Origin of the sequence: Parashewanella tropica, assembly GCF_004358445.1 — a bacterium.
Lineage (GTDB): Bacteria > Pseudomonadota > Gammaproteobacteria > Enterobacterales > Shewanellaceae > Parashewanella > Parashewanella tropica.
In genome coordinates this window covers 1450717-1508387 of record NZ_CP037951.1, presented here as the reverse complement: position 1 = coordinate 1508387, position 57671 = coordinate 1450717, and the positions used below count along the sequence as shown (strand labels likewise).

Below are 57671 nucleotides of genomic sequence, written 5' to 3'. Positions count from 1 at the left end.
TAATTGCTGACTCGCAATTTCAATCAGCTGATGTAATTGCTGTTGCATCGGAAGCATAAAATCTTGATAGCGCGTTTCTTTACGACTTATTGCTTCCAAGCTGGACTCCCACAACGCAGTCATATCAGGTTGGCTTACGTTATCAGGTAAGCTTTTTATCAGTCCTGTTCCAGCTTCAGTTGCAAGAATGGATTTCCCCTGTCTTTTCAGAAAACCACGCTTAAACAATAATTCAATAATGCCCGCACGTGTGGCCTCAGTTCCCAAACCATCGGTTTCTTTTAGTACTTTTTTAATTTCAGGGTCTTTTACAAAACGGTTAATACCCGTCATAGCCGATAATAACGTTGCATCGGTAAAGTGTTTAGGAGGCTGAGTTTGTCTTTCAAGCAGCTCACCATGCGAGCAAGTCAATCTCTGGCCTAAAGCAAGAGGAGGAAGTAACTGGGTTTCCGTTTTATCTAGTGAATTTTCTTTTGCTGAGGACTTGAATAAACTTTTCCAACCTAAGGATTTTTCAGTTTTACTTTTACAATTGAATTTACCACCAGCAATAGTCACTTCTACTTGGGTTTCTTGATATAAATATGCTGGATAAAATTGTGCCAAGTATTGCCTTGCTATTTGCTGATACACCTTGCTTTCATTCGCTGATAACTTAGTTAAATCAACTCGTTTTTCTGTTGGGATAATGGCATGGTGAGCATCGACTTTACTATCGTTCCACACCTTTGACTTTAAGCTTGTATTAGGCTGAGGAATATTTGCAACTAGCTCAGAAGCATTAGAAATTACAGCTGCCACAACTTTGGGCGCCAGTTGTAATTGCTCTTTGGGAAGATAACGACTGTCTGATCTTGGGTACGTAATTAACTTGTGCTTTTCATATAAACTCTGACAGATAGAAAGTACATCTTGAGCCGACATTGCAAACCGTTTAGCGCAATCAATTTGCAAACTCGATAAGTTATAAGTTAAAGGCGGATTTTGTTTTTTGTCTTTTGTTTCCAGTTTGGTAATTTCTGCTACTTGGTTACCGATGCGGTTCACAACATTTTCAGCCAACCCTTTAGCCAACACCCTGCCTTCTTCATCCATATAAGGCTGACAAGCTTCACTTGGTTGCCATTTAGCTACAAACCCTTCATTTTGTTCTGTCAATAAATGCGCTAACACTTCATAAAATGGCTTTGATTGAAATTGTTGAATTTGCTCATCACGCCTGACGACTAATCCAAGTAAGGGGGTTTGCACTCGACCTACAGACAACACCCCATCATAGCCCACTTTTTTTCCCTGAATGGTATACGCACGAGTCAAATTAATACCATATAACCAATCAGCTCGACTTCTGGCTAATGCTGATGTTGCTAATGGAATAAACTCACGGTTACTTCTTAAATTGTTTAACGCACGCTTTACTGCAGCAGGATTTAAATCACTGATCAATAAACGTTGAACATGGTTGAGTTTGGTTCCTGATACACCTAAATGAGAAATGACTTCATCAACCAGCAACTGCCCTTCACGATCTGGGTCACCCGCATTCACAATTTGAGTTGATTGTTTAACCAGCTTTCTTAGTGTCGTTAATTGCTTGCGAGTTTTAGGCTTAGGTTTAAGCTGCCACTTTTCAGGGATGATGGGTAAATGTTCTAATTTCCAACTTTTATATTTTTCATCGTAAGCATCTGGCTCAGCCGTTTCTAGCAAATGTCCAATGCACCAAGAGACACAATCACCATTGGCAAGTTCAATATAACCGTCATGTTTTTTATGTGGTTTAGGTAACACATCGGCAATAGCTCGACCCAAACTCGGTTTCTCGGCAATATAAAGTAGCATTCAAACAAGACACTGGATAAATTTACAGTAACTATAAATAGTTAAATCCTAATGTGCAACTGTAAGAAAACCAACTCAATTGTCTTCTTTAAAAATTTATACTCTTGGTTACTCCAACCGTCATAAAAAGTAACAGTAAAAGATTGAAAATTAGTCGCTTAAGATTAAAGTTTGCGTTATAACAATCATCGCCACGACTAAATTAGGTTAAGGAACAAATAATGAAATCACAATCAACACTTGCAGCAGTGATTCTGACAGGAATGCTAGGCCTAAGCGGAGTATCGGTTTCAGCTTATGCCCACGATGATCATAAGCAAGCGAAACAAATGCCAACGACACTACAATACGATGATCAATATCGCACTGCCAAAGAAAAAGCCAGAGACAAATACCGTCACCCTAAAGCTACCTTGGATTTCTTTGGAGTCAAACCTAGCGATACCGTTGTTGAAATCTGGCCTGGTGGCGGTTGGTACTCCAATATTCTTGCTCCTGCTCTAAAAGGTTCTGGCGAATTTATTGCGGCACACTTTCCTACCGATTCAGCTCGAAAATATTACCGAACCAGCCGTGCAAAGTATGACGTGAAGTTTAAGGATCACCCTGAACGTTATGGTTATATCAGTGTTACTGATTTCATGCCACCCGCTCATTCTGTAATGGCGCCAGATGAGAGTGCTGACGTCGTATTAACCTTCCGTAATGTTCACAACTGGATTGCTAATGATAATGAAGTCCAAGTGTTTACAGCCGCCTATAAAGCTTTAAAACCAGGTGGAATTTTGGGAGTTGTAGAACATAGAGCGAAACCAAACACAACTCGAGAGGAAATGATCGAGTCTGGCTATGTTACTGAAAAATTTGTTAAAGACTTAGCCGAAAAAACCGGCTTTAAACTCATCGCCAGTAGCGAAGTGAATGCCAACCCCAAAGACACCAAAGATTATCCTGCTGGTGTTTGGACACTACCACCTAGCCTAAAATTTAAAGAGCAAAATAAAGACAAGTATCTAGCGATTGGTGAAAGTGATCGGATGACATTGAAATTCATAAAACCAAAGAAATAATTTTCTTATAGGGGGAAAACAATCTCCCCCTTTTCTTTTACTTTTCGAGCAGTTACTTTCTAATTAATTCATAGTAAAAAGCCACTTTTTACAACCAAGCTACCCCACACTTTCAACCGCGCCACAACATCTTAATTAAAAAAATTTCACATTTTTTTTCATGGTCTATATTTAAGTTCGTGTGTTGAAAACTTCAGCACTAAATCTCCCGTTAATTTGAATGAGTGGTAAGCAGATGCGTAGTATGAGTTCTGTTATTCTAGAAAACGAGACAAAAGAGCTTAGTAAGTACAGTAAATTTTTAAGAAAAATTGCTTGGCTTGTAGAAATCATCGTTGTCTTCATTGGTCTCACGATTTCCATTTCTTTGGTTTTAAGTATTGATAGTTACACCAGTGGCTTCATACTTGCTGCACCTTTCGTAATGGTATCAATGATTGAATTAACAAAAATTCCATTTGTCGTTGGTTTTTGGAATTCAAGAAAATCCTTCCCACTCTATTTGGTTATGATTGCACTATTATGTGTTATCACCTTTGAAACCTTACTTAGTGGTTTTGAGCGCGCCTTTGCATCCATCAACCAAAAAATCAATTTGAATGAAATTGAGATTGCGAAGGTTGAAAACCAAATGCAAAGAAACGAGGAAAACATTCAAATTGCTCTTCAAGAATACGAAGAGAAAATGACAAACCTCAACACCAAAAAGACAGATGTAAATACTAAATATCAAGCACGTCACACCGCTGTTGTTCGCGAAAATCAGCGCCTTTCTAAAAATGTTCCGGCTTTAAGAACTCAGCTAGGTAAATTACGGGAAGAATTAATTGCTCTGAAAATTGAAAAATCAGCACTACTAAAAGAGTTGTCTGAGAAAAAAGAAGAGCGTTTTAAAAAGAGTATTGAACGAGCTGACAACTCAACTGGCTTAGTTGAAAAAGAGCGAGGTCGCTTGCTTGATCAATTAAACTCTCTCAAAGAAGAAAAGAAGCAAGCATTGGATGATGCCAGCTTTTTAACCTCTGGTTCTGTTGAAAAGCGCTATGATGAAAAAATTCGTTATGTTGAAAATCAGTTAAGCAATATTAATGATAAAACCATCACTGGTGAGGGGCCTAAGACTAATTTAGAGTCCGTTGAATTTCTTGATGGCTATTACGCTGATTTACTTAAGCTAAAAGACGATTTAATTAACCAAAAGCAAGCCGAAGTTAACTCTGTTGAAGCTGCCTATAAGCAAGCAGCCAATGCCAGCTATAGAAGCCTTGCAAATAAGCGAGCAAGATTAAACAAAGCACAAAATAATGAAATTTCAGCCTTAGATTCAAAAGCTGATGCAGTAGAGCAAGAGTTCGCCAATGAAAAGGAACTGATCAAAAAGATCAAACAAGACAATTCTGCCCTAATGTTTGAAATACGTCAGTTAGAGGTTGCGACTAATACTATGGCACTTTCAAATCAGGTATATCGAATGGCTTCTTATGTAGACAATGTTGATCACTACAAAGAAATTAAGAAAGAAACCTTAACACTCGTTGGTGTATTGTGGTTTGGTACCTTAGCTTTCATTGGTTCCATAACTGGTATCGCACTTACCCTTTCAGGTTTGCACCTTCATGGCATAGCTCTTAAGCGTAATGTTGCCCAATCTGAAGCACGAGAAAGGGAAGAAGCAATAGCCTCGGAAAAATCAGCGACTAAAGCCGAAGCTAACCAGCAAGAAACTGCCAGTGAAGAAGTAGCTAAAGCCAACGATAACGATATTGAAAAAAGCTGACCAAATTAGCTTGAATTAAAAAACCTTATCAATTTTCCCTAAAAGCCACTGTATTCACAGTGGTTTTTCATTTTCAGATTAAAAAACAAATTTTAATAACTAATCGCTATATAGAAGAAGAATTTATAATTTATGAATTACTTCAAATACTTCTAGTATTCATATTCCCCAAACAGGTAACGGAATAATCATGGCTAATATATACGAAGATAACTCGCAAACAATAGGTAACAGTCCGCTCGTTCGCTTAAACCGAATTGGTAATGGCAACATTTTGGCAAAGATAGAATCTAGAAATCCTAGTTTTAGTGTGAAATGTCGTATTGGCGCCAACATGATTTGGGCAGCAGAGAAAGATGGAACCTTAACAGCAGGTAAAGAGTTAATAGAGCCAACTTCTGGAAACACTGGTATTGCTCTTGCCTATGTAGCAGCAGCTCGAGGATATAAACTCACCTTGACCATGCCTGAAACCATGAGTTTAGAAAGAAGGAAACTCCTTAAAGCACTGGGGGCAAATCTAGTGCTAACTGAAGGCCCAAAGGGTATGAAAGGAGCAATAGACAAAGCAACTGAAATCTATAACTCTAATCCTGAGCATTACGTTTTATTACAGCAATTTGATAACCCAGCTAACCCTGAAATTCATGAAAAAACCACAGGTCCAGAAATCTGGCAAGATACTAATGGTGAAATAGATGTATTTGTAGCAGGTGTAGGCACAGGCGGTACCATCACAGGCGTAAGTCGCTATATCAAAAACACCCAAAATAAAGCCATTACTTCTGTTGCCGTAGAGCCTGTTGACTCTCCTGTTATTACACAAACACTTGCAGGTGATGATGTTCAACCGGGTCCACATAAAATACAAGGAATTGGTGCTGGATTTATCCCAGGTAACCTCGATTTATCAGTGGTAGATAAAGTGGAAACAGTCACAAACGAAGAGTCTATTGAAATGGCACATCGTTTAATGAAAGAAGAAGGGATTTTGGTAGGTATTTCTTCTGGAGCAGCGGTAAGCGTAGCTGTAAAATTGAGTGAGCAAGACGAATACAAAGATAAAACCATTGTAGTCGTGCTTCCTTCTTCTGCAGAGCGTTACTTATCTTCGCCTTTATTCCATGGTGAATTTGGAGACGCTGAAAACGTTCAATAACGACTATCTACATGATTAATTTCTGAATTAATACTGAACAGATATAAAGCCTAACATGAGTTAGGCTTTTTTTTGTGTCAGTATTTTTATTATACCAAATCAAGCTAAAGTGAATTTTTGATCACGTAATCGCATTTAGCTATTTAACCTGTTATTTTTGAACTTACATATAACAAAAAGAAATAAGGTTAACTAAAGGTAGGTAACATGACTAGCAGTTCAGAATTATCACTCATTTATCTTGATTCAAATGCAACTACACCAGTACACCCTGCTGCAGCACAGGCTGTCATGAATACCATGACCCAAACCTTTGGTAATCCAAGTAGTTCTCATATCACAGGTATTCGCGCCAAAGATATTATGGAAAAAACTCGTCAAGCGGGTAAAAAACTATTAAACATTGAAAAAGGCCAATTAATATTTACCAGTGGTGCGACTGAGGGGATCCAAACTGCGATTCTTTCAGCTTTGGTTGAAGCAAAGAAAAAAATCCAGCCAAATAAGCAATATTACATTCTTTATGGCGCAACTGAGCATAAAGCGGTTCCGAATTCCCTAAATCATTGGAATGAGCTACTTGGCATACACGCACAAGTGAAAGCCATACCTGTCGATAGCTTAGGCAAGCTAGATCTGAATTTCATCGCTGAGCATGCTGAAGATTCATTGATGATTTGTACCATGGCGGTTAATAATGAAACTGGGGTTTATCAAGATTTATCCGCTCTAGAAACCGCAATTAGAACTCACAATCCACAAGTTTTTTGGATGGTGGATTGTGTGCAAGCGCTTGGTAAGCGAGATTTAAATATCGAAAATACCAGCATTGATTACGCCCCTTTTAGTGGTCATAAGCTGTATGCACCGAAAGGCATCGGTTTTATGTATGTTCGTTCCAGTGCACCATTTACGCCATTCATTGCAGGAGGCGGCCAAGAAAGCGGTCAACGCTCTGGAACAGAAAACTTACCCGGTATTGCTTCGTTAAAAGCGATATTTGATATTTTAAACAACGATAGCGAATACCAGTTTTCTAGCCACCAGCAACTTGAAAAGTATCGACTGCAAATCATCAAAGCACTCAAAAAAGCCTTTGGCGATGTTGTCTTAAACCACTCATTAGAAAACACGGTGCCAACAACTATCAACTTTGCAGTTCCCGGCTTTAGCAGCAAAGAGATTATGGATTTGTTTGATGCTGCGAACATTCGCGTTAGCTCTGGCTCCGCGTGCTCTTCTAAAGTCACTCGTAGCTTTGTGTTAGACGCAATGGGCTTACCTGCTTGGCAAAGTGAATCAGCCATTCGAATGTCATTTGGCCCAATGTTTACACAACAAGAATGTGATCAAGCTTGCAACCGAATCCTCTCTACCGCAAAAGCACTAAAACAAAGCTGCCTAATTGATACTTCTGAGATCAATGAAACACCATTAGATGGCTTAATTGAACTCCGTTCTGGCAATAATTGTTGCTGGTTATTTACCGATAAAAAAACCAAAACCGCAGTAATTATTGACCCTGTCCACGAACTCATACATCGCATTGTCAATATTGTTCATTGCCAAGGACTTAAGCTTACTGCGGTTTTAGATACTCATGGTCATGCCGATCATGAATCTTCACGCACTGAAATTATTAAAGCGCTAAATATGTCCACTGATACTTGTCATTTAGGCTGGCCAAACTCAGCAAATGACATTAAGGTTTGTGGTCAAACTTATCCTTGTATCAACATTGGTAATCGTAAATTAATCAAAGTTGCTACAGCAGGTCACACAAGCGATAGTGTAAGTTACTTATTAACTGATGCATTTGATTCTGTATATCAGCCTAACTTGTGCCACTTTGCATTCTGCGGCGATACTATTCTGATGGGCAGCTTAGGTCGAACTAATTTTGAAACCAGTTCAGCAGCAGATATGTTTGAGAGTTTGCAACTGTTAAATAATCTGGTTGGCGAACAATCTTTAATTTGTGCTAGTCATGACTATTACAACGAATTTACCACCACAATTGCTCTAGAAAGAGGTCGCAATCAACTCCTTAATGCCGTGTTATCTAAAAATATTGATGTAGGCGCTTTCTGTATTCAAAAAGCTGAATTGGATGCTCACTTAAATGATGAACAAGGTGGCGAAATTCAATGTGGCGCTTATGTTGAAGTTGATACTGCTTTAAAAATTAAAGAATACGATAAAGAAAGTTTGGCGCAATTACTTAAAGTAAACCAAGATATTAGATTAGTGGATATTCGTGAGCCGCATGAATATGCTTTACAGCACAGTGACGATGTCGAATTAAACGTACCTATGACTCGACTGGTTCAATTTATTGATGAGTGTTCAAGTCAGAAAAAAGACAACTATGTTCTTGTATGTCGTAGTGGCTCCCGCTCTTTAGTTGTAGCGCAAGCTCTTGGACGACTTGGATTTGAAAATATTGGACACTTAAAAGGAGGTTACGCCTTAGGGTTATAACCTCTCTTATCTCCAGCCCATTATTTAAATGGTGCTGGAGATAGTAAAACCACTGATTTGCTTCGCCAACTCATTGGCATCTACTTCTAATTGTTCTCCGACCATAGAAGCTTTTTGAGCCGCAATTAACACTTCACTCGCGTTGTTCTTGATCACTTGAGTACTGGTATTAACTTGCTCTGTCGCTTCCCTCTGTTCGGTTACAATTTCCGCCACTTGCTGGATCAAGCCAACAACTCTAGACACCTGCTGAGTTAAGTTCGTAATAGTTTCACTCACCTCATGAGCTTGATTAACGCCGTTATTCGCCTTCAGAGTCCCTGATTCCATTGCAGAAACGGCTCTAGAGGTTGATTTTTGGATTTGTTCAATCATCCCTCTAATTTCATCGGTTGAGCTTGCAGTACGGCTTGCAAGTGTTCTTACTTCATCAGCCACGACTGCAAACCCTCGCCCCTGCTCACCTGCTCTAGCGGCCTCAATTGCGGCATTTAATGCCAGTAGGTTTGTTTGCTCTGCAATTTCATGGATAACCTCCACCACTTTGCCGATGTCATTGGCATAAACCGCTAATTGGTTAATGACTTCAGCACCTTGGCTGACTTCCTCGGCGATTTGATTGATTTCACTCACAGTCTGTTTGATCACTTGCTGACCGAGATCTACGTCTTTTTGAGTTTCAACCGTAATTTGGGTTGCAGCTTGGGTATTTTCATCAACAGCGTTGACCGAGGTTACAAGCTGATCAATAGCAGTGACCACTTGATAAGTTTTTTGTTGCTGAGAGTTTAAGCTGAACTCCACACTTGAGGTTTCTGATTTCACCTCATGACTTGCCGACACGACATTGTCACTTAACCGCTGAACATCGTGGATCAAGGTTCGAATACTGGCTAGCATTTTGTTGAATGATAATGCGATTTGATAAAACTCATCTTTAGCATCAATTTTTATGTCTTTACTCAAATCACCACACGCCATTTGTTCAGTCATTGATTTGATGACTGAAACATTCTGACTAATGGCACAATATGCCGAGAAGAAAAAGTAAAAACTGATTGCAATAACGCTTAATATCATTGCAACAACCCAATACATTTGTTGCTGTTGTGACTGTAATTTCGATGACAATTGGATCTCTAATAATTGCTTAGTTTCATCTGTCAAACGCGTTAAAACTTGCTGCTGATTTCTGCTTGATTTAGAAAATTGAGCCAAGCTAATCTCAAAACTATCTGGCTCTATTATTTTTTGATTGATTGTGTCGATGAGCTTCTCTGTATTGATTTCAACACTTCGTACACTTTGTTGCCAGCTTGCTTGATCTGAATAATATTCTTCGACTCTGTCCGCACTCTTTTTAAATAGAATTAACAACTCTTTCAGGCGATTATTGGTTGCCACTAGTTGAGTGTAGGTTTGCGGGGTAAATCTACCCGTTTCCAGAATTTTCAATGCTTGAGTACTGCTTCTTGAGCTAAATTCACTGACCACAAGTTGCTTAGTTAGATAAAACTCTGTGAGATAATAGATTGCGGGATCAGAGTCTAATGACAGCCCACTTTCTTCGGCAACACTCCCTTTCACTTCACTGGTTAAATCCGCTAATTGCTCCAACACTTTTGGCGTAAAACCTTTAGACAAAGATAAACTCTGTAATCCAGAAAATTGAGCTGAAGATCTTGGAAATGAAGCTGAATTATTTGACCAAAATTCCAGTTTAGCGGACAAATCAGCATAGCTAACTGCGCCCTGTCTCATATCTATTATCTCAAAAGCAAATGCATTGAACTGATCAATAATGTGTTTAGCTTCAAGCTTACGCTCGCTTATTTTTACATTTTCAGTTTGAAATTGAATGTAGCCATAGGCTCCAAAAATTAAAGGTAACAAGGTTACCGAGGCTAGCAACATAAACTTCTTTTTAAACGCTAACCGATTAAATAGCTTTATCCCTAAAGACAGTAATCCTGACATCTACCTATTACCTCTATTTTTATTTCGCTTATTCGAGCATTCCCTTCCATCGAATAGAGAAGGAAACCAGTTACAAGACCTTTAAAAACTGGAACTTATTTCACTTTATATCGGCAATGGTTAACAAAATATTAGTGCAATGATAAAAACTCTCGAAATCATATATAACCAAACGATATATAAATTAATTTCATTAGATCAATTCAATATGCTTTACTGATTTAAGTTCGCAACAGTAAATCACGCGGATCGATACACCAAATTAACGGAAAAATGAATAAATGATCATCGGAAGCCAAACCAGCCTAAAAGGAGTTATGCAACAGCTTGAGCTTGTCTCAGCTACTGACTCTACGGTATTAATATTGGGTGAAACAGGTACGGGTAAAGAAGTAATTGCACGCCATTTACACATGCACTCTTCTCGACAGCAACAAGCTTTTATCAGAGTAAACTGTGGTGCCGTAGCTTCGGAGCTGATCGATTCTGAATTATTTGGTCATGAAAAAGGCAGTTTTACTGGAGCAACAAACCAAAAACGTGGTTGGTTTGAACAAGCGGATGGCGGCACATTATTCTTAGACGAAGTTGCAGAGCTGAGTTTAGCTGCACAAGTTAGATTACTGAGAGTGATCCAAGAAGGCACTCTTAGACGTGTTGGCAGTGAACAAGAAATCAAAGTAGACGTGAGAGTTATTGCTGCAACCCATAAGAATTTAACCGACGAAGTTCAGCACAAACGATTTCGTGAAGACCTACTGTTCAGGTTGAATGTCTTTCCTATCAATCTACCACCACTAAAACATAGACTTGATGACATTCAAGCCCTATCAGAGCAGTTTGCAAGTCAAGCGGCAAACACTTTAGCACTACCTATTTGTTTTCCAACTCAACAGCAAATTCACTATCTACAGCAACACTCATGGCCGGGTAATGTACGTGAACTACAAGCGGTGATTGAACGAGCCGCCATCTTAGGGAGAGGAAAGCGATTAGCGATAGAAAGTGCACTATTTATCAAAAATAGTGATATCAAACTCGCTGAACCACTAAAAAGTCATGATTCCCAAAGCCTTCAACTTCGTACAGATGAACCTATTTTTGCCAAATTAGACGACGTGATTGTTCAGCACATTCGGCAGGCACTGAAAAAGAGCTATGGTCGTGTAGAAGGCCCTTTCGGAGCCGCAAAGCTCTTGGGCATAAACCCAAGCACTTTACGTTCAAAAATAAGAAAATATGGTATTACACCAAATCAAGCGCCTGCTGTAGATCATTTATAAGATCTTCAGGTGCTTCTACACCAATACTCAAACGGATCATCGAATCTGAAATTCCTGCTTCATGTCGTAATTCAGGAGATACTGCAGCATGAGTGGTTGTCGCAGGATGACACGCTAAGCTTTCTAAATCACCTAAGCTCACAGCTTGAGTAAATAGATTTAGATTGTCCAAAACTTTTTGGCAAGCCGCTTCGCCTCCCACCAGCTCAAAACTCACTAGCCCACCAAAATGCCCTACCGACTCCGATGCAACTTGGTGGTATGGGCTTGATTTCAAACCTGAGTAATGAACCCTTTCGACTTTAGGATGATTTTCCAAAAACTCAGCAACGTGCATCGCACCTTTTTGATGCGCTTCCATTCGTAAAGGTAAAGTTCTTAAGCCGCGAGAAAGTGAGTAAGCGTCTTGAGGACCAATTGATGCCCCAACATGCTTCAACCCTACCGTTCTCACCTGTTCCATTAATGAACTCGAGCCAGCTACAACACCAGCAATGATATCGCCGTGACCACTCAAATACTTAGTGGCACTGTGCATAACAAGGTCCATCCCATGCTCTAATGGACGGAATAAATACGGAGAATATAAGGTATTGTCACAAACAGTAATCGCGTCGACCTTTTCAGCCGCTTTTTTTACTTTACGGAAGTCATTTACGGCTACTGTTGGGTTTGAAATTGACTCGAATAAAATAATCTTGGTCTGCGGGTGAATGCGTTCCAGTAAATCTTCATCACTGTAATAACGATGAACGTTAACGCCAAAGCGAGTCAACGTTTGGCTTAACATTGCAGAACTCCCACCGTATACCGGCTCGACCACAGCGACATGATCACCTTGATGACACAAGGCAATAAAAATACTACTTAAAGCAGCCATGCCACTAGACACAACCAAAGCCTGTTCAGCCCCTTCGATTTTTGCAATGGTTTGCTCCAGAGCATTGACGGTAGGGTTCGCCATTCGGCTATAAATAAAGCCCTGCTCTTGCCCAGAAAATCGTGCTCTCCCCGATTCAAAATCCTGATAATCGTAAGTGCTACTTTGGTAAATAGGAATGTTCAACGCGCCGTGTTGATCTTCAATTTTATGAGAGTGTAATACTTTTGTTTTAAATTTCATTGTTATTCTTTCACTTTCTATAAGTAATGTAATTCAGCAACATCAGGATGAGATCGTAATCGTCCTTTTAAAATGTTTTCGCCAACTTGATAAAATAACGGATTATTTGGGTCGCTATCTGGACCATTTGCTTGCTTCTTTAGATGTTCTGGCAAATCTAATAAAGGCACATCGGTGTCCAACCTTGGCCATAAGAAAAACGCGCAAGAATATCTGTCTTGTTCTGACTGAGGGCTAACAACGCGATGCACAGTCGCCTTTAAATATCCATCTGATGCCAGTTCTAATAACTCACCAATGTTGACAATTAAGGTACCCGGTTTAGGTGGTACAGGTAACCAGCCATCATCAGTTTCAACTTCTAAACCCGACACTTCATCTTGAATAACAAAAGTAAGAAAGCCTGAGTCTTTATGGGCTCCAACACCTTGGCTAGAACCTTGTTGTTGCTTTGGATAGCGAATTATCTTTGTATGTGGGTGTGGAGCTTGAGAAAAACTAGCATCAAATGTATTAGGGTCTTGCTCTAAGGATTCAGCAAACGCCTTGAGTAAAAGCACTCCGATATTTGTCAGTTTATCTTGAAAGTTCAACATTTGTTGCTTCATGTGTGGTAACTGATTTGGCCATTGGTTGTTGCCGCGCATCTTCAACCAAATAGGAGATTCACCATTGATATAAGGTGTTGGCTCCTCTCTCATGAAGTCAAATTGTTCCCGTTGATCTTCCTCACCTAGCGTCAGTTCACTCCCTATTTGTGAATAACCACGGAAGTGAGGAGAGTGCTTCATTTCAATACTGAGCTTTTCTTCAGCAGGCAATGCAAAAAATGAATGCATTAATTCAAACGTATTTTTTTGAATAGAGGTATCTAAGCCGTGACCATCCAGATAGAAAAAACCAACCTCTTTGCTGGTTTCTCTTAACTGCTTTAGGAAATCTTGTTTTTGTTCTCCACCCGCCAAATATTGGCTGAATGTGAGAGTTGGAAGTGGCTTCATTAGCTAACCTCAGTTTATTTACTACTAGAGCATATAAGGCTAAAAGCGTGCCAACTCTTAATCTATTGATATTAAAAGGTTTTTAAGTTCCAGTATTTAAAGCTACTAAATAAGAAGGGAAAACCGCTATATCTAACGGTTTTTATTTGAAAAAAGAATTACAGATTTTTTTTTATGGGATTTAGAACAGCTATCTTTCTATAGGAAATTTGAAGTAATAAGAATCATACGGTACGAAACAAGCTATTGGACAATTTCGTGTTTGTCCGCGAAAAATCAAATGCAATTTAAAATATGATTTTCAATTCAATATGGAATCGTGTTACTCGGTGTTTGATAAAACTGATTCGTGCTATTGCTGTGAACACTAGCAGCTAAACATTGAAATTGATTTTTTTTACAGTTTGAAAAGTTCGATTTTTCAGCTAAAAATACACCTAGCTGTTTCATATAACGTAATCAAGTGTTCTGTTGTTTTCTTCATCTGTTGCAAATTTAAATCTAAATGTTCTGAGTCCACAAGTTTATTCCAATCAGTAATTTTAAGATTTTGTTCAGGTGTAAGTATAATGTCTGACAAACAAAGACAGCTTGTTTGATACCCTATACGGTGAAGTCTAGTAGTTAACTCTGCCATTAGTGCTTTAGCGGTTTTGATATCGATATCCTTTTCGTTTAGCGCCTTAACTAATGTTTTCCCATGTACGTACTGGTATACATAAACTCGGTATTCAGTTTTCTGGCTTGTCACTATGAATGATTCAAATACATGGGATGTTGCACCACATTCATTTAGCCTTTGCACTCTGCTTGGTGAGGCATTTCGTTTTGCGCTTGAAGAGTTATCTGGGTGAATCTTTATTGATAGCGGCGGAAAACCATTGTTCATCTGTATCTTGAAAATTGATGCATCTCGTAAATCTTTTGAACGTTTAATAATTCGAACTTCAACCCCCTTGATTTGATTAAGAAAGAACAAAATAGAGTCTGCGTTTGTTAAATCAATCTGTTGATTAGCCAGTAACGACTTTAATGTGCTGATTAGTTCGCTTTGAGAAGGTGTGCAGCATGCTTCTGTATTATTTATCTCGCAGGTGCTACCACTGGCTTGCTCCAATGTCTCTTGTTGTTCTGGAATTTCTTCACTTTTCCTTATGCTCCGAGAAAAAGAAACACTGCCATTAGCATGTAAGGTAACAGTAGAAAGCATAGTACTTGGTTAAACTATGGATGATATAAAAACTTTAGTTTTTGTTTACAATGTATGTCATTAATAATTTTTTATATTTAGCAATTCATCACTCTAAATTGTAACCAGCGTTGGGGTAAAAGTAATCTAGAATAATTCTTAATTACTCTACAACATCAACCTTGAAATAGTCCTTTTCAATCCAAAGATTAACTGCACTGACAAATTCATTGTTTACAAACAACATAGGAATCTTGGAACGCTCCCAAGTTGGAACTTTCAACTCTTGCCAGACTTTCTTTAAAGCCCGCGATTTTTGCCTAAAATGAGGATTGCACAAGGTACTGCCAGCGAGATTAAAACGTAAACTGAACTGTGCTGATTTAGGTAGGGTAAGTTGAAAAATGGTTTGGGATAAATCCAAATGACGCTTATCAGACAAGGAAACCTGATAATTATTAAGCACTAAATCATCTAAACTACCAAGTTCAATCGTCTCAAGTGGACGTTTACAAATAGCATCTGTTGAAAAAGCAAATACTTGATTTTGATAACGACGCACCGTTAACCCAGAAACATTCAGCTCAACACTCGCATCAGATTTTGCGTTTAAGATTTGGTCTAGCACTTCATCTAACTGGACTTTTGAAGGAATGGGTAATTGTAACAAGCTAATAAAAGCTCGAAATACCTGTCGTTGCCAAGGTCTAGATTCAGCATCAAAGCCAGAGAGGTTCAATACTTTTTCTGCAAATGGCGAGTCAGCCAAATAACATGTTAATTTTTCATTCACAACTTCATCTAATAAGGCTTGCTGTTCACCGCAAAGCTCTGCACTTCGGCTTGCTGTCGTCGCAATAGACGACCAGCGTTGCTTTAATGCCGGTATGATTTTAAGGCGTAAGAAGTTACGGTCAAAACTGTCGTCTTGATTGCTATCATCTTCGATATGGGAAAGTTGGTGTTGCTGAGCAAAATCTTGAATCTCAGCCTTACTCAAATTCAACAAGGGTCGACATTGAATAACGTCTTTTTCGATGACTTGTACGCTAGCCATTCCCGACAAACCTTTTGGTCCTTGCCCTCGCTTAAGTGCAAGTAACAAGGTTTCCAACTGATCATCTTGATGATGCGCTGTCAGTAACACATCACCTTCGTTCATTTCCTCTAATAAAGCTTGATATCGTGCTTTTCTCGCTTCAGCCTCTAAGCTCAAACGCGCACCTTGCTTTACCGTTACAGATTTAGCGATAAAAGGAAGCTGATATTGATTTGCCCGTTGTTCACAATGCTTCTGCCAATCATCCGCATAGATGCTCAAACCGTGATTTATGTACACCAGCTTCATTGATAACTGTGGCTGACGCAGTTTTAATTGACTCAAAATAAACGCCAAGACTTCAGAATCAACACCACCGCTATATCCTAAAACGATGGTGCATTGTTCTAATTGGGCAATTGAGGTTAATGTTTGCCAAACATCCTCTATCAAGTCCAATTGCCTCACTAGAACATCATCCTAACTTTATCGGGTCCCATCATGGTTTGCAGTGACAATAGTAAATCATCGGTTGGATTGATGCGCCAATCTTCCCCTAGAGTAAACTGCCCTTTTGCTTCTGGCAAATGGTAGTTTATAACAACTGGAACTGTACCCTGCTCACGCCAAGGTGACATGGTTTCTTTAAAAGACTCAAGTAATGAATGAGAAAGCTGTTCGCCTTCCATATCAATTTCCACCGCTTTTGCATAGTGACTACGAGCATCACTAATATCGACAACATTTCGAGCGGTCATGCGGTTGCCACCTGAAAAATCATCAACACTGACCTCGCCTTCACAAATCAGTACTCGGTCTTTTTCAATCAAGTGCTGAAACTTTTCAAAGGCATCGGTGAAGAACATTACCTCTAAACGGCCACTTTTATCATCTAGCGTCACCAAGCCCATTTTCGAGCCACGCTTAGTCATCATGACACGACTGGCAATCACCAGACCAGCAATTTTAACCGTTTTGCCCCGCCCTGTTGGATGGGTATCTTTTAAGCGACCATTGGTGTAGTACTTAAGCTCTTTCAGGTACTGATTGATAGGATGACCAGTTAGATACAAACCTAATGTGTCTCGTTCACCTTCAAGCCATACTTTATCAGGCCAAGGGGTGCAATCTACAAATTGCTGTTTGACATCATCAGGTTCTGTATTGAGCAAACCAAACATATCACCTTGACCAATCGCTGCCGCTTTAGAATGTTGATCAGCGGCTTTTATCGCTTCTGGTAGCGTTTCCATCATAGACGCACGATGTGGACCTAAATTATCTAAGGCACCTGCACAAATTAGCTTTTCAATCACTCGGCGGTTGAGCTTTTTCAAATCAATACGAGCACAAAAATCGAATAAATCTTTAAATGTCCCACCTTGTTCACGTGCTTCGATGATGGACTCTACAGGCCCTTCACCCACCCCTTTAATCGCGCCAATGCCGTAAACAATGTTCTGTTCATCATCTACGGTAAATTTGTACAAGCCTTTGTTTACATCCGGTGGCAGCAAAGGCAATCCCATTCGTTCACATTCATCAACCAGCGTCACCACTTTGTCGGTGTTATCCATATCCGCCGACATAACGGCCGCCATAAACTCTGATGGATAGTGAGTTTTAAGCCACAATGTTTGATAAGAAACGAGCGCATAAGCGGCTGAGTGAGATTTGTTAAATCCATAACCAGCGAACTTTTCAACCAAGTCGAAAATCTTCATGGAGAGTTCGCCATCAACACCGTTTTTGATAGCGCCTTCTTCAAACGTACCACGCTGCTTAGCCATTTCTTCTGGCTTTTTCTTACCCATTGCACGACGCAGCATATCCGCGCCACCAAGAGTGTAACCAGCCAAAACCTGTGCAATCTGCATTACCTGCTCTTGGTACAAAATAATGCCGTAAGTTGGCTCAAGAATGGGTTTTAATGATTCGTGTTGCCATTGTTGATCAGGATAAGATACTTCTTCACGGCCATGCTTACGCTCGATAAAGTTATCTACCATACCCGATTGCAGAGGACCAGGACGGAACAGCGCTACCAATGCGATCATATCTTCGAAGCAATCGGGTTGTAGACGCTTAATTAGATCTTTCATACCACGAGATTCAAGCTGGAATACGGCTGTGGTTTCATAGCGTTGCAGTAACTTGAACGATTTAGCGTCATCAAGTGGAATAGCGTCAATGTTCACAGGCTCTAAACCTTGTTGGGCCTGACGACGATTCACCATTTCCAACGCCCAATCGACAATGGTTAAGGTTCTTAACCCCAAGAAGTCGAACTTAACTAAGCCTGCTGTTTCTACGTCATTCTTATCAAACTGAGTAACGGGGTTTTTACCTTCTGAATCACAGTAAAGTGGTGCAAAATCAGTAATCGTAGTTGGTGAAATAACAACACCACCGGCGTGCTTACCGGCATTTCGTGTTACACCTTCAAGCTTGCGACACATATCAATAAGATCGCGTACTTCTTCATCAGCATCGTATGCTTCTGGTAACCCTGGTTCAGCTTCAAACGCTTTTGCTAACGTCATCCCTGGTTCTGCAGGAACCATTTTCGATATACGGTCAACAAATCCATAAGGATGGCCCAGTACACGTCCGACATCTCGAATTACTGCCTTTGCCGCCATGGTTCCAAAGGTGATAATTTGCGATACCGCATCTCGTCCATATAGCTCAGCAACGTGGTCAATTACCTCGTCACGTCTATCCATGCAAAAGTCGATATCGAAATCGGGCATGGATACACGTTCTGGGTTCAAGAAACGTTCGAATAGTAAGTCAAATTCTAATGGATCAAGATCGGTAATTTTTAGAGCGTAAGCCACCAAAGAACCCGCACCAGAACCACGTCCGGGCCCAACTGGAATACCATGATCTTTACCCCACTGGATAAATTCCATTACGATCAAAAAGTAGCCTGGGAATCCCATTTGGTTTACAACTTTAAGCTCGATATCTAAACGTTCATCGTACTCTTTACGCTTTTCTTTTCGCTCTTTTTCATCTGGGAATAAAAACTCAAGTCTTTCTTCTAGCCCTTCTTCTGATTTCGCAACAAGAAAGTCTTCAATCGACATATCCCCTGTTGGAAAGTTAGGAAGGAAATACTCACCAAGACGAACTGTGACATTACAGCGCTTAGCAATTTCAACTGAATTTTGTAGAGCTTCAGGGATATCCTCAAAAAGCTCACACATTTCATCTTCTGTCCGAAGATATTGTTGCTCACTGTATTTTTTAGGGCGTCGAGTATCCGCCAAAGTATAACCGTCATGAATAGCGACTCGAATTTCATGCGCCTCGAAGTCATCTTTTTCTAAAAAGACCACTTGGTTGGTAGCAACAATTGGTAAATCGGTCTGTAAGCCAAGCTCTACCGCCATGTGTAAATAACGTTCTTCGTCTGGTCGACCTGTTCTTAATAGTTCTAAATAATAACGATCATGAAAATGCGATCGATAAAAATCAGCCAACTGTTCAACTTGAGCTTGGTTGCCTTTGAGTAAAGCCTGACCTATATCACCGTCCTTACCACCAGACAGTAAAATAATGCCAGCATTGTATTTAACCAGCCATTCTTGATCGATAACGGTTTTTCCTTTGAAGTCACCACGCAGATATGCCTGACTTATCAATTGAGTCAGATTTTGGTAACCATCGTTATCCATTGCCAGTACTGTTATGGCACACAGTTCATCAAATTCAGGTACTGACACCCAAAAATCAGCACCGATAATCGGTTTGATCCCCGCTCCATGACATCCTCCATAGAACTTCACTAATCCACAAAGATTATTTTGATCGGTAAGAGCAATGGCTGGCATTTCCAGCTCATCTGCACGAGCAAGAATAGGCTTAACCTTGGCAACACCATCAGACATTGAGAAGTCACTGTGGACGCGAAGATGAACGAAACGTGGTTCTGGCATATACTTATTTCTTATATGATTATTACTATTTAAAATATAAAGGTGACAGATTTCTGACACCTTATGATCTGAATCAAAGAAAAGCTCTTTTTTAGAACAAGAAGTTACAATAGAGCTTTAATTCTAAAGTTAGAGTTTAGTATTTTCTAATATTTTTTCTTAATGAACCAAATGAAAATCTTAGAGCTTTTACTATTATTATTTTTCTTGATGATCAACCGCTTACTTGATTTAATCCCCTCGAAATCACAGGAGGGGAACGCGATGATTTTTACTAATTTAACTTGTCTAAACTGTGGTCTGCAACAACCAATGTTTCGAAAAAAAAGAAAGTTTATGGAAAAACTATTTCATCATAATCAATACAGAGTTGTATGTAGTTGTTGTAGAGCTCACCATTACGTTGACCGCTACAGTAGAAAATTAACTTTAATTGAACCTAAAGCGATGCCTCAGCAACCAATTCCCTTACAGGTTTAAAACTTCTTCGATGTTCGGATAGCACTCCATGGACGGATAACGCTTCCATGTGAGCTTTGGTTGGATATCCCTTATGAGCAGCAAAGCCATATTCAGGGTGTTTTTTATCTAACTCCAACATTTCACGATCACGCACAACTTTTGCTACGATAGAAGCAGCACTAATTGCCTCAATAAGGCCATCGCCTTTTACGACCGCATGCCCTTGCATTGGCAGCTCAGGGACTCTATTACCATCAATCAATACACTTTCTGGTGCTATAGACAACCCAGCTACTGCACGCTGCATAGCTACCATTGTCGCTTGTAGGATATTGATTTCATCGATTTCTTGGGGGAGGCTCGACCAACGCTTACGGCTAAGGCTTTATCCAAGATTTGCTCATAAAGCGCATCACGCTTTTTTTCAGAGAGCTTCTTAGAATCATGTAAGCCTTCGATAGGGTTTTTAGGATCTAATATTACAGCAGCAGTGACAACATCGCCCACAAGAGGCCCACGCCCGACTTCATCAACGCCAGCATGTAGCCCTTGAGTTAGTTCGCTTATTTGCTCTTCGGTTATACCTTTAAAGATAGTCATTAGATAAGTGCCTCTACTGCATCTGCTGCTCGCTCACTGGCATTACAAGCGATGGATTGATGAATGTCTGTGAAAACCTGATTAAGCTCGCTAAAGTCACCATCAAGCTGATTAGATATTGCTTCAACAATTTTGTCAGGAGTGCAATCTACTTGTATTAGCTCCTTAACCACTTCTTTTCCTGCAAGCAAGTTAGGTAAAGCGTAATGTTCAATCTGCATCATGCGCTTAGCTATTTTGTATGTGATCGGACTAACACGATAAGCGACAACCATCGGACGCTTCACCAGCATAGCTTCTAAAGTCGCTGTACCTGATGCAAGTAAAATACAATCAGATGCCGCCATTACAGTGCGAGAATGCCCTGCAATAAGGTTAATTTCTAAATCGGGAGCAAATTGCTTTAAAGCATCAATATATTGCTGTTTGCGTTTTTCGTTCACCAGCGGTGTTACAAATTTTAAGTCTGGATATTTCTGCTTAAGTAATGCTGCTGCTTTTACAAAAGGCTCTGCCAGCTGTTTAAGCTCCCCTCCTCGACTTCCGGGTAAAATAGCCAAGTATTCAGCTTCAGGATCAAGTCCTAGTTCAGCTCTGGCCGCTAATTTATCGCTTTCAAGTGGGATATCGTCAGCTAAAGTATGTCCAACAAATTTACATGAAACGTTATGTTTGTCGTAAAACGCTTTTTCAAAAGGAAGTAACGACAACACCATGTCGGTTGCTTTGTCTATTTTGAAAATACGCTTAGGGCGCCAAGCCCATACCGACGGACTCACGTAATGAACCGTTTTGATGCCTCTTTGCTTAAGCTTTAATTCCAATCCGATATTAAAGTCGGGGGCATCAATCCCAATAAAGCAGTCTGGCTGTATTTCAGTGATTTTTTTAATCAATTCACTGCGAACTTTAAGTAAACGAGGTAAACGAGAAAGCACCTCAACCAGCCCCATTACTGCTAACTCTTCCATTGCGAATAAAGATTCAAAACCAAGTGCTTCCATTCTTGGTCCACCGATCCCAACAAACCGAGCATCTGGATAACGCTTTTGTAAAGATCTAACAAGGCCTTCCCCAAGAATATCACCTGAGACTTCACCAACAACGATGGCAAATGTGGGAGATTTTTTTTGCGTCATATATCCGTACTGTTCAAAAAATAAAGGCCTCAAAAGAGGCCTTAAATAAAATCGATTAAAGCTTAGCGTATAATGCCACGACTTGAGTTTGAGACAAAATCTATTAGATATTTCACTTCAGCACATTCTTCAGCATCTTTCTGTAAGGACTCAATCGCTTCTTCTACGGTTAAATTGTTACGATAAAAAGCTTTGTATGCACGCATCACTGCATGCTGACTTTCTTTAGAGAAGCCACGACGCTTAAGTCCTTCACGGTTCAAACCTCTAGGAGCCGCTGGAGAACCTGATGCCATTACAAATGGAGGAACGTCTTGTAAAATCAACGAGCAACCTGCAGTAAAGGCATGAGCACCAATATGAACAAATTGATGCACACCTGTCATACCACCAAGAATAGCCCAATCCCCTACATGAACATGTCCCGCAATCATTGCGTTACTGGCTAAAATAACGTTATCACCAACCACACAATCATGAGCAATGTGAACATTATTCATGAACAAGTTATTTGAACCTATGCATGTTTCACTGTTGTCTTGCACTGTACCACGGTGAATACTGACAAATTCACGGATGATGTTGTTATCACCAATGAACAATTTAGTATCTTCACCCGCAAATTTTTTGTCCTGACATTCTTCACCCACTGAAGCAAATTGGAAAATGCGGTTACCTTTACCAATTACAGTTGGGCCTTTGACCACAACGTGAGAACTTAGCCATGTATCATCGCCAATTTCTACACCATCACCAACATAGCTCCATGGGCCGATAGTGACATTTTTTCCAATTTTTGCATTTGGATGAACGAACGCTAATTTATCAATCACAATTAGATCTCTCTGCGAGCACACATAATTTCAGCTGAACAAGCCAGCTCGCCATCCACTTTGGCTATAGCCTCAAAAACACCAATCCCACGGCGCTCTTTAATCATTTTAACGTGATAATGGATTTGATCACCTGGCTCAACAATGCGCTTAAAGCGAACTTTATCAATACCAGCAAAATAGAATAGTACATTATCGCCAGGAGGCTGCTCACTCATTGACTTAAACGCCAACAAACCACAGGCTTGAGCCATGCCTTCAAGTAATAACACACCAGGCATTACTGGTTTAACCGGAAAATGCCCTTGAAAAAATGGTTCGTTAACAGTCACATTCTTAAGACCCTGTAACTCGCCAGTATGACCTTCACCTATCGTGTAATTTAGAACACGATCAACTAATAAAAATGGATAACGATGAGGCAAAAACTTGATGATCTCGTGAATATCCATAGTATTCATTTCATTTGACACGAATACGTTTCCTCTAACTTTCTTTTGATTCTGCTGCTTTTTCTAATGTCTTCACACGATGGAACAATTCGTCCAACTGTCTGAAGCGAACAGTATTTTTACGCCATTGTTTATTTGGCATTGCAATTGTAGCAGAAGACATAATGCTTCTTTCTCGAACAACACTGGTAATGTTAGTGCTACCAGTAACGTGAGTACCATCTGCAATTGATAAATGCCCAGCAATGGCACAATTACCACCAATGATACAATGCTTACCTATATTACAACTTCCAGCTAAAGTTGTATTACCCGCTATTGCGGTATGCGCACCAATAACAGCGTTATGAGCGACCTGGATCTGATTATCTAAAATCACACCGTCTTCAATAATGGTGTCATCTAATGCACCACGATCAATTGTCGTGCTTGCACCGATTTCAACATTGTCACCGATACGAACACCGCCTGTTTGCGGTATTTTAACCCATTTACCAGCATCATTGGCATAACCAAAGCCATCTGAACCAATAACGGTTCCAGAATGAATAATACACTGCTGACCGATAGTGATACGGTGATAAATCGTTACATTCGCCCAAATACGAGTATTCGAGCCAATGATAGAGCTTTGCCCTACAACCGTTCCCGCACCGATTTCAACGTCATCACCTAGGATAACATTAGCGCCAATCACCGCATTGGCTCCGATAGTGGCACCCTCGCCTATCTGAGCTGTTTCATGAATTTGTGCACTGGGATGAATACTGTCAGCCGCTTTAGGCGTGGTATCTAACCACTGAGCGACACGAGCAAAAGCAACATAAGGGTCTTTTACAAAAATAGCCGTTCCTGAATACTCACCTACCATTTTGTTAGACAACAGCACAGCTTCAGCTTGAGTCGACTCTAATTGATTACGGTATTTAGGGTTGGCTAAAAAAGAAAGCTGGCCTTCTTGAGCAGTTTCAAGAGTTGCAACACTGGTTATCGCAGCATCATCAGCTCCTTGAACTTCACCGTCAAGACGAGTAGCCAGCTCTTTTAGAGATATGGATTGCATTTATACCAATTCCATTTATTTTATTTCCAATTATATTGGAAATAAAAGGTTTTAGAATAAGGCGCAAGTTTACAGAATTATCCGAGTAATTCCAAAACTTGCTGCAATGCTATTACTTACTTTTACTTACAGCTTCAACAACTTTGCTGCTAATGTCAGATGAAGGCTTAACGTAGATTGCAGCGCCACGTTGTAAGACTACGTCATAATTCTCTTTCTTAGCTAACGCATCAATCGCTTTTTGTACTTTTGATAGTAACTTGTTTTGCTCTTCGCCACTGCGACGACGGAAATCCTCTTGAAGAGCTTTACCTTTCAGTTGAAGTTCAGATCTGATAGATTCCATTTTGCGTTGCAATTCAGTTTGCTGATCTTTACTCATGATCGCAGCATCACGTTGCTGCTTTTCAGCCAAACTACGTAACTCTTCTTGTTTCTTTTTAAGTGCAGCTTCACGGTCAGCAAATTCAGATTGTAACGCTTTAAGTACTTGCTCTCGTTGCGGCAACTGTTCAAACACTGCGCCCATATCTACGATTGCAATTTTCTCAGCTTGAGCCATCAGTGGGGCACCAATTAAGGCTAAGGTTAATAACGTTTTAGTTACCGTTTTTTTCAAAACTTACTCCTAGTTCTATCTATATCTAAATTGTAAAATTTGTCTGCCGAGTATAACCATTCTTTTTGACAAATTGCATCATCTTTTTAATTACAGTCAGTTATGGACAGAAAGCACTGCTTTCTGCCTTACTTAGACAATTAGAAGGTTCGACCAATGTTAAATGAGAATACCTCAGTATCATCATCTTTATACGATTTTATCGGTCTTGCTAAACTGAAAATCATAGGCCCCATTGGCGATAACCACTGAACACTTAAACCATAAGAGGCTCTGTATCGACTAGGATCACTATAATCAGCAATCTTCTTAAACTCATCTATAGGCAGTTTACGATAAGCATCGTAATCAAACTCTGTATCCCAAACGCTACCAGCATCCACAAATACTGAAGAACGTACTGAGTTACTATAAGCTTCGTCTAAAAATGGGATAGGGAAAATCATTTCCAAACTTGCCGTAGCCATCGCATTACCACCAATAGAACGACCACTAGTTACTTGGATTTGATTTTCATCAGTAGGAATACCACAACCACCACCAATTGGACTTGGGCATGGCTCTGTACCACGTGTTACTACAAACGAACGGGGGCCAACAGTGTTAGATTTAAATCCGCGTAAAGTTGTATTACCACCTGAGTAGTAGTTTTCCCAGAATGGCAGAATGTTGTCATTCTTTCCTGTCTTACCATAACCATTACCATAACCCGCTTTAGCGCGTGCAAGTAAAACAAAGTTATGGCTACGAGTTAATGGGAAATAGAAGCTTGTATCAAAATCCAATTTGAAATATTGAACATCTGAGCCAGGTACGGTCATTTCACCATTAAGGCGTTGTTGTGAGCCGCTGGTTGGGAAAGTACCACGGTTTAGCGTGTTCCTGAACCAACCTAAACTTAGCTCAAAGTTATCAAAGCTTAATTTATCATTATTACCATTACGATAAATATCAAAGAAACGTTGAGTTTGCTGGTTAGGCTGTAATTCTGAAAGAGTGTTATGTCGATAACCTACACCATAATTAATGCGGTTTACTTCATTAATCGGGAAACCTGAGTTTAGCGCAACACCGTAAGCTTGGTTTTTATAGGCTTCTAGGTTTTGACGACCAAAGTCTGTCTTATTCCAGAAAATACTTCCGCCTAAACTAACACCATCTTTTGTCCAATAAGGATCAGAGTATGACAAGCTAATGTTCTTTTGGAATTTATTGGTGTTGATATTTATCCCAGCTTGGTTACCTGTACCCAAAAAGTTATTCTGTTGAACACCAAACTGTAAACTCATACCTGTAGCAGAGCCATAGCCAACACCAGCATTAAACGAACCTGAAGGCTGTTCTTTCACCTTGAAATCAACATCGACCAGATCATCAGAGCCCGGAACTTGTTGAGTATCTACATCCACTTTTTCAAAAAAGCCAAGACGATCCAGTAATAATTTAGATTGGTCTACCGCAGCAGAGTTTAGCCATGCGCCTTCCATCTGACGCAGCTCACGACGCATTACTTCATCTTTAGTTACCGTATTACCTGTGAAGTTAATCGAGCGAACATAAACACGTTTACCAGGGTTAACACTTATATTAAGAGTCACTTCTTTGGTTTTGTCATCGATTTCAGGGAAGGTCTTCACTTCCGGATAAGCATAACCAAAACGACCAAGATATTTACTGTAAAGATCTTCTGTAAAAGTGACTTCACTCGCATCGTAAGTATCACCTGGTTTAATAGGTAACAGAGCTTTTAATAGCTCTTCTCGCCCCATTAAATCACCCGTTAAGTTAACTTTCTTAACTTTATATTTTGAACCTTCATCGATATTGACTGTGATGTACAAGCCTTTACGGTCAGGTGTCATCGCAACCTGAGTCGAGGTTTCTTTAAAACGGATATAACCTTGGTTTTGATAAAAGGCTTTAATGGTTTCTAAGTCAGCTTGTAATTTTTGCTTTTGATAACGGCGCTTACCAAATAAATTCCACCATGCAACATAGTCTTTAAGTTCTAACTTATCTCTTAGCTCTGCGTCAGTTGCAATGGTATTACCTACGAAGTTGATTTGTTGAATTTCAGCCGCATCACCCTCTGTAAACTTCAAGCGTAATTCAACGCGATTACGAGGGAGATTCACAATCTCTGCATGAACTTTGGCGCCGTATTTACCAACACTGTAGTAAAAATCTTGAAGACCCTTTTCGATGCCAGAAAGCATGGTGCGGTCTAAAGACTCACCAACCTTTACCCCTGAGCTATCAAGGCTCTCTTGTAGCTGTTCATCTTTGATGTCTTTGTTACCGTCAAAAGTGATTTCGCTAATGGTCGGTCTTTCGGTAACGTCAACGATCAACACTCCGCCATCATGGCTGACTTTAATATTTTCAAAGTTGGTTGAAGCATATAGCGCTTTAATTGCTTGTTGCAGTTTTAGCTCATCGACGGTGTCTCCTACCTTTACAGGTAAGTTCAGTAATGCCGCACCTAAAGCTACACGCTGTAGACCATTGACTTGTATGTCGGTGACTTTAAAAGGCTCAAAAGCCGCATCGGCTGTTCCAGAATACGTTGCGCCCACTAATAACATCGAGGCAAAAAGTTTATTTAATCTCATAGAACACTTCTTGTTTTTAATATCCTTACACCAACTACCAAACCTTGCCTTTTATTACACATTCTGACAGGGCTCACACTAGCCGATATCTATGAAAGTCGGGAAAAGTCGTTAAAGAGTGCCACACTCATCAACATTAGCAATAGCGCCGCCCCGATCCTGAATCCAATATCCTGCACTTTCTCAGGTACAGGCTTCCCAGTTACTGCTTCAATCAAGTAATACATTAAATGCCCGCCATCGAGTACAGGAATTGGCAGTAAATTAATAATGCCAAGACTTACACTGATCAATGCGAGGAATTTTATAAAATTAACAAATCCATATTCAGCACTTCGTCCTGCACCTTGAGCTATGGAAATGGGTCCACTTAAACTTTTCACTGAAACGTCGCCAGTAAAAATTTTTCCAAAAGTCTTTATACTGAGAAGACTCAATTGCCAAGTGCGGTCTAATGCATTTTGCAGCGAACCTACTATGCCATACTCTAACTGAATACGCATGTTTTCCGGCCACTTAGGCAGTTGCGGAGCTACCCCCATCACACCCACATCTTTACCCTCAGGTCCCTTTGCAAGGTGAGGAGTAACTATTAATGTTAATTTTTCGCCTTTCCTCTCCACAACAACGGGTAATGATTTATTGGCTGAAGCTTGAATGCTCTTTACCACCGTAAGCCAATTTGTATATGGCTGACCATTTATGGAGATTATTTTATCACCCGCAATCATTCCCGCTTCTTCTGCGGCACTCTTTGGAGTAACTTGATCGATGATTGGTTCAAATTTAGGACGATAAATATGTAATCCTAATGAAGTAATAGGTGATTCTTTATCTGGATCGAACGTCCAGTTTTCAGTATTTAATTGATAAGTTCGACCTTGAGTCATGACTTCTTGTTCAGCACTACTCGCTTGTGATTGCGATGAAAGTGGCGCAACCGTTATAGGTAATGACTTATTCCCTATCGCGCCAACCAACTCAAGATTCACTTCATCCCAATCACGAACTTTATGACCATCAATAGCTAAAATTTGAGTAAGCTCTTTAGGTTGAATCACCGATGCAGGAGTATTTGGGGCTGTAGAGTCGAAGATCGGTTTGATTGAAGGCACACCAATGAGAAACATGAGCCACAAAGCAAAGACTGCGAACAAGAAGTTAGCCAATGGCCCTGCAGCTACAACAGCAATACGTTGCCAAACTGGTTTTCGATTGAATGCTTCATCTAATAAATGTTCAGGTACTTCTTCTACCCGTTCATCGAGCATTTTGACATAGCCACCCAGTGGGATCATGGCGATTACATATTCGGTGCCATCTTTGCCAAATTTGCTCCATAGCAGCTTTCCAAAACCAATCGAAAAACGTTCAACCTTTACGCCACAGCGCCGTGCTACCCAAAAGTGACCATATTCATGGATGGTAACCAAAATGCCAATAGCTAGAATAAAGGAGCCTAAGTTCCACAAAAAGTCCGTCATTAACTTCGTATTATTCCTATATCAGTTTTCGTAATTCAGCGTTGGCTCGGCTTCGAGCTTCCCTATCCAAAGCCACAATATCTTCTATGCTATCAAGCTTTGAGTTAACTACAGCTGACAAACATGCTTGATTCATCTTAGCGATGTCTGTGAATTTAATTCTATTGTTTAAAAATGCATCTACAGCAACCTCATTGGCTGCATTCAAAATGGTAGAGGCTTCTTGTCCTTGATGACAAGCTTCGATTGCTAGTGCTAAGCAAGGGTATCTTTCAAAATCAGGCTTACAAAAGCTTAATTGTCCGACTTTGAAAAAGTCCAAAGGTTCCACACCAGACGAAATTCTTTGTGGATAGGACATACAATGAGCAATGGGTGTACGCATATCGGGCTGTCCCATTTGCGCAATTACCGAACCATCACGATATTGAACCATAGAATGTATGACACTTTGTGGGTGGATCACAACTTTTAACTGTTCATTTCGAGCATTAAACAACCACTTAGCTTCAATGTATTCCAATCCCTTATTCATCATAGTGGCTGAATCAACGGAAATTTTTCTCCCCATTGACCAATTCGGATGATTACAGGCTTGCTCTGGAGTGATCGTATCAAAACTATTGATATCACGTGATAAGAACGGTCCACCTGAGCCAGTCAGCAATATGTGAGAAATGCCCTCAGAAGCCAAATCACAATGACCAATACGCGTTTGAATTCGCTCAGGCATACACTGGAAAATAGCATTGTGCTCGCTGTCCACAGGCAAAATGGTTGCACCTGAGTGTCGGGCTGCTTCAATAAACAAACGCCCAGACATAACCAAGGCTTCTTTATTCGCGAGTAATACCCTCTTACCTGCTTTTACTGCTTCGTATGTAGGCAGTAATCCCGCAGCACCAACAATTGCGGCCATTACTGTGTCTACTGAGTCATCTCTCACTAACTCAAGTAAAACATCTTCGCCAGTAGTCACTTGAACATCAAGCTCAGCTGGAAGTCGCTCCTGTAATGCGTTAGCTGCGTCAGTATCTACCATATGTGCAATGCTTGGCTTATGCAGTAAACATAGCTCTAGCATCTTATCTACGTTTTGATGTGCCACTAGCGCATAGGCCTGATATAAATCTGGATTACGAGCGATGACATCGAGTGTATTGGTACCAATCGATCCTGTTGCACCAAGCACCACAAATTTCTGCATAAATTACATCCAGAAGCTTAAATAAATAATGGTAAAGACGGGAAGCGCCGCTGTAAGGCTATCGATGCGATCTAGCACACCACCGTGACCTGGAAGAATATTGCCAGAGTCTTTTACTCCAGCAATACGCTTAAACATGCTTTCCACTAAATCACCTAATGCTGAACTTAAGGCTACAACAAGCGTCACAACAGCAACTAAACCCAGTTCTTGTTCTGGTGAGATTGTCATCACAATCCAAACAACAATCATGGTTGTAGCCAAACCACCGAGTAAGCCTTCAATGGTTTTAGCCGGACTGACTCTTGGTAATAATTTATGTTTACCAAACGCTTTACCAACAAAATACGCCCCACTATCTGCAGCCCACACAACCAGCATCACCATTAACACCAAAACAGCACCAAGATGAGGAGTGCCGATCGTTCCTAATGATTTCAAGGTGACAATAGCAGCGTAACAAGGCAGTAAAATTAATTGACCATAAGCAGTCTGGAGTATGGAATTATTTAAAATTTTTGTGCTTTTAGGGTATGTAAATACCAATAGCAGAGAAAGCAACCACCAAGCCGCTCCTATTGCAATAATAATCCAATAGAGTGGATGTAAATGGCCACCGAACCAAATTTGGTTAGTTGGTATTAGCAGATTTAATACCACAAGAATCAAAGTAAAACTTAAAGTAAAACTCAATTGATTGGCTTTAGAGTCTGGAGACATAATCTTGCCCCACTCGTGTGCTGCTATCGCAAAAATAGCAACCAAGGCCCAAGCAAATACATCAATAGGCGCATAAAATAATCCCCCTAAAACAATAGGGATCAAACATGCTGCTGTTATTATTCGTTGTTTTAACAAAAAACTATCCTCTCAACCTCAAGATGACTCTTGAAGCTCGTCGATTTGTTGTCCCGTCAAACCAAAGCGACGTTGACGGCGGGTAAAGCTAAGAAGGGCTCGATGAAAAACATCTTCATCAAAGTCGGGCCAAAGAGTTTCAATAAACTCTAGCTCTGCATAAGCGGCTTGCCATAAGATAAAATTACTGATGCGATAATCACCTCCGGTACGGATCATTAAATCCACTTCAGGCTGATCTGACATGCTCAACAAATTAAACATATCCGTTTCAGTGATTTCTTCTGCAGTCATCTCACCGGTAGCAACCTTTTTAGAAAGGGCTTGTGTAGCTTGTAAGATATCCCAGCGGCCACCGTAGTTGGCAGCAACATTGAGTACTAGAGCGTTATTGTCAGCGGTTTTTTCTTCGGCTTTTTTGATCTGTTTTTGCAAGCGTTCGGAAAATCGTGAAGTGTCACCAATGATATTAAGTCTTACGCCATTTTTGTGCAGCAATTTGATTTCTCGCTGCAATACCGTAAAGAATAATTCCATTAATAAACCAACTTCTTGCTCTGGTCGGCGCCAGTTTTCACTAGAAAAAGCAAACAAAGTTAGGGACTTTATTCCCATTTCTCTAGCAGTGCTAACAGCTCGTCGAACGGCTTTAACACCTGCTCTGTGCCCCATTACTCGAGGTTGACCTTTAGCCTGTGCCCAGCGACCATTTCCATCCATTATGATGGCAACATGCTGCGGAGCTGCCTGCTTGATCAGCTCAACAATTTGCTGTGGTAAGGCTCCCGACTCCCGGTTACTTTTTTCAACAACAGCAGTCTCCGATTCGAAATCCTTGATGGACGACATTAATTGCAACCTCATAAAAAAACAAACGCCGTGTAGTATACCCCTACACGGCGTTTAATCTCTACAAATTATCTTGTGAAACCAAGAAAAAGCGGTTATACGCTTAAAAAATCAATGGTCGATTAAACTTCCATCAACTCGGCTTCTTTAGCCGTTAAAATTTCTTCAATTTGCTTGATGTGAGCATCCGTTAATTTTTGGATATCGTCTTCACCACGACGAACATCATCTTCAGTACAGCCTTTCTCTTTTTCAAGTGCTTTGAATTCAGAGTTAGCATCACGACGAACGTTACGAACCGCAACACGACCATTTTCAGCTTCAGCACGAACCACTTTAACAAGGTCGCGACGACGCTCTTCGGTTAATGGTGGTAATGGGATACGAATGATAGTTCCAGCTGACATAGGGTTTAGACCTAAGTCAGAAGACATAATTGCTTTCTCAACCGCTTGAATCATGCTGGTATCATACAAGGTTACCGCAAGAGTACGAGCATCTTCGATACTCACGTTACCCACTTGGTTTAGCGGTGTCATAGAACCATAATAAGAAACTTGAATAGCATCTAAAATGCTTGGGTGAGCACGTCCACTGCGAACTTTCGCCATTTGACTTTTAGTAGACTCTACTGATTTCGCCATACGCTCTTTAGCGCTAGATTTAATCTCTTCAATCACAATAAGATTCCTTTATTTAATAAGACTTAATGTTGAAATTCTTAAGCTTTACTGTGGATTAGTGTGCCTTCTTCTTCACCCATGATAACACGTCTAAGTGCACCTGGTTTATTCATATTGAAGACTAAAATTGGTAAGTCATGGTCACGAGCGAGCGTAAACGCTGCAAGATCCATCACTTTTAATTCTTTTTCTAATACTTCGCTGTAATTTAGCTCATCGTATTTTACGGCATCAGCATCTTTCATTGGATCGGCTGAATAAACACCGTCTACTTTAGTACCCTTTAGAACTACTTCGGCCTCAATTTCAATGCCACGAAGACAAGCTGCTGAATCGGTTGTGAAGAATGGGTTACCAGTACCTGCCGAAAAGATAACTACACGACCTGACTTTAGCAAGCTGATAGCTTCTGCCCAGTTGTAGTCATCACAAACGCCGTTTAACGGAATCGCTGACATTACACGCGCATTCACATATGCACGGTGCAAAGCATCACGCATAGCAAGGCCATTCATTACGGTTGCTAACATGCCCATGTGGTCACCCACAACACGGTTCATGCCCGCTTGTGCTAAACCTTCACCACGGAATAAGTTACCGCCACCGATAACAACACCAACTTGTAAGCCAAGCTCTACCAGCTCTTTGATTTCTTGAGCCATGCGATCCAATACTTTTGGATCAATACCGAAGCCTTCATCGCCCATTAGGGCTTCACCACTGAGTTTTAGAAGAATACGTCTAAATGCAGGTTTTGGGTTGGTGCTCATAATTCTTATCCTTGTTATACCTATTAAGGTATTGGGTCTGCGTTAAGATTTGATCACTCTATTCGAGAATGAACAAATGTTAACACAAATATGTTTGGGGATAAGTGCCTGTCGATAAGTTCTTTGAAAATTATTGTGTTCAGGTTTAGTGTAATACAAGGCGCTATGAAGGACGCATAGCCGTAGCTATGTAACCGAAATTGCAACGAAGTAGAGTACTGAAACTGGGCACAAAAAATCTTAAGAAACTTATGGTCAGGTACTTATAACAAGACCGCAGCATGGCCGCGGTCTTATTTACGGCTATATGTTAGCCAAAAGCTTAGAATTAAGCTTTAGAAGCTTCGATTTGAGCAGCTACTTCAGCTGCGAAATCTTCTTCTTTCTTCTCGATACCTTCACCAACCTCTAGACGGATAAAAGTAGAAACTGTAGCGCCTTTCTCTTTTAGGAAATCGCCAACAGATTTTTTAGGCTCCATGATGAACGCTTGACCAGTAAGAGAGATCTCACCAGTAAACTTCTTCATACGACCAACAACCATTTTCTCAGCGATTTCAGCAGGCTTGCCTTCATTCATCGCGATTTCAACTTGAACGGCTTTCTCTTTTTCTACTACGTCAGCAGGTACGTCTTCTGGGTTAACAAACTCAGGCTTAGAAGCAGCAACGTGCATAGCAACGTGCTTAAGAGTTTCTTCGTCAGCGTCACCAGCAACAACTACACCGATACGCTCACCGTGACGGTAAGAAGAAAGCTTAGCACCTTCGATGTACTCAACACGGCGGATGTTCATGTTCTCACCGATTTTAGCTACTAGAGCAACACGAGTTTCTTCGAACTTAGCTTTAAGTGCTTCGATGTCTAGCTTTTCAGCAAGAGCAGCTTCAGCTACTTCGTTAGCGAAAGCAACAAAGCTTCCATCTTTAGCAACGAAGTCAGTTTGGCAGTTAACTTCAACTAGCGCAGCGAAACCTTCGCCTTGCTTGATGATGATAGTACCTTCAGCAGCGATGTTACCAGCTTTCTTAGCAGCTTTAGCAGCGCCACTTTTACGCATGTTCTCAATCGCTAGATCGATATCACCGTTAGTTTCAGTAAGCGCCTTCTTACAATCCATCATGCCAGCGCCAGTACGATCACGCAGTTCTTTAACTAGGGCAGCAGTAATTGCCATTGTTAAATCCTCTATAGAAAATTCGACCAGTGTTGTTGCACACTCATTCTTGAGTACAACAGGTATAGAACAGGGGCACATCGGCCCCTGAAACCAATTTAATCAATTGGTTAGCGCATCATAATAAAAAAATATTATGACACTTCGAGAAAGTCTCGATTAAGCTTCAACGAAACCGTCTTGCTCAGCTTGCTCAGCGATGTCTTGACCGCGGCCAGCTTTAGCAGCTTCAGAAGCAGCTTCAGTGTAAAGACGGATTGCACGCATCGCATCGTCGTTACCAGGAACGATGTAGTTAACACCGTCTGGAGTAGAGTTAGTATCAACAACAGCAACAACAGGGATACCTAGATTGTTAGCTTCTTTGATTGCGATGTGTTCATGGTCAGCACCGATAACGAAAAGAACGTCAGGTAGGCCACCCATGTTTTTGATACCACCAAGAGACTTCTCAAGCTTTTCTAGCTCGCGAGTACGCATTAGCGCTTCTTTCTTGGTTAGCTTGTCAAAAGTACCGTCAACTGATTGAGTTTCTAGTTCTTTAAGACGCTTGATAGATTGACGAACAGTTTTCCAGTTAGTCAACATACCACCTAACCAACGGTGGTCAACGTAGAATTGGTCACATGCGATAGCAGCATCTTTGATAGCTTCGCTAGCAGCACGCTTAGTACCAACGAATAGTACTTTACCTTTCTTAGCAGCGATGTTGCTGATGAAAGCTAGTGCTTCGTTGAACATTGGCACAGTATGCTCTAGGTTGATGATGTGTACACCGTTACGAGCACCGAAGATGAATGGCTTCATCTTAGGATTCCAGTAACGAGTTTGGTGACCAAAGTGAACACCAGCCTTTAGCATATCGCGCATTGAAACTTGTTTCATTGTAATACCTTAAATTGTAAAAGGGGTTGTGTATTTGCAAAACGGCTAAGCCGTCTTCAAACACGCCTCCACGCATCCCATTTATTCGACCCAAAATGCTATTTCAGGCACCCCGAAAAATGTGACGATACGTGTGTGATTTAGTAGTTAATTTACCTTTACTTAACTTAGATTCATCTTCGTTGAGTATAAGTATGTTTGCCATGTATAATGGCGGCCACATCTTATCACAACAGCTAAGAATCGTAGAAAATTACTGAATAATTTCTATTCAAAACTGTTAGAACAAACGTAACGGCGCGCTTTATACCATAATATCGGTGTACAATGCAATGAAGAGACTTAAAATGACTTAAAGTGTTACTGGCAACACGATGGCATATTTTAAGTAGCTGCGCCTTAAATTTACACTATGAGAATTGTTGAATGAGCATCACCATCAAGACTGCTGAAGAAATCGAAAAAATGCGCGCCGCTGGTAAGCTGGCCGCTCAAGTCCTTGAAATGATTGAGCCGCACGTAAAAGCGGGCGTAACCACGAATGAATTAAATGACATTTGCGCTAAATACACTGAAGAACAAAACGCTATTTCAGCGCCATTGAATTATCACGGTTTTCCTAAATCCATTTGTACTTCTGTCAATGAAGTCATTTGTCATGGCATCCCGAATGACACCCCTCTTAAAGACGGCGACATTGTAAATTTAGACATCACGGTAATTCTTGACGGCTACCACGGTGACACATCAAAAATGTTCTTAATTGGTGATGTTACCCCTAAGAACAAACGCCTATGTCGCATTGCTCAAGAAAGTCTATATCTCGCAATTCGTAAAGTCCGTCCAGGTATGAAACTGGGTGAAATTGGTACGACTATCGAGAAGTTCATCAAAGCCAGCAAAACAGGGCTAGAAAAATACTCTATTGTTCAAGATTATTGCGGTCACGGTATTGGTGCAACATTCCACGAAGAGCCCCAAGTTGTTCATTACAAAAACAACGATAAAACGGTCATTCGCCCAGGCATGTGCTTTACTATCGAACCTATGATTAACGCTGGTCGTAATACGTCTGTACTTGACGCAGAAGATAAATGGACGGTTCGTACAGCTGATGGTAAAAACTCTGCACAATGGGAGCATACTCTTTTAGTGACTGAAACGGGTGTTGAAGTGCTTACCTTGCGTGAAGAAGAAGATTTCCCAAGAGTGATTAATCATAAGTAATATCCAACCCAATAGCTGGAGCACCTGTCTCCAGCTTTAGTATCCTTTCTTCTATGTGAATTTATTGAGGCTAAAAATTAAATTAAATTAACTAGAGCCATATGATTAACTTTTGTATCTTGCCTATACAAGTATCTGAATCGCATCGAAGTTAACCGATGGCAGCAACTACATACCAGCCACCTCAATTATCTCCAGTTGCAGAGTTAAATTACCTCTCAACACAGGGTGGGCAAGGTACGAGAACATTAACCCAACTCGCTGCTTCGGCAAACACCAATCAAATTACCGAAATTAATGGTCTCAGATTTACCATTTCTCCTACTTATTCGGGCAAACTTAACGCATGTTTTTGCTCTTTTCACGATCAAAGCCAAGTTAGCAGTCCTCAACCGAACTCAGTTCTTCAGAAGGCTAAACTATGGGTTGCTCAGCGTATGCCTGCATGTTTATTGGCCTCCATATTTTCTACCTCTAAGCGACCTCAAATAGTACAGGCCGCCATTGAAGTTAAAATGATCGAACAACGCCTAAATGCAAACCGGCAACTGCTGTTTGAAGTTTGTAAGAATGGTGAAATTGAAAAATTAAATGCTTTGATCCAGCATGGGATAAATTTAAACACTCGGGATTCAAATGGATTCTCACCTCTATATTACGCAACCATGAAATGCCATTTATCCACAATTGAAGTTCTAGTCAACAACGGTGCAAGAATAGTGACTCACGAAGAAAAAAGCACTCTTCATTCAAGGTTATCTTTTTCTTGTTCAAGATTCGGCCACCAGCGACAAATTAACGCTATTGCTCTTTCAGGTATCGATCTCAATAAACGATTTGATTTTGAAAGAACAGCGCTTATGAGAGCTTCTTCAAATGGGAATATCGAAGCCGTTAGAACTTTACTCAAACATAGCTCAAACATTGATTCAGCTGATTGCGTAGGAAGTACAGCACTTCACTTAGCTGCCGATCACGGACATTCAGCAGTTGTAGCTTTATTAATTAAAAGCGGAGCAACCCCGACTTTATGTGATTTTAACGGATTAACACCATTACAGATAGCCTGTACTTCAGGTCATTTACAAGTAGTAGAAACGCTTCTTGAGCACGAAACAGAAAATATAGATTGGCAAGACTCGCTCGGGTACACCCCCTTAATGCACGCAACCCGAACCGGAAATCCTTCAATTGTAAAAGCGTTACTAAAACACACTAAAAATGTAAACCTATCTACTCATCATGGAAAAACAGCACTACATATTGCTATCTTTCAAGGTAGTACAGAGGTAATTGAACTCTTAAAATCAGCAGGAGCTGAGGTTAATGCAAAAACAGAAGTAGGTAAAACCCCACTTCATTTTGCAGCAAGAGATCACCAATTCACAACGGCTAAAGCACTTCTAGAGAATGCTAACGCTAATGCCGATATACAAGACTCACATGGTGAAACTCCATTAATGATTGTGGCAAAAGATGGAGATATTGAGCTTGCAAAACTCCTTATTAGCCACACAACGGACATTAACTTAGTCAATCATTCAGGGCAATCAGCACTGTATCTCGCAGTGATGAATGGACATTCTGACATCGTAGATTGTTTACTAAAAAATGGAGCAAGTGCTGAATTACGCAATATAAAAAGTGAAACACCATTGAAAGTAGCGACACGATGTCGCCAATATCAAGCGGTCAAGGTACTCTTGGATCATGATCCTGATATCGTTAACGCGTCTGACTCGCAGGGCTGGACCGCATTAATGAATGCGGCCTCATACGGAGATATTGATACCGTTAAACTGCTTCTTAAACATCAAGTTGATGTAAACGTGGTAAACCATGATGGTAAAACGGCATTATACTGTGCCGCAGATGGAGGACACTCCGATGTAGTAAGTTTGCTGCTTGAACACGGGGCCAGTGCAATACAACGGGATAAACAGGCTTTTACTCCATTACAGATTGCTGCTCACAAAGGCCGTGGAGCCGTTGTAGATGTTTTGCTTAAACAGCCAGAGGTTGATATTGATGCGCAAAACGACCGAGGCTGGACTGCATTAATGCTGGCAGCAGCACATGGGAATGTGGGAATTGTAAGGTCTTTACTTTCACATACCATCAATATACAAGCGACCCATCATAATGGCGAGACAGCTTTAGAAATCGCATTACATAATTCACGCTTGGGTGATAAAGGGTGCAAAAAAGTCGTAGGCTTAATAAAAGCAAAAATGAAAGAACAAACCAGCACATAAAAAACTAATGGAAAAAAATATCATATAAATTTTAGTATTAGCGAAGAAACCTGAACAAACTTTACTAAGTTATGGTAAGTTAAATCCAACTAAAATAAGATTTAAGTGTTTCTTATTATATATTCACCAAAAAACAAACCACAAAAAGCTAAGCCCCTGCTTTTTATAGAAGTATTTAAAAACAAACAATCCACCAATGAATAAAACAGTATTAAAACTGAAACAATCGCTCACGGAACATAATCAACATTTACTGTCTCAATTTGAGCAACAATTTCCCATTGAAGACTTGGTTCAACAACGTTGCCAACAGATCGACCAAGTCCTAAAACAAGTATGGAATAATACAGGGCTAAAAAAGCAAAATATTGCTTTAGTTGCTGTTGGTGGATATGGACGAGCGACACTTCATCCACAATCGGATATTGACCTTCTTTTTCTAGTAGCAGAAGCACCTAATAAAGCTCAATTCAGTGCATTAAGTGATATATTAACTTTAATGTGGGATATCGGCCTTGAAGTTGGCCATAGTGTTCGCACTGTTGAGGAAAGTGTAAAACTAGGTCGTGAAGATGTCACCATTGCCACATCTCTTTTAGAAGCAAGATTATTGTGCGGCGAATCAAAACTCTTTTATCAACTCCAACAAGCCATTAATCAAGATGACTTTTGGCCCGAGCATGAATTTTATCAAGCCAAATACCAAGAACAAAAAGATAGGCATGATAAAATCAATGCCTTTGATCTAGAGCCAAATCTAAAAAGCTGTCCGGGGGGTTGAGAGATATTCAAAACATCACTTGGGTAGCGATGCGACACTTCAAAGCCAGTAATACAGAAGAACTCGTCGCCAGAGGCTTTTTAGAGCCAGATGAACTCAGTGAACTTATTGAATGCCGTGACTACTTGTGGCAGTTACGCTTTGCGTTACATATGCTCACTGGGCGTGATGAAAACAGGCTCTTATTCGACCATCAGAAAGATGTTGCTAAGATGATGGGGTTCGAAAACAACGAAAACCAGCTTGCCGTTGAGCAAATGATGAAACGGTTCTATTGCTCGGTTCGCCGAGTCATGGAACTCAACGAAATGTTGCTTCAGCTATTTTATCAAGCTACATTGGGTCATGTCTCCAAGTTGCCAATCAAGCGTATCAACAACGATTATCAGCGACGCGGTAGCTATATTGATGCTTTACCCCATGTAGATTTAAATCTTCCACAAAATATTATGCTGTTGCTGGTAACCGCGCTCAATTATCCGAGTGTAAAAGGTATTTATGCCACCACGCTAAGAAGAATGCGTGAAGGTCTTAATGCCCTCAATCGGCCTTTAGTCGACTTTGTCGACTGCCGCCAGCTCTTTTTAGCCATTCTGAAGCACGAACGTGGTATCGCTGCCCTTTCGTTTATGCACAAGCACGGTGTGCTGAGTAGTTACTTGCCTGAATGGCAACAAATAGAAGGTCAAATGCAATTTGATCTATTCCACGCTTATACGGTTGATGAGCATACACATAGGTTATTAAAAAACATCAATCGTTTTTTTATACCAGAACATGAAGATGAACTGCCTTTAGCTTCAAAGATATCTGGACATTTACCCAAACGAGGCTTATTAGTTTTAGCGGCTATTTTCCATGATATCGGAAAAGGTCGTGGCGGTGATCACAGTAAACTTGGCGCAGTTGATGCCTTAAGGTTTTGCAAACATCACAACATGAACGATCATGATGGTCGACTGGTCAGTTGGTTAGTCGAAAATCATTTACTAATGTCGATGATAGCCCAAAGGCGCGACATTTCTGATCCTGACGTCATCTTCGATTTTGCCGAAAAAGTTCGCGATAATGATCGTCTCAATTATCTATACTGCCTAACGGTTGCAGACATTAGAGCAACCAATGACAACTTATGGAATGGTTGGAAAGACTCTTTACTAAAAGAGCTTTATTTTGCGACTCAACGAACCTTATCTCGTGGTCAGGAGCAAACGACTGACATTAGAGCCAGAGTAAGAGAGCATCAAGCCAAAGCCAGAAAGAGTTTGACTGATAATAATATTGATTCGGTTCAAGCTGATGAACTGTGGCAATCTCTACCAGCCGATTATTTTTTAAGGCACACACCGGAACAAGTGACTTGGCATACCCAATCTATCTTGCAGCATGAAAGTGAAGACCCTTTGGTTTTGGTCTCCAAAAAAGCGACTCGTGGTGGTACTGAAGTATTTGTCCACTGCCCTAACCGCCCCAAACTGTTTGCAACAGTAATGGCGGTTCTGGATAACAAAAACCTCACGGTACACGATGCAAGCATTCTCACCACCAAAACCAATTACGCCATGGATACCTTTATTATTCTTGAGCAAAATGGGAAAACCGTGTCAGGTGCATCTCGAGTTCAATCAATTCAAAAAGCACTGGTTAAATCAATCAAAGCTGAAGATGACAAATTACCTAACTTCAAAAAAATATCTCGAAAAATGCGACCATTTCAGGTTGATACTCAAGTCTCATTTTTACCCAGTAAGCGTAATGCCACCACAATGATGGAATTAGTGGCACTGGATACGCCGGGATTACTTGCAAAAGTCGGCGATATCTTTTATCAATGCAATATAACTTTGGTAGGCGCCAAGATCACAACCATTGGTGAGCGTGCAGAAGATTTTTTCCGCATTCAAACTATCGATGGTAATGAGTTAAATGAAGACCAGAAGCAACTTTTAAAAGAAACATTAGTTTCTCGATTAAATTCAAAATCATAAATTAAGACACAGATAGGAGTACTCGATGGAGGCTTTACGCCAACGAATTGAAGCCGCGTTTGAAGAGCGTGACACAATTACACCAAGCACTGTAAGTGCAGAGTTAAAACAAGATATTGAAAACGCCATACAAATGCTTGATAGCGGAGAAGCTCGTGTCGCTGAAAAAATTGACGGTGAATGGGTAGTCAACCAATGGTTGAAGAAAGCAGTGCTGTTATCTTTCCGTATCTTTGATAATGAAGTTGTTGATGGCTGTGAAACCAAGTACTACGACAAAGTTCCTCTTAAATTTGCAGGCTATGACGAAGCTCGCTTTAAAGCGGAAGGTATGCGTGTAGTACCACCAGCTACCGTTCGTAAAGGTTCATTTATTGCTAAAAACACTGTATTAATGCCTTCATACGTTAACTTGGGTGCATATGTTGATGAAGGTACTATGGTTGACACGTGGGCTACCGTTGGTTCATGTGCTCAAATTGGTAAAAACGTGCATTTATCTGGCGGCGTAGGTATTGGTGGCGTATTAGAGCCATTACAAGCAGGGCCAACCATCATCGAAGATAACTGTTTTATTGGAGCCCGTTCTGAAGTTGTTGAAGGTGTAGTTGTAGAAGAAGGCTCTGTAATTTCAATGGGCGTTTATCTTGGTCAAAGTACTCGTATTTATGACCGTGAAACCGGTGAAATTCACTATGGGCGTGTACCAGCTGGTTCTGTTGTTGTTTCTGGTACCTTGCCTTCAAAGTGTGGCAACTATAATTTATATGCAGCGATTATCGTTAAAAAAGTTGACGCCAAAACTCGAAGTAAAGTTGGCATTAACGAATTGTTAAGAAGCGCTGAATAACACTTTAAGGTTGGTGCTTCGGCGCCAGCCTTTCATCAGTTTAACCGCCAATAGAACCCTACCTCTCACCTATAAAACATGAAATTTATTAGCAACTTAAGTTAAACATATTTAACATGCTTGTTTCCTCAAAAAAGCCTAATATTTTGTCTCTTAGGCGGTTTTGTTTTTGAGGTATTAATGTCGTTAGTTAGAGTAGATATATTTCCGATGGAACCAATAACTGTTGGTACGAATCAGCAAACTGTTCCTGATCTTCCCTTGATTGCAGATGCTGAAGCACACATTTCTCCTGATGATAAAACTAAATTCTTCGACCTTATTAATCAACTAATGGGCAAAGATACTCCACCATTGGAGCGAATGGCAGTCTGCTCAGCATTGAAACAAATGATGCCCCCAAATTTTGCTCATAGGCTACTTTTGAACCCTACTTTTGACGAAACACAAAAACAATGGAGTGTATCCGTCATTTGCGATGACTCCCCTGTTTTGACTCTCAAAGGACTTCCAGCAGATAGCCCTGCCAGCCTAGCTGACTACCATGAATTTATGCGATTAAATAACAGGCAATGGCTTGTCGACAACTGCTTCGAGCCGTCACAAACTGTCGAAACTTTATTTGATCAAGTCACTCAGCCTCAATCAGATCCAGAACACTCTTATCTCTATAACGCCCAGCAGTTAATCGCATTATTACCTCAAGAAATGCAACCATGGTGCCGTATCGTCAAACAAGGTGTTCAAGATGACTGGTATCTTACCGTCGAACTTATTCAACAACCTGAACTTTATACTGGTGCACCCAAACCACCATTTGTCATTGCTTGCTCCCCAACTCTTAACGCCGATGCACTTAGTGATTTTCAAGAAATACAACGCTTTGAGCATATACAACTTTTTTTGAATATTTTTAACAAAGAACAACAACCTCAAGTACAAGCCCTACTCAATCAATTAGAACATATACGATCAATTCAAGAACACTTTCAGACCTTCCAAGATCTGCAAACTTTATGTGTTTCCCAGCCAGACATAAGCCTTACGGCAAAGCTTGTTAAGAGACCTGATAACCCAAGCGTTCAATATCTAACTCTTAACTTCAATGGTCAACCTATCTATTGTTCAACCCCCATTGTTACATTCAGTAATGAAACAACCAAGTTAGGAGCGACTTATGTAAACTTGGCTGAAATCATTTCTCTGGTTGAAACTATCAACCAATTCACAGATCAAATTCAAGTAAATCAAGAAATAGAAAGGCAACTTGATTCATTAACAGATTGTAAAGTCGATAAAGAAAGCAAGCAATTCTATGAAGTTACCATTAAACAGCTTAATGATTTACTGCCTAAAAGTGCTTCTCAAACACAATATCAAACCCGATTCGAACAACTAGAAGCCGAGTATAGACAAAAACTAGCAAGTTTTGAGATATGGGAGCATGTTGCAAAGTATTGCGAAGAAGCCAACCACGATGCTGCCTATCAAGCTTTTGAAGCCCTAACTACACTCCAGACTCAAATTACAAAACAAACCAGTGCTCTGCAGCTATTCGAAACATTACGTCCTCACTTACAAGCATTTAGAAACCAACTAAATAAAGAAGGCAGAGCACTACTGACGATTGCTAATCCAGCCACAGGCTCTGCAAAATTAGTTGTCAGCTTTGATGATCTAGAACTTTATGCTTCAGAAACATATCCAGCTCGCTCTAAACAAGAAAAAGTTATCAAAAGTGTCGTTTCAGACTTAGAACTTGAACTTCGAACAAAAATCTCTTTAGCTGAATTTAAATTGAAAATCGATAATTGGCGTTGCGAGGGAACAGAAAACTATAATAAAACTTACGAAGTATTATTTGAGATGCTTGAAAACGATTGGCTAGAAGGTTTACCTATGCATCCACGAGTTAAAACGGAAGCATTTTGTTTGTTAAGAAATTTCCTTCCTCCTGAAAAGGCAGCACTGTTCAGTGGTAGTTTAGAGCCGATGATAGAACATGGAAATCCGCACCTGCACCTTCGAGTCGGTAACGCCGAAATCATCGCTCCAATGAAAGAAGCTAGTGAAACAAATATCGCAGACATTAAAAAGTTATTGGGTATATTGCCCGATGGCAGATCAGAAATGCCTGCCGCCACATGTACTGAAAAAGGCTTAAATGATGCATTTGCTCGAGCACATAGATTAAGAAGTACAATCACACTCAACCCAATGTCTGTAGAACAACGTAGAAAATATCAGGCATCTGTGCAAGCATCATCAAAACCTGCTAGTGGTGTACAGACACCGTCTCAATCAGCATCAGCATTACCCTTGCCTGAGCCAGAAATAAAAACAGGGATTGATCTCGCCCAAGAAATAGCTGATAAATTCAAAAAATTTGGAAATTTGAGTGGTCTAATTAGGTACCTAACTAGTGATGACTTTCAAAATCAGAAGTCTTTACTGCCTAAAGACTGCTTTTCTGATCCCGCATACACACGTATTTGGGGCGGAGTTCTTATCACGTATGATCACGCCGCTGAAGGTGACGGAAGCCGAATGTCACTTAAAGATGCACTAGAGCTGCATTGCCAAAAACACCTGTTTTAATCAGCGCTTCCATGGTTCACATGCTATTTTCATGCTGTTTCTGTTATTATTCATCACCAAGAACAATAACCTAAAGAGAACACGATGGAAGTTAGCTTACCAATTATTATTACATTCAGTGGCTATCTAGTTGCCATGCTCGCCATTGGCTTATGGGCCTATAAAGCGACAGATACTGTTGATGACTACATTTTAGGTGGCCGTAAAATGGGGCCCGCAGTAACAGCACTAAGTGTAGGTGCTTCTGATATGTCAGGTTGGTTATTACTGGGACTTCCTGGTGCTGTATATCTAACAGGATTAAGTTCAGCTTGGATCGGAATAGGGCTCATTTTCGGTGCTTGGCTCAACTGGCTATTTGTTGCTAAACGGCTAAGAATTTATACCGAACAAGCCGACAACGCTCTCACTTTACCGGACTTCTTTGAGAAGCGATTCCACGACAATCAAGGCATTCTCAAACTCATATCAGCCGCAACCATCTTACTCTTTTTCACCTTTTATACATCTTCGGGTATGGTTGGCGGCGCTTTGTTATTTCAAAAAGTCTTTGGCTTCGATTACACCATAGCGCTTCTTATTGGTAGTGTCATTATCGTTTCATACACCTTTTTAGGTGGATTTTTTGCGGTCTGCTGGACTGATTTCGCTCAAGGCTGTTTGATGTTAGCGGCGCTATTACTCGTACCAACGATTATCTTTTTCTCTCCCGAGCATCAACATCAGCTTGAAGCATTAGACCCAAGTATGCTCAGTTTATTTAATGACAAAACAACCATTATTGGCTTTTTATCATTATTAGCTTGGGGGCTTGGTTATTTTGGTCAGCCACATATTCTATCAAGATTTATGGCTATTGGTGATCATAATGATTTAAAAACGTCTCGCCGAATTAGCATGAGCTGGATGATTTTATCTTTACTAGGTGCATTAGGTACAGGCTTAGCGGGTGCGATTTATTTCTCAAGCCAGCCACTTGAAAACAGTGAAACTGTATTTATCCACTTAACGCAAGTCGCCTTCTCACCTTGGATTGGTGGTCTATTAGTTGCTGCAATTTTATCTGCGATTATGAGTACTATTGACTCTCAACTACTCGTTTGTTCTAGCGTGATCACTGAAGACTTCTACAAACGTTGGATTAAAAAAGATGCCAACAGTAAAGAACTGATGTTTATTAGTCGCTTCAGTGTGATTGCCATTTCATTAATTGCAGGCTTTATCGCGCTAGATCCTAAAAGCAGCGTGTTATCTCTTGTAAGTTACGCATGGGCTGGATTTGGTGCCGCATTTGGACCAGTAGTTATTTTGTCTCTATTTTGGTCTAAATACAGTAAACTTGGCGCAATGAGTACTATCGTAACGGGTGCTGCAACTGTCATCATTTGGAAGCAATTGAATGGTGGTATTTTCGACTTATACGAGATTTTACCAGGATTTTTGTTTGCTATGATCGCGGGGATTATAGCCAGTTATTTATCTCCTGCAAATCAACAAACTCACTCTGAATTTAACGAGTTTAAATCAAAGCTGTAATTGACTACAAAGACCTTTTTGAGTGCTCAGATTAACTTCTGAGCACTTGCAGCGCAAAGATTAATCATATTTAATCTACCCCTAACAAGCTTGCATTTATTTCACTTTGTTGAAATTATCTATTTAAATCACTAGGATGATTAAATGTGTGACACAAAGCACACAAATATCTTGGAGCTGAGAGGGTGAACTTTGGGCAAGAAAACATCAGTTACAACTGGTCAGACTTGCTACAATAAAATCTGCTCCATCATAATATTACAACTTTACGATAAATAAATTACAAAGATCACTATAACCGTGGGTGAGAAGTTGTCTGTTCCTCACATGTTTTTCAGGCTCCCGCCTGACTTCCTACGACATCAGTGCATTGGATAATAATATGACCAACTTAAAAAAATTAAGTATCGCGATAGCAACTACATTACTTTCTACTCAGACTTTTGCCGCAGGCTTTCAGGTAAACGCCCAATCCGCAACAGGTATTGGACGAGCTTGGTCTGGTGACGCCGCTATAGCAGATAACGCCTCCGTTTTAGCGAGAAACCCAGCCGCAATGTCTCTATTCAAAAAGCGTGCATTTTCAGGTGGTATCACCTACGCCGCAACCGACGTTGAAGTTAGAGATGTAGCTTTAGCTTCAGATAAACCTGTTAGCTTTGGTCACAATGACAGCGCAGCTAAAAACAGAGCAATTCCAAATCTATTTTATATTCACCCATACAGCGATAAAATTGCATTTGGCGCAGGTTTGTTTACAAACTTCGGTACTGGCACAGATAACACCAGTATTTTAAAAGACAATCCAAATCAAGTATTGCCTGTCGATTTACTCGGTAACACTGAAGTTACAACCATTAACTTAAACGGTAGTATTTCATACAAAATCAATGAGCATGTATCTCTTGGTTTAGGATTAGATGTCATTAGAGGTGGTGGTAAATTAAGCCGTAAAGGCCAATTACCTTTTGGTCCTAACGGAACCTTAGTTGATGGAACATTAGTAAATGTTGATGCTACAGGTTGGGGCGTTGGCGGTATTTTCGGTATTTTATTTCAAGCCAATGAAAATAACCGTTGGGGTATCAGCTATCGCGTAAGCCCAGAGTTTAAAGCCAAAGGGGATTTAGACTTATTTAGTTCAGAAGCTAAAGCTACCGCTTCATACGATGAGCTAATTTTACCGCTTCCTAACATCTTCCAAGTTGCAGGTTTCCATCAGCTAAATGATAAATTCGCTGTGCACTATACCGCCAAATTGACTCAGTGGGGACGTTTCGATCAAATCACACTTGAAGGTGGCAAGCTTGGCAATAATCCTGTTCCAGATAGACCATTAAAAGTATATGACTGGAAAGACTCTTGGTTATTCTCAGTGGGTGGAACTTACACCATCAACGATAAATGGAAAGTAAGAGCGGGCTATATGTTTGACCAGTCTGTGATTGATGAAAAAACGTCTATCTCTCTGCCTGATTCAGATCGTAATTGGTATACCGTAGGGGTTAGTTATAACTTAGATAGCGATTCAACTATCGACTTCGGTTATGCCAACGTTCGAGGCAAATACACTAAAGTAAATGAAAAAAGCTTAGTTACAGGCGCAACCGTTGCCTACACCAAAGGTAATGCGAACTACTTCTCTATCCAATACAGCAAACAGTTCTAATCTTAGCTTTTCTTAAAGAAAAAGCCGCAGCCTGTCTGCGGTTTTTTTATTCCCTAAAAACCAACAAGATGAAAAAAGGTTAACTGTAAATTTCGTACTTTTGTTTGATATAAAATCAGTCACTTAGACGATTTAGGTGAAGTGAGGTTAAAAGCATGGTATCAATAAATAAGCACAAGGCACTGTTAATCGTTTTTACTTCAACATTGTGCTTTTTCGAAGCTTATGCTAACGCTCAAATCACACACTTAAAGCAACAAGTTCCCGCACAATACATCATCAAATTTAAAGACTCACCAACTAACATTGGGACAGGCTCTAAGACTATAGCTTTATCTACTGAACAACTTGCAAAGAATACAATTAATCAACTCAATCTCACTTCTGCCAAACCCATCAATCACTATAACGCCTATACAAGTCGATTATCAGCGAAACAGTTAGCCAAACTCAAAAACAATCCAAATGTTGAGTACATAGAACCTGACTATCCAAAATATTTTGTTTCTGATCAGCTGGGCTCCCCCTCAGATACAACCCTGACAGCAACGGATGTAAATTGGGAAGCTAACCTACTAAAAACAAAAAATATCTCAGACAAAGACGCTAGTAATCGCACCCTCTGTATCATTGACAGTGGGTATGCAATCAACCACCCTGCTTTAATGAACAATAATGTTTCGGGAATAGATATCACTCATTCTGGAACTTGGGATAACCCCAGTATATCGCATGGCTCTCATGTAGCAGGCATTATTGCGGCAATGCAACCTAATAACCCAACAAATGACAGAGATGTTAGAGGCATAATGCCGAACGGGCAGATAAATATTTTTGTGGTAAAAGTATCAGATCAAGAGGGTAATATTTTTACTTCAAATGTTGTCAAAGCGGTAGATAGTTGTGTTGAGTATCATACTAATGTCATCACAATCAGTTTAGAGAGTGCCAACCCTAGTAAACTTGAAGAGCAAGCTTATAAACGTGCACAAAAAGCTGGCGCAATAATCGTTGCAGCAGCGGGGAATAGTGCAGATACCTCTAAATCCTACCCAGCATCTTACAACGAAGTTATATCAGTAGCTTCTGTAGACAGCAAACAAGCTCATTCTGCATTTTCTCAAACTAACTCTCAGGTTGAAATTTCAGCCCCTGGTGAAGCCATACTTTCATCAGTCATTCCTGGTGATGGTCGTCTAGCCGATATCAAAGTCGACAAGCAATCATACTTTGTCAAAGGCGTTGTGCCACAAGAACGTAAAATCCCTAACAAAATTGGCGGTTTTAGCGTCAAAGATATTAACGGTACTTTTACTGGAACATTAGCTATATGCCATAGTATCCAGGGAAGATTCAAATGTGGTAATATGACTAATTCAGTATGCCTAATACAAAGAGCGCATGATCAACAGCGCATACCACCTACTGATAATATAGAAGATACATATCCTGAAATTCAACCTGTTATGGCATGTCAAAACGCTGGTGCGAAAGCTGCGATAGTTTATAGCAGTAATCAATATCCGGGTCTGCAAAATCCCTTTTTAGTCGACGACAACAATTCTGTAACCATTCCAACAGTTTCTGTTTCGAAAACAACAGGAACAGAACTAAAAAGCTTAATAGGAAAAGACGTCACTGTAAGTGTTAAACCTCACCAAGATTACCAATACTACAATGGAACATCTATGGCTACGCCCTATGTAGCCGCTGTAAGTACATTAGTATGGAGTAGACACCCTGAATGTTCAGCTTCTCAAGTGAGACAAGCTATTGATGCTTCAGCAACGCATTTAGGATCAGAAGGCCGCAACCCAGAATTTGGCTATGGTCTTATCAATGGACAAAATTTAAATAAGTTATTAGAACAATCATGCGGTGTGAATTAAGCCAATATTCTCTAGCAATTAACATATATTTAGATTTATTTACAAATGCCTTGCTACAAGATAATTTCACTGTTACGAGCGAATTTATTGGAAAAATTACTGAACTGAGCAGTCATCATATAACTTGACTCCAAGGAAGCTCTAACAGATTTTCGCTACGGTAGCTCAATTAAGCTAAACACGATACCGTATTACTTGAAAGGCAATTTATTATATGGCAATGGCAGTCACAGGTAGAACCTCTCCTACATTTTTTGACGATGGCGAATGCGAAGATTTAGGTTATGTGTGCCAGCCCCTTTCAACTGGTAAAGTAGAGACATTAGAGCAAAAAGAAAAAGCCGCTAAGGAATTTTTTGATACCGTATTATTCAAATTTTTTTCTAGACCCGAGCAAGTAAAAGCGAGACTGCTTTTCATCAACATAGTCACCGGGAAAGATCCTCAACAGACCATTTTCGATTTCACAAAACTAAAAGAGTTAGCAGGTGCTTTTGGGGATCACATAGTCTTAGAAATAGCCCGCCAACAGTCCAGTACCTCTTCTACACCTGAAGACAGCTCATCTTCCGGCTTTAGTGGGCTCGTAGATTACGAGTTTCAAGTTAAACCGAACCCAATAATCACAACATATAAGTTTTTTCCCGTTTGTGTGATGTTTGGTAGTGAATTTGATGCAAAAGAGGCAATACGAGAGCATCAAGATATAAGACAAAGTGCCATTAGCTGTGCATCAAAAACATATCATTGCTTCGAATCTTGTTTAAAACCGCTCGGTTCTCGTACAAATTCAATTATAAAGCGTACTTTAGAAGAAATTTATCAAGCTAGAACTTCGCATCAACTCATACAAACCTTAAAAAAATTAAACAGTATACAAAAAACATATCACTTTGATGTTTTAGCTCTCTCAGAAGATAAAGAAAACAAAGAGGTACTATGGCAGCTTACAGCAATAGAAATTACTGAAGAAGTACCAAAATTCTATTACTTACAAGTAGTTCAAATTCAAACACCTAAAGCTGTTTTTGAAAAAGAACAAGAATTGGCAGGGTTTATTGACCGCTTAATTACAGCAAAGATTATTCCAGCAGCTAAAAATGCGAAAGTAATTCAACTCATTGGTGACTTTGTTTTCGAAATTGACGTTGAAAGAAAACGCATGCTTGAAAATGATATAGGCCAGGAGTTGAAAAAAACATCCCGAGCCCAAGTTAAGCTTGAGCCAGAAAAATTACTATATAGCTCAGGACGGCAACTTATCGTTGAACAGCCACTGACCTTGTGGATAGGGGATTTCAAAATTACATCTCAATATGATGTAGCCATTTTAGCAGCAAGGCATTATCACGACCTTGCAAAAATGGGCCTTATCGACACATCGCAGCCTTCAACCCCAATGAGCTTAAACACCTTATTTTCATTAGCAAGTCTATCACACCCAACCACAAGTTCAGCTCAAAGCTCACCTACACCATTCAGAGGTACCTCTTCATATGAACAAGTTGATAAAGTACTAAGAGCCAAGCATGTTGCTCTTAGAGTTCATCCCGAAGCAAGAGAAAATTTAAAAACAATAACATCACAAGATGCTGATATTGATATCTTAGTGCAGGTAAAGAAAGACCTAAACCGATTTCTAATCAAAAAAGGATTGTGTTCAGAGGAACAGCCTGCCATTACAACTAGAGAAATCGAAGAAGAAGGCACGATACATACGATTTATGAGTTTGAAATGGATGGAGTCGAAGTGATAGAACTCACTAGACGTAGAGGCTCTGAGTCCGAATACTTAAAGAACGTCCAAAAAAGAACAGAAGAAGGTGCAGCACAAGTTGAAAAACAAAACAGATTGGAGCAACAAGTTGAAGAACAAATCACTAAACTTGAGGCTGTGGCGAGAGTTTTTTATCAGTGCCACCCACAAGCCGGACATCCGCTAAGTGAGGCTGAAAAAGAGCTGATTAAATCAATAAAAATCAACCAACTCAAAGAACAACACACTCAAACTCAACTAGAATTTCATGAGCAGCACTTGGCTGGACTCCGGATATTAGATCCTAGACAACTTCCCACACATTGTAAGAAACCCCTAGGAGAGTTTGCACAAATGCGAGCTCAAATGGATGCCGAAGTCAATGCCATTAGTGAAGCCAGTAAACTTCCGCATATAGCGCTATATCAATCACAACAAGACGTTGAAGCCATGTTCCAAGAAAAAGGTGTGTTAGTTGCGCTATTTGATAATGAGAGTAGAGAGCATTTTCAACCCCTATGCGCGCAATCGACACCAATAGCAACTAGAGTTAAATGTGTACAAACGATCGCTGATATTGGGTTTCAATTAACAGACAACCCTGATGATGTACAAATCGTGCTTACTCCAAAGTGCCAAGTAGTCCCTGCAACTGATAAACACCCTGAATATCAACAATTTTTCATCATAATAGAGCTTATAGACCATACAAAAGACGTATGTACTCCGCTATGCATAATTCCAGTGCTAGCTAATTCTGACGAAAGCCGCTGGCTCGACTCACAACCTTCACTTACCAAACAAAACCAACACTCTCAAACTGTCAGTTATCTCACCGAAGCTCAAGATCATCTAACAAAATTGCAATTACAGGTGACGCAACACCAAACGCAAAAAGCCGCCCTTGCTAAAGTAGAAGAAGAAAAACAGCAACAATGGTTATCTACTCACGAACCACAGTTAAAAAGTTCCGAACAAGCTACGGCAGAATTAACCATTAAATGGCCTCAATATGTAGCCAATGTTGAATCATTAACATCAGGACAACTAAGTATAGAGCCTATATATGAGCAAACTCTTGCTTCTGCATCAGAGCAGTATTCTGAGATATTTACTCCATTAGAGCAACTATCAGAAGATACCGTTACTGTCAAAGACTTCACACTATTAAAACAACAAGCAGACATGCTTTTAGCGCAGCTTGAAAGAGCACAAAATCTGATATTAATGTTAAGTAAAATCAAAGGCCAACATGGAAAGACAGATGAATACCAAAGGGTTTCAACTGCAATTTCAAAACTTCAACCACTGCTGAAACTCATTGAGAATTTACAAAAACCAACAAGTGATCATTTTTTTGATGAAACTAAAATGCCCGGTTTTATTTTATTTAATGTAAAAAAACTTCTCACAACGCTGAAAAATCAACAATCAAGTATTAATGAATTATCAGCCGCGATTGGAAGTATTAAACCTGAGTACCAAAAGCTTCTTGAAGAAGTTAAGGCTCAAGTGCTTCCCACAGTTCAAGATATTCAAGAACAATTTAATGTACCGGAACATACAAACCAAATCCAAGACACCTCTTTGGCAATTGAACGATTACTCTCGACTGTTGAAGCTGTGCATAATTTGATGGAGATCCCTCTAGACGAATCATGGTCTGAACTTAGAAAGCAGTGTGAAGAGATGAAATCAGCAGCTAGGATAATTTCGGAAATTGCTGAAAAACAAAGAATTGCATTTGCTGAGTATTCCGCACAAAAATCGATATCGAAACTTGATTTAGAAAACAATATTGAAAAGTTAGAGGAAGAGATTGAACAGCTCAAGGAACACATTGTACAGCTTGAAGAGCAAGTTAAATCAGAAACTCAACAGCAGTGCGAAGAATATGTAAAAGGTCTTGTATCGAAACGAAAAGCATTAGCAGCAAAAGTTAAAACCGAATTGGAAAAAGAAACTCCATTTGAAGCTAAAAGATTTTATCAATCTCTAGGAAGAGAATTTGATTCAGTACTCGCTCCAGCTTATGCTGCAGCAAGCTAAGCTGACTCACTGCCACATTGCCAACATACTTCAAATGTGGCTTCATTAGGCTCACCACAATCACGACACACCCAAGGTGAGCCTTCTTGCTTAGTAGATTCTAAGACTTCTTTTCCTTTTGCAAGATCTTTCTCTTCAACCCATAATTCAACCAAAGCCACATCAGCCGCTAATTCCCCCATTGCACCGAGCAAAGCTTCTCCGCGAACTTCAGCATCAATTCCTTGGGTCTGTAACAGCCCCTTTAACGCATGTATTGCCAAGCTGTTGTCTTTACATAATAAGCGTATATTCGACATACTCATTCACCCAATAAAAAAGCCACCTCAAGGTGGCTTTACAATAGCAATATATTACCGTTCGATGCAATTAAGGCATCATCGAAGGCTGATCAGCACCTTCTTTTTCAATCTCAACTGGCATCATGTGGTCACGGCTAATACCAAGACGGATAGCCAAATAACTTGCTACATAAATCGACGAGTAAGTACCAACCATAATTCCCATTAACAACGCCGTTGCGAATCCGTGGATCATGCTACCGCCTTTAAGGAACAAGGCAACAACAGTGATCAAAGTCGTCAAGGTCGTGATAATGGTACGGCTCATGGTTTGCGTAATCGATGCATTGACAATATCGCTAGGTGAGCCCTTACGCATTTTCAGGAAGTTCTCACGAATACGGTCATACACAACGATAGTATCGTTAAGCGAGTAGCCCACAACCGTTAGCAAGCCTGCTAGTACCGTTAAATCAAACTCAAGTTGCAAGATAGAGAACACACCAAGCGTTACGATAACATCGTGCGCCAATGCAGCTACAGAGCCCATTGCTAAGCGCCACTCAAATCGGAACGACACATAAACAAGAATACAGATTAACGCTACAAGTACCGCTAAACCGCCCTGCTCTGCTAGCTCTTTACCTACTTGAGGACCAACAAACTCAACACGCTTTTGCACTACGTCTTTGTCAACTTGACGAGCTGCATCCATTACTAGGTTGACTTGATCATCGCTTTTAACGCCTTCTTTTACTTGAAGACGGATCAGCACGTCACGAGTCGAACCAAAGTTTTGGATCACCGCGCCCGATAAACTGTCGTGGTCTAAATCAGCACGTAAGTTTTCAAGGTTTGGTGCATGTTCGAACTCAAGCTCAACAACCGTACCACCAGTGAAGTCTAATCCCCAGTTGATACCTTTCGTCGCTAAAGAGGCAAGCGAGCCAAGCACCAATACCATAGACAGAAAACTGATAGGTACAGCGTGACGTAAGAAATTGACTGTGCCTTTAAATGATAAAATCTGAAACATAATCAATCTCTCCCTAGATAGACAACTTCTTGATGCGCTTGCCGCCCCAAAGAGCGTTAACAATCGCACGAGTACCTACAATCGAGGTAAACATTGAAGTTGCAATACCTATCATCAGCGTTACCGCAAAGCCTTTAACCGCACCAGTACCGATAGCAAATAAGATAAGTGCTGTAATAAAGGTGGTAATGTTCGCATCAGCAATGGTTGAGAATGCGTTACCATAACCTTCATGGATAGCTTGCTGAACGCTGCGACCCGCACGTAACTCTTCACGAATACGCTCGTAAATTAGCACGTTACCATCAACCGCCATACCGACAGTCAGAACCATACCAGCGATCCCCGGAAGCGTCAGTACAGCACTTAGCATCGACATAACGGCTACAACCATAATGAGGTTGAAGCTCAACGCTAAGTTAGCAATAAAGCCGAAGGCACGGTAATAAATAAGCATGAATACCAATACGATAGCCATACCGTAAATCATCGCGCTAAGACCGTTTTGAATGTTTTCAGCACCGAGGCTTGGACCAATGGTACGTTCTTCAACAATCGAAACAGGAGCAATCAAAGCACCAGCACGAAGTAGTAGTGCAAGTTCTTGAGACTCAACCTGAGTTAAGCCATTGATAACAAAATTACGACCAAGGCGTTGCTGAATCGTCGCCACAGAAATCACTTCTGCGGTTTTATCCAGCTTCACGCTACCATCAGGATTACGCTTACCTTTATCCTTGTACTCAATAAATAGGGTCGCCATTGGCTTGCCGACATTATCTTTGGTCGCGTTTGAGAAAATATTACCGCCTTTGGCATCTAAGCCGATGCTCACTTGTGGACGAGAATATTCATCAAAACTAGGTTGTGCATCAGTAATGTAGTTACCAGTTAGAATAACTTTTTTCTTAAGCACTACTGGCTCACCACTACGGCGATAATAAAGCACAGAACCGGCTGGAACATGACCGCGAACAGCGCGTCCAACATCCGCGTTTTGGTCAACCATGTGAAGCTCGATAGACGCTGTAGCACCAAGGATTTCCTTAGCACGAGCGGTATCTTGAACACCCGGTAGCTCAACGATGATGCGATCGGCACCTTGACGTTGTACCACTGGTTCAGCAACACCTAGCTGGTTAACACGGTTACGAATGGTAGTCATGTTTTGAGAAACCGCATCATTCTTAACTTGCTTGATGTATTCCTCGCTCATTACCGCTAAAAGCATTTGCTGAGCATCGGTTGATACATCAGTAAATACCATTTCGTTGTTAATGCGTTTTAGTAGGAATTCAGCTTTAGAAAGAGCTTCTTCGTTGCGAAATTTGATTTCAATCCCACGAGACTTGATTTTGATACCAGAGTAACGAATGCGCTCTTTACGAAGTTGACTACGGAAATCAGCCACTTTGGCTTCTTCCATCTTGCGGATCGCTTCGCTCATATCCACTTCCATCAAGAAGTGAACACCACCACGTAAGTCCAAACCAAGCTTCATTGGCTCACCACCAAGATCTGCTAACCATTCAGGTGTCGCAGGAGCAAGGTTTAACGCTACGGTATATTTGTCACCAAGCTGGCTAGAAATCAGTTCTTTGGCTTTTAGCTGATCGTCGGCGTGTGCCAAACGGAACAGTAATTGATCATTTTCAAGCTCAGACTTCTTAACATCAATACCGTTCGATGCCAGTAAATCATTTAACTGAGTTTGAGTTGATACATTAACCTCAGCAAAGCGGCTACCTGCCACCTGAACAGCTGGGTCTTCACCAAAGATATTAGGTAAAGCATAAAAGCCCCCGATGATGAGGACAATCACCACCATCAGGTTCTTCCAAATTGGATACTTGTTTAACACGTTAAGCCTCCAGGCTTACAGCGATTCAATCGAGCCTTTTGGCAGTACAGCTGTAATGTAGTCCTTTTTAATAGTGATTTGAGTAGACTCATTCAGATCAAGTAGAACATAGTCGTTTTCATCACTGATTTTTGCAATCTTACCTAGTACACCACCATTAGTGAGTACTTCATCACCTTTAGATAGTGAAGACATTAGGCTTTTGTGCTCTTTTACACGCTTGCTTTGTGGACGGAAGATCATAAAGTAGAAGATCAAACCAAAAACAACCAGCATGAATACTAGTTCCATGGTTCCACCTTGTTGAGCGCCTG

38 protein-coding genes and 2 pseudogenes (2 of these 40 only partly in view) are annotated in these 57671 nt (G+C 40.4%); 14 read left to right on the top strand and 26 right to left on the bottom strand.

The genetic code is table 11. The features are described 5' to 3' along the window. Window positions 1–1845 carry the 5' portion of a DNA topoisomerase III gene (locus tag E2H97_RS06420; protein ID WP_133406369.1) on the bottom strand. 93 nt of this gene lie to the left of the window's left edge, so the window shows 1845 of its 1938 coding nt (coding positions 1–1845); it begins with the start codon at window positions 1843–1845; its stop codon lies beyond the left edge, outside the window. Between the two features lie 221 nt (window positions 1846–2066). On the opposite strand from E2H97_RS06420, the gene E2H97_RS06415 reads away from it, so the two are divergent. From E2H97_RS06415 to E2H97_RS06400, 4 genes are all read left to right on the top strand, one after another. Beyond that, window positions 2067–2915, top strand: coding sequence for a class I SAM-dependent methyltransferase (locus tag E2H97_RS06415; RefSeq protein WP_133406368.1), 849 nt, complete (start codon window positions 2067–2069; stop codon window positions 2913–2915). 244 nt (window positions 2916–3159) lie between these two features. After that, a complete protein-coding gene (locus tag E2H97_RS06410) occupies window positions 3160–4692 on the top strand; it encodes a hypothetical protein (RefSeq protein ID WP_218938238.1) in 1533 nt (510 codons plus the stop codon). A 190-nt stretch (window positions 4693–4882) separates the two neighbouring features. Further along, window positions 4883–5851: a cysteine synthase A gene (gene cysK / locus E2H97_RS06405; protein ID WP_133406367.1), complete on the top strand. Its 969-nt coding sequence runs from the start codon at window positions 4883–4885 to the stop codon at window positions 5849–5851. Window positions 5852–6058: 207 nt separating this feature from the next. Next, complete coding sequence (locus tag E2H97_RS06400; protein WP_133406366.1) at window positions 6059–8332, top strand: aminotransferase class V-fold PLP-dependent enzyme; 2274 nt, start codon at window positions 6059–6061, stop codon at window positions 8330–8332. Between the two features lie 24 nt (window positions 8333–8356). Here E2H97_RS06400 and E2H97_RS18780 read toward each other — a convergent pair whose 3' ends face one another. Then, on the bottom strand, window positions 8357–10309 hold the full coding sequence (locus E2H97_RS18780; protein WP_133406365.1) for a methyl-accepting chemotaxis protein: 1953 nt from the start codon (window positions 10307–10309) through the stop codon (window positions 8357–8359). Window positions 10310–10590: 281 nt separating this feature from the next. Between E2H97_RS18780 and E2H97_RS06390 the strand changes: the two genes are divergently transcribed. Further along, window positions 10591–11592 (top strand): sigma-54 interaction domain-containing protein, encoded by a 1002-nt coding sequence (locus E2H97_RS06390; RefSeq protein WP_133406364.1) that lies wholly within the window; start codon window positions 10591–10593, stop codon window positions 11590–11592. On the opposite strand, the gene E2H97_RS06385 is transcribed toward E2H97_RS06390, so the two are convergent. From E2H97_RS06385 to rpsB, 20 genes and pseudogenes are all read right to left on the bottom strand, one after another. Next, entirely contained in the window at window positions 11555–12715 is a 1161-nt protein-coding gene (locus tag E2H97_RS06385; protein ID WP_133406363.1) for a trans-sulfuration enzyme family protein, read from the bottom strand. The genes E2H97_RS06390 and E2H97_RS06385 overlap by 38 nt on opposite strands. Window positions 12716–12732: 17 nt before the next feature. Next, entirely contained in the window at window positions 12733–13716 is a 984-nt protein-coding gene (locus tag E2H97_RS06380) for an isopenicillin N synthase family dioxygenase (protein ID WP_133406362.1), read from the bottom strand. 421 nt (window positions 13717–14137) lie between these two features. After that, on the bottom strand, window positions 14138–14926 hold the full coding sequence (locus tag E2H97_RS06375; protein ID WP_133406361.1) for a hypothetical protein: 789 nt from the start codon (window positions 14924–14926) through the stop codon (window positions 14138–14140). 142 nt (window positions 14927–15068) lie between these two features. Then, window positions 15069–16403: a tRNA lysidine(34) synthetase TilS gene (gene tilS, locus E2H97_RS06370; RefSeq protein ID WP_170308254.1), complete on the bottom strand. Its 1335-nt coding sequence runs from the start codon at window positions 16401–16403 to the stop codon at window positions 15069–15071. An 8-nt stretch (window positions 16404–16411) separates the two neighbouring features. Next, a complete protein-coding gene (gene dnaE, locus E2H97_RS06365; protein WP_133406359.1) occupies window positions 16412–19888 on the bottom strand; it encodes a DNA polymerase III subunit alpha in 3477 nt (1158 codons plus the stop codon). A gap of 439 nt (window positions 19889–20327) precedes the next feature. Then, a pseudogene (rnhB, locus tag E2H97_RS06360) lies at window positions 20328–20950 on the bottom strand (ribonuclease HII). Continuing rightward, window positions 20950–22089 (bottom strand): lipid-A-disaccharide synthase, encoded by a 1140-nt coding sequence (gene lpxB, locus E2H97_RS06355; RefSeq protein ID WP_133406358.1) that lies wholly within the window; start codon window positions 22087–22089, stop codon window positions 20950–20952. The pseudogene rnhB and the gene lpxB overlap by 1 nt, the downstream one beginning before the upstream one ends. Window positions 22090–22151: 62 nt before the next feature. Further along, a complete protein-coding gene (lpxA, locus tag E2H97_RS06350) occupies window positions 22152–22922 on the bottom strand; it encodes an acyl-ACP--UDP-N-acetylglucosamine O-acyltransferase (protein ID WP_133406357.1) in 771 nt (256 codons plus the stop codon). 2 nt (window positions 22923–22924) lie between these two features. Continuing rightward, the gene (gene fabZ / locus E2H97_RS06345) at window positions 22925–23395 is read right to left on the bottom strand and encodes a 3-hydroxyacyl-ACP dehydratase FabZ (RefSeq protein ID WP_133406356.1); all 471 of its coding nucleotides are present in this window, start codon (window positions 23393–23395) and stop codon (window positions 22925–22927) included. Between the two features lie 13 nt (window positions 23396–23408). After that, complete coding sequence (gene lpxD / locus E2H97_RS06340) at window positions 23409–24437, bottom strand: UDP-3-O-(3-hydroxymyristoyl)glucosamine N-acyltransferase (protein WP_133406355.1); 1029 nt, start codon at window positions 24435–24437, stop codon at window positions 23409–23411. A gap of 112 nt (window positions 24438–24549) precedes the next feature. Beyond that, window positions 24550–24999, bottom strand: coding sequence for an OmpH/Skp family outer membrane protein (locus tag E2H97_RS06335; RefSeq protein WP_170308362.1), 450 nt, complete (start codon window positions 24997–24999; stop codon window positions 24550–24552). Window positions 25000–25196: 197 nt separating this feature from the next. Next, window positions 25197–27668 carry an outer membrane protein assembly factor BamA gene (gene bamA, locus E2H97_RS06330; protein ID WP_133406353.1) on the bottom strand — a complete coding sequence of 824 codons (2472 nt, stop codon included), beginning with the start codon at window positions 27666–27668 and terminating at the stop codon, window positions 25197–25199. An 89-nt stretch (window positions 27669–27757) separates the two neighbouring features. Then, complete coding sequence (gene rseP / locus E2H97_RS06325) at window positions 27758–29152, bottom strand: sigma E protease regulator RseP (protein ID WP_133406352.1); 1395 nt, start codon at window positions 29150–29152, stop codon at window positions 27758–27760. Between the two features lie 16 nt (window positions 29153–29168). Next, the gene (gene ispC / locus E2H97_RS06320; protein WP_133406351.1) at window positions 29169–30359 is read right to left on the bottom strand and encodes a 1-deoxy-D-xylulose-5-phosphate reductoisomerase; all 1191 of its coding nucleotides are present in this window, start codon (window positions 30357–30359) and stop codon (window positions 29169–29171) included. Window positions 30360–30362: 3 nt separating this feature from the next. Then, complete coding sequence (locus tag E2H97_RS06315; protein ID WP_133406350.1) at window positions 30363–31217, bottom strand: phosphatidate cytidylyltransferase; 855 nt, start codon at window positions 31215–31217, stop codon at window positions 30363–30365. A gap of 18 nt (window positions 31218–31235) precedes the next feature. Further along, the gene (uppS, locus tag E2H97_RS06310) at window positions 31236–32066 is read right to left on the bottom strand and encodes a polyprenyl diphosphate synthase (RefSeq protein ID WP_133406349.1); all 831 of its coding nucleotides are present in this window, start codon (window positions 32064–32066) and stop codon (window positions 31236–31238) included. A gap of 122 nt (window positions 32067–32188) precedes the next feature. Next, window positions 32189–32746: a ribosome recycling factor gene (frr, locus tag E2H97_RS06305; protein ID WP_121838884.1), complete on the bottom strand. Its 558-nt coding sequence runs from the start codon at window positions 32744–32746 to the stop codon at window positions 32189–32191. 41 nt (window positions 32747–32787) lie between these two features. Beyond that, on the bottom strand, window positions 32788–33519 hold the full coding sequence (gene pyrH, locus E2H97_RS06300; RefSeq protein WP_121838883.1) for a UMP kinase: 732 nt from the start codon (window positions 33517–33519) through the stop codon (window positions 32788–32790). Window positions 33520–33847: 328 nt separating this feature from the next. Beyond that, window positions 33848–34696 carry a translation elongation factor Ts gene (tsf, locus tag E2H97_RS06295; protein WP_133406348.1) on the bottom strand — a complete coding sequence of 283 codons (849 nt, stop codon included), beginning with the start codon at window positions 34694–34696 and terminating at the stop codon, window positions 33848–33850. Between the two features lie 159 nt (window positions 34697–34855). Continuing rightward, window positions 34856–35581, bottom strand: a complete 726-nt coding sequence (rpsB, locus tag E2H97_RS06290; protein ID WP_133406347.1) for a 30S ribosomal protein S2 — start codon at window positions 35579–35581, stop codon at window positions 34856–34858. Between the two features lie 426 nt (window positions 35582–36007). Between rpsB and map the strand changes: the two genes are divergently transcribed. The 9 genes and pseudogenes from map (at window position 36008) to E2H97_RS06245 (ending at window position 54179) form a co-directional block, all read left to right on the top strand. Continuing rightward, a complete protein-coding gene (gene map / locus E2H97_RS06285; protein WP_133406346.1) occupies window positions 36008–36808 on the top strand; it encodes a type I methionyl aminopeptidase in 801 nt (266 codons plus the stop codon). 158 nt (window positions 36809–36966) lie between these two features. Further along, entirely contained in the window at window positions 36967–39063 is a 2097-nt protein-coding gene (locus E2H97_RS06280) for an ankyrin repeat domain-containing protein (protein ID WP_133406345.1), read from the top strand. A 196-nt stretch (window positions 39064–39259) separates the two neighbouring features. Further along, window positions 39260–41832, top strand: a pseudogene (gene glnD / locus E2H97_RS06275) (bifunctional uridylyltransferase/uridylyl-removing protein GlnD). A gap of 25 nt (window positions 41833–41857) precedes the next feature. Further along, on the top strand, window positions 41858–42682 hold the full coding sequence (dapD, locus tag E2H97_RS06270) for a 2,3,4,5-tetrahydropyridine-2,6-dicarboxylate N-succinyltransferase (RefSeq protein ID WP_133406344.1): 825 nt from the start codon (window positions 41858–41860) through the stop codon (window positions 42680–42682). Between the two features lie 210 nt (window positions 42683–42892). Further along, window positions 42893–45280, top strand: a complete 2388-nt coding sequence (locus E2H97_RS06265; RefSeq protein WP_133406343.1) for a hypothetical protein — start codon at window positions 42893–42895, stop codon at window positions 45278–45280. 84 nt (window positions 45281–45364) lie between these two features. After that, window positions 45365–46816, top strand: coding sequence for a sodium/proline symporter PutP (putP, locus tag E2H97_RS06260; RefSeq protein ID WP_133406342.1), 1452 nt, complete (start codon window positions 45365–45367; stop codon window positions 46814–46816). A 382-nt stretch (window positions 46817–47198) separates the two neighbouring features. Next, window positions 47199–48485 (top strand): OmpP1/FadL family transporter, encoded by a 1287-nt coding sequence (locus E2H97_RS06255; RefSeq protein ID WP_133406341.1) that lies wholly within the window; start codon window positions 47199–47201, stop codon window positions 48483–48485. Window positions 48486–48640: 155 nt separating this feature from the next. Then, complete coding sequence (locus E2H97_RS06250) at window positions 48641–50374, top strand: S8 family serine peptidase (RefSeq protein WP_133406340.1); 1734 nt, start codon at window positions 48641–48643, stop codon at window positions 50372–50374. 214 nt (window positions 50375–50588) lie between these two features. Beyond that, window positions 50589–54179, top strand: a complete 3591-nt coding sequence (locus E2H97_RS06245) for a coiled-coil domain-containing protein (RefSeq protein ID WP_133406339.1) — start codon at window positions 50589–50591, stop codon at window positions 54177–54179. On the opposite strand, the gene E2H97_RS06240 is transcribed toward E2H97_RS06245, so the two are convergent. From E2H97_RS06240 to yajC, 4 genes are all read right to left on the bottom strand, one after another. Continuing rightward, on the bottom strand, window positions 54176–54478 hold the full coding sequence (locus E2H97_RS06240) for a putative signal transducing protein (protein ID WP_133406338.1): 303 nt from the start codon (window positions 54476–54478) through the stop codon (window positions 54176–54178). The two genes, E2H97_RS06245 and E2H97_RS06240, sit on opposite strands and share 4 nt — an antisense overlap. Window positions 54479–54548: 70 nt before the next feature. Then, window positions 54549–55496 (bottom strand): protein translocase subunit SecF, encoded by a 948-nt coding sequence (gene secF, locus E2H97_RS06235; protein WP_133406337.1) that lies wholly within the window; start codon window positions 55494–55496, stop codon window positions 54549–54551. Window positions 55497–55509: 13 nt separating this feature from the next. Then, a complete protein-coding gene (gene secD / locus E2H97_RS06230) occupies window positions 55510–57357 on the bottom strand; it encodes a protein translocase subunit SecD (RefSeq protein WP_133406336.1) in 1848 nt (615 codons plus the stop codon). Between the two features lie 15 nt (window positions 57358–57372). Next, on the bottom strand, window positions 57373–57671 hold the 3' portion of the coding sequence (yajC, locus tag E2H97_RS06225) for a preprotein translocase subunit YajC (RefSeq protein WP_133406335.1). It continues 34 nt past the right edge of the window; 299 of the gene's 333 nt are visible here — the last part of the coding sequence; the start codon falls outside the window, past its right edge — the gene reads right to left on this strand; its stop codon occupies window positions 57373–57375.

What these genes read in the sequence shown, in the direction of transcription:
- rseP (WP_133406352.1), bottom strand. Translation starts at nt 29,152, where the DNA reads ATGACGGACTTTTTGTGGAACTTAGGCTCCTTTATTCTAGCTATTGGC.
- pyrH (WP_121838883.1), bottom strand. Translation starts at nt 33,519, where the DNA reads ATGAGCACCAACCCAAAACCTGCATTTAGACGTATTCTTCTAAAACTC.
- E2H97_RS06410 (WP_218938238.1), top strand. Translation starts at nt 3,160, where the DNA reads ATGAGTTCTGTTATTCTAGAAAACGAGACAAAAGAGCTTAGTAAGTAC.
- rpsB (WP_133406347.1), bottom strand. Translation starts at nt 35,581, where the DNA reads ATGAAACAAGTTTCAATGCGCGATATGCTAAAGGCTGGTGTTCACTTT.
- cysK (WP_133406367.1), top strand. Translation starts at nt 4,883, where the DNA reads ATGGCTAATATATACGAAGATAACTCGCAAACAATAGGTAACAGTCCG.
- E2H97_RS06415 (WP_133406368.1), top strand. Translation starts at nt 2,067, where the DNA reads ATGAAATCACAATCAACACTTGCAGCAGTGATTCTGACAGGAATGCTA.
- lpxB (WP_133406358.1), bottom strand. Translation starts at nt 22,089, where the DNA reads ATGACGCAAAAAAAATCTCCCACATTTGCCATCGTTGTTGGTGAAGTC.
- lpxD (WP_133406355.1), bottom strand. Translation starts at nt 24,437, where the DNA reads ATGCAATCCATATCTCTAAAAGAGCTGGCTACTCGTCTTGACGGTGAA.
- dnaE (WP_133406359.1), bottom strand. Translation starts at nt 19,888, where the DNA reads ATGCCAGAACCACGTTTCGTTCATCTTCGCGTCCACAGTGACTTCTCA.
- map (WP_133406346.1), top strand. Translation starts at nt 36,008, where the DNA reads ATGAGCATCACCATCAAGACTGCTGAAGAAATCGAAAAAATGCGCGCC.
- E2H97_RS06280 (WP_133406345.1), top strand. Translation starts at nt 36,967, where the DNA reads ATGGCAGCAACTACATACCAGCCACCTCAATTATCTCCAGTTGCAGAG.
- E2H97_RS06390 (WP_133406364.1), top strand. Translation starts at nt 10,591, where the DNA reads ATGATCATCGGAAGCCAAACCAGCCTAAAAGGAGTTATGCAACAGCTT.
- E2H97_RS06400 (WP_133406366.1), top strand. Translation starts at nt 6,059, where the DNA reads ATGACTAGCAGTTCAGAATTATCACTCATTTATCTTGATTCAAATGCA.
- dapD (WP_133406344.1), top strand. Translation starts at nt 41,858, where the DNA reads ATGGAGGCTTTACGCCAACGAATTGAAGCCGCGTTTGAAGAGCGTGAC.
- E2H97_RS06265 (WP_133406343.1), top strand. Translation starts at nt 42,893, where the DNA reads ATGGAACCAATAACTGTTGGTACGAATCAGCAAACTGTTCCTGATCTT.
- E2H97_RS06255 (WP_133406341.1), top strand. Translation starts at nt 47,199, where the DNA reads ATGACCAACTTAAAAAAATTAAGTATCGCGATAGCAACTACATTACTT.
- E2H97_RS18780 (WP_133406365.1), bottom strand. Translation starts at nt 10,309, where the DNA reads ATGTCAGGATTACTGTCTTTAGGGATAAAGCTATTTAATCGGTTAGCG.
- E2H97_RS06380 (WP_133406362.1), bottom strand. Translation starts at nt 13,716, where the DNA reads ATGAAGCCACTTCCAACTCTCACATTCAGCCAATATTTGGCGGGTGGA.
- putP (WP_133406342.1), top strand. Translation starts at nt 45,365, where the DNA reads ATGGAAGTTAGCTTACCAATTATTATTACATTCAGTGGCTATCTAGTT.
- E2H97_RS06245 (WP_133406339.1), top strand. Translation starts at nt 50,589, where the DNA reads ATGGCAATGGCAGTCACAGGTAGAACCTCTCCTACATTTTTTGACGAT.
- E2H97_RS06375 (WP_133406361.1), bottom strand. Translation starts at nt 14,926, where the DNA reads ATGCTTTCTACTGTTACCTTACATGCTAATGGCAGTGTTTCTTTTTCT.
- E2H97_RS06240 (WP_133406338.1), bottom strand. Translation starts at nt 54,478, where the DNA reads ATGTCGAATATACGCTTATTATGTAAAGACAACAGCTTGGCAATACAT.
- secF (WP_133406337.1), bottom strand. Translation starts at nt 55,496, where the DNA reads ATGTTTCAGATTTTATCATTTAAAGGCACAGTCAATTTCTTACGTCAC.
- bamA (WP_133406353.1), bottom strand. Translation starts at nt 27,668, where the DNA reads ATGAGATTAAATAAACTTTTTGCCTCGATGTTATTAGTGGGCGCAACG.
- E2H97_RS06250 (WP_133406340.1), top strand. Translation starts at nt 48,641, where the DNA reads ATGGTATCAATAAATAAGCACAAGGCACTGTTAATCGTTTTTACTTCA.
- uppS (WP_133406349.1), bottom strand. Translation starts at nt 32,066, where the DNA reads ATGTCGTCCATCAAGGATTTCGAATCGGAGACTGCTGTTGTTGAAAAA.
- ispC (WP_133406351.1), bottom strand. Translation starts at nt 30,359, where the DNA reads ATGCAGAAATTTGTGGTGCTTGGTGCAACAGGATCGATTGGTACCAAT.
- E2H97_RS06385 (WP_133406363.1), bottom strand. Translation starts at nt 12,715, where the DNA reads ATGAAATTTAAAACAAAAGTATTACACTCTCATAAAATTGAAGATCAA.
- E2H97_RS06335 (WP_170308362.1), bottom strand. Translation starts at nt 24,999, where the DNA reads ATGGCTCAAGCTGAGAAAATTGCAATCGTAGATATGGGCGCAGTGTTT.
- tsf (WP_133406348.1), bottom strand. Translation starts at nt 34,696, where the DNA reads ATGGCAATTACTGCTGCCCTAGTTAAAGAACTGCGTGATCGTACTGGC.